The sequence below is a fragment of the Cupriavidus sp. YAF13 genome, assembly GCF_052113425.1.
GTDB lineage: Bacteria > Pseudomonadota > Gammaproteobacteria > Burkholderiales > Burkholderiaceae > Cupriavidus.
In genome coordinates this window covers 286782-342665 of record NZ_JBFRDD010000003.1, presented here as the reverse complement: position 1 = coordinate 342665, position 55884 = coordinate 286782, and the positions used below count along the sequence as shown (strand labels likewise).

Genomic DNA, 55884 nt, shown 5'->3' with positions numbered 1-55884 from the left:
CTCCTGCAAGGATCGCTTTCTTTTGGTCACTTTTCTTTACGAGTAAAGAAAAGTGACATCCCACACGTTCCAAAACGGCCAACCCCGTACAGCCGCGACAGCAGCTAGATGCAATAAAACCCCGCCCACAACGCACCCCCCGCGTCAGCGGGCCACGCCGAACACCCGCTTCACCCTCTCCCACATCACACCCACCATCATCGCTACCGGATTCATCTGCGTGACCTGGCTGCGCTCGCTCTCCGACAGCGACGGGTCCATCTTGCGGGCGACGTTCTTGCCGAAATCCGCCATCATGCGCCGGACAAAATCGCGCACCAGCCCGGAGCGGGAGAACTGCGCCAGCGGTCCTTGCAGGGAGTACTGCAGGTCGATCAGCACTTCGGTCTCGCCCGCCGATATCGCCTGCAGCACATAGGTGATATCGCCAGCGGCCTTGGAGTTGCTCAGTGAATCCTGCCCCGCGCCCTTGAGCACGCCGCGCCGGTTCGCGTCGTCCCGCTCGAGCCGCGCCGCGCCGTTGAAGCGCGCCGCCATCGGTCCGAACTTGATCGCCACATGCCCCTTGACGCGATCGCCATCCTGCTCGGTGAGCGCCGCGCCCGACAGGCAGCTTGCCACCGCCGGCAGGTCCGCCATGAAGCGCCACACGTCGTCGGCCGGGAACGGCACCTTGAAGCCGCCGTCGATGCGCGACCAGCCCTTTTTGTCGGCGCTGCGCTCGGCTTCTTCCTTGGCGGCAGGCTCGGCGTGGGCCTGGACAGCGCTGTCGGCTGCAGGCGTGAAGCAGACGAACTCGCGTTTCACCTCCACGGCTACGGCTTGCACCGTGCTGCCCGCAGCGCGCGGCTTGCGCTGCGCCAGCACCGAGCTGATCGCGGCCACGATCCCCATATAGCCCGTGCAGCGGCAGAGGTTGCCCGATAGCTCATGACGGATGGTTGCCTCATCGGCATCCGGCAGCCGCAGCACGATGTCGCGGGCGGTGGCCAGCATGCCGGGTGTGCAGTAGCCGCATTGGAGCGCGTGGTGCTGGTTGAACGCGGCGCGCAGCTCGCGCATCACGGGGTCGTCGTCATAGCCTTCGATGGTCACCACCTTGCTGCCGGCGCAGGCGCTGGCAAAGGTGATGCACGAGCGCACGGGCTTGTCGTCGACCAGCACGGTGCAGGCGCCGCAAACCCCGTGCTCGCAGCCCAGGTGGGTGCCAGTCAGGCCCTGTCCGTCGCGCAGGAAGTCGCCCAGGTGGGTGCGGTGCGCGCAGGCGCCGGCAGCTGCGCGGCCGTTGATCGTCAATGCGATGGTTTCCACTGCGGCCCTCAGTTAAAAAGTTGTTCGATGCAGCGCGTGACGGCAACGCAGCAGAGCTTGCGGTCGATCGCATCCTTGGCCGGCGTGGCCTGCGTCACGGCGGCCAGCACGGCCTGCGGCGTGAGCGCGGCGGGGCCGTGCGTGGCAATGTCGCTGGCGAGGCCGCGCAGCAGCGCCGGCGCGCCGTCGAGCGCGCCCAGCGCGATGCGGGCAAAGCGCGTGGACGGATCGAAGTACGCGGCGCAGCTGGCCTCGGCGAACTCGCCGGTCTTGCGGCACAGCTTGTGGTAGCCCCAGCGCGCGGCCTCGGGCTGGCTGGGCACATGGACAGCGCAGATCAGCTCGCCTTCGGTGAGCGCCGTGGTGTACGCACCCAGCATGAACTCCGTCATGGGCACGATGCGCGTGCCGGCCTTGGATGCAAGCTCGATCTGCGCGCCGACGGCGGTCAGCACCACCACCCAGTCCGCCGCGGGATCGGCGTGCGCCAGGCTGCCGCCGATGGTGCCGCGATTGCGGATGGCGCGGTAGGCGATGCCGCGCGCCACGGATTGCAGCATGCCGCCGCGCAGTGCCGGGAATTCGCCATCCTCGATCTGCGCATGGGTGACCGCCGCGCCGATGCGCACGCGATCCTGCTGCACGGCGACCGTGCGCAACTCGGCAAGCTTCGACAGATCGTAGATGGCATCGGGCCGCGTCAGGCGCAGGTTAAGCATCGGGCCCATGGACTGTCCGCCGCCCATGACCTTGGCGTTGTCGGTGCGGTCCGCCAGCGCGGCGCAGGTGGCGGCCAGCGTGGGGGCCGCGTGATAGGTGAATGCAGCTGCTTTCATGATGGTTCAGGCCGCCTCTCTGGTTGGCGTGGCTTGCGGATTCCGGGCTTGCTCGGCGCGGGCCAGCGCTTCGAGCACCTTGCGCGGCGTGAGGGGCGTCTCCAGCAACTCCACGCCGAACTGGCCCAGCGCGTCGTTGACCGCGTTGAAGATGGCCGCGGGGGGCGCGATGGCGCCGCCCTCGCCCATGCCCTTGGCGCCGAATTCCGTATGCGGCGACGGCGTCTCGAAATGGTGGATGCGGATCGAGGGGATCTCGGTCGGGCCGGGCAGCATGTAGTCGGCCAGCGTGGAGGCCAGCGGCTGGCCGTTGCCGTCGTAGCGCATCTCCTCGAACATGGCCGTGCCGATGCCTTGCGCCACGCCGCCATAAGTCTGCCCTTCCACCACCATGGGGTTGACCATGGTGCCGCAATCTTCCACCACCACGTAGTCGAGGATCTCGACGTGGCCGGAATCCGTGTCGACCTCCACCAGCGCGGCGTGGGTGGAGTACGTGAAGCTGCCGGTATCCACGTTGGGCTTGTAGCCCATGGTGGTTTCCAGCCCGGTGGGATCCACATTGGCGGGCAGCCGCTGCGGGTTGATGTACCAGGCGTTGGCGATTTCGCTGATCGGCACGGCGGCCTCGCCCGCCGTCACCGAACCACCTGCCAGCGTCGCCTCGTCCTCGGGACACTGCAGCATATGCGCGCCGATCTTCAGCAAGCGCGGCACCAGCGCCTTGCAGGCGCGCGATACCGCACCGCCCGACATCACCAGCGAGCGCGAGGCATAGGTGCCGGTGGAGAATGGCGTCACGCCGGTGTCCCCGTGCACGACCTTCACGCGCGACACATCGATGCCGAGGATCTCGTGCGCGATCTGGGCAAAGGTGGTTTCCATGCCCTGGCCATGCGAGTGCACGCCAACGCGGACTTCCAGCCCGCCGTCCGGCGTGATGCGCACGGTGGCGGAATCGAAGCCGGGAATCACCGGCGTGCCCCAGGCGGCGAACACCGAGGTGCCGTGCGCCGATTGCTCGGTGTAGGTGCCAAAGCCCACGCCGAGATAGCGCGAGCCGGCCGAAGGATCGTTCAGTCTTTGACGCTGGCGCTCGCGGATGCGCGCCAGCCCGATCATCTCCGCGGCCTTGCGCACGCTGGCCGGGTAGTCGCCCCCGTCGAAGTGCTTGTTGGTGACGTTGACGTAGGGCATGGATTCCGGCTGGACCAGGTTCTCGCAGCGGACTTCCCACGGCTCGCGCTTGACCTCGCGCGCCAGCGCATCCATCAGCAGTTCCATGGCAAAGCACACGCCAGTGCGCGCCACGCCGCGGTACGGGACAAAGCCGGGCTTGTTGGTGGCCACGCATTCCGTGATGCAGCGGTAGCCATCGAAGGCGTACGGCCCCGGCAGGTTGCCGATGGCCTGGCCCGGTTCGAGGCCGATGGTGAAGGGCCACACCGAATAGGCGCCACCGTCGATGGCGATCCTGGCGTCCAGCGCCAGCAAGCGCCCGCGCGCGTCGGCGTAGGCCGTGACCTCGTAGTGGTGCTCGCGCGAGTTGGCGCCCGCGGTCAGGTGTTCGCGCCGGTCCTCGATAAAGCGGAACGGCTTGCGGTACGTCATGGCGAGCCAGGCGATGCACAGTTCCTCTTGCTGCAGCACGCACTTGTAGCCAAAGGCGCCGCCCACGTCGGGCGAGATCACGCGGACTTTCTCCTGCTCTAGGCCCAGGCAATGGCTGAGCACCGTGCGGATCATGTGCGGCACCTGGGTGGCGCTGTAGACGATCAGCTGGTCGAACTGGTGGTCCCAGTAAGCCAGCACGGCCTTGCCTTCCATCGGCACCATGCACTGGCGCGCCAGGTCGATCTTGCGGCTGACCACCACGGAGGCCGTCTTGCTGAGCGTGTCGAAATTCTTGTCGGCGGTGAGTGTGAGGAAGTGGTTGTCCTTCCAGTGCTCGTGCACGCGCGTGATGTCGCTGCCCTGCCGCGCGCCATCGACATCGGTGAGCGCCGGCAGTTCATCCAGCTCCGCGACGATGCGCTCGGCAATGTCCTCGGCTTGCGCGCGGGTCCGCGCGAAGGCCATGGCGATGGGCTCGCCGACAAAGCGGACCTTGCCGGCAGCCAAGGGCGGCTGCGCCGACGGCTGGTACGACGGGAAAGCCGAGTCGGCCACGATGTCGAGCGCGCCATGCATGTCGTCACGCCCGATCACCGCATGCTCCAGCCCCTGCGGCTTGTGCAGCGCCAGCAGCCGCGCGTGCGCCATGGGGCTGCGCAGGAACGCAACCTCCTGCAGGCCGGGCATGGCGATGTCGGCGACGAAGCGGCCCTTGCCATGCAGGTGGCGCGCGTCCTCCTTGCGGGCCACGCGCGCGCCTACGCCCTGCCCGCCTTCCTTCTCGATGTGGTCTTTGTCCATACATTCCTCCAGCCCGGGCTTGCCGCCGTCCGTGACTGCTTTGTGGGGTTCGTGGGGTCCGTCGCGCTCGTGGCGTTCGTGAACGGCGATCGTCCTGGCAACCGGCTGATCGATAAGCCATACCCATGCGCCAGTGCGCATGCGCGCCGCATATATTCAGTGCACTGAGCGTATCGCCACATTGGCGAAGCAAACGACAACCGTCAATTGGGGCTTTAGCCGATGCAGTGCGCGGGGCGCCGCTCAGAGCCGTGCCAGTGCCGCCAGCGCCTGCTCGCGTGGCATCACGGCGGCGTATTTCTGCTCCATGTCGAACAGGTTGGCCGCGTGCGGCTGGATTGCGCGGTCGCCCACGCAGTCCGACACCACCAGCGGGCGGAAACCGTGCGACATGGCATCGACCACGCTGGCGCGCACGCAGCCGCTGGTGACCGCGCCGGCCACCACCAGCGTGCGCACGCCGCGCTGCGTCAGCCACGCCGCCAGCGACGTGCCGAAAAAGGCGGACGGCACGGTCTTGCGCACCACCAGTTCGCCATCGCGCGGGGCCAGTTGCGCAACGATCGCGCTGGCCTGCCCATGCTCCTTGAGCGTCAGCAGGCCGGGCACCTTCAGCGTGAAGATGTTCCGGTCGCCGTCGTCGTCGGCAAACACAATGCGGCTGTGCGCCACCGCCCAGCCCTGTTCCCGCGCGCGGTCCAGCAGCGGCACCGTGTTGGCGATGGCCTCGGCGATATTGCCGCCGCCGAACATCGCCGGATCGGCGAAGCCGTTGACGAAGTCGACGATCAGCAGGCCTACGGGGCCCTGCAGCGGCAGTTGGGTGCCGAAGCCCTGGCGCTCGTAGGTGGGGAGTTCGCAATGTCTCGTCATTTGCTGTTCCGTCCGTCCAGTACCTTGCCTTGCCGGACCACGTCCTCGCCGTCCAGGCTCACGGTGCAGTTACGCAACGGGATATCGATATGGCAGGCGGTGGTGCGGCTGCCGCCTGCCTCGTTGTTGGGGCCGAGCGAGAACAGGAAATTGCCCTCGTAAGCCCGCGCGTCCATGCCGATCGAGGCCTCCCTGTCATACAGGCCCAGCGTGGACCACCGCGCGCGCGGCTGCAGGCCCCAGCCGATGTGCGAGATGGCATAGGCCTCGCGGTCGTTGAACGATGCCATGTAGTCGTTCAGCAGCTCGGCATCCAGGCCGCCTTCGATGCGCGTGGCAAAGCCGCCTTCCACGGTCAACTCGACCCGATCCGCCACGTAGCCCTTCTGCGGCAGCAGGATGTCGCCGCTGTCCAGCACGATGCGCCCGCTCGCGCCGCCCTCGTTCGGCCAGGTCAGCACGAAGCCGCTGGGCCAGTGATCCCAGCGCCCCGGCTCGTCGACAAAGCCGTACTCGCTGATGGCGGGAAATTCGCCGAGCGGGCAGCGCAGGTCGGTGCCCGCGTCAGATGTCACCGTCATCTCTTTCGCCCGCGACAACCGCGCGTTGGCGGCGCTCACGCGCTCGCGATCGGCTTCGGTGGGCACCATGCGCACCAGCACTTCAGGCGGCTCCACCGCCAGCAGGATCTTGGTGCCGGTCTTGAGGATATCGTGCTGCTCGGGCGAGAACAGCAGCGTCATCAGGTCCAGCACCAGGTCGCTCTCCTTGAGCGCGGCAATGGCCGCGCGGTTGCCGGTGAGCGCCGTTGTGCCCAGGTAGGCCAGCGGATCGCGGCTCAAGGCCTTGTCTGCGTTGACGGGCGGCAGGTCCAGGCGATTGACGATGGCGCCCATCGCCTGCGTGGCAACCAGCGCGCAAGACAACGTCTGCGGATGCGTGGCGGCGCTGGTGAGAATGGTGACGGTCTGCCCGGGCGCGAGCCGGGACAGCGTGAGGACCTGTTTCCAGGCCTGGATCAGGGCGTGGTCGCTGACTGGCATGCTCTCTCCTGATGATCGGTAGATCGGTAGATCGGTAGTTCAGGCCGCGGCCATGTGCCGGGGGACGATTTCGGCGCCGAGGAAGTCGCCCAGCGCGCTGTAGAAACCCGCCTCGTCATCCCACGGAATCATGTGGCCGGCGCCCGGCACATGGCTGACCTCAAGCTGCGGCAACAGGCCGCGAATCTCTTCAATATCCTCGGCGCGGACCACATCGCCACGGCCGGCCACCATCAACAACGCGGGAATGCCAATGCCCGGCAGGTCGGCATGCACATCGTCGGTATGGAAACCCTGGAAGCTGGCCAGCACGGCGCGCTCGTCGCAGGTGTGCAGCCATTCGGCGCGCAACGCCAGTTGCTCGTCGGTCCAGGTGGGACAGAAGCGCCGCATGGTCTCGATGTCCACGCCGTGGCGCGCCACCGCCATGGAGTCCACATACCAGGCGAGCTGCGCGGGATAGTCGCGCCGGCCAGGCCCGGACACCGGTGGATCCACCATCACCAGCCGCGCCAGCCCCGCGGGCTGGCTGCGCGCGGCACGGATGCCGATGCGCGCACCCATCGAATGGCCCAGCACGCTGTAGCTGGGCAGGTTCATCGCCTGCGCGAACGCCAGCACGTCGGCGGCCTGGGCGTCCAGGCTGTAGTCCAGCGTGTCCGACGCAGACGACAGGCCGCGTCCGCGCACATCCAGCACATAGGTATCGAACTGCTCGCCCAGGCGAGCGCCAACGAAGCCCCAGGTGATGGCCGGGCTGGTGATGCCCGGCACCACGATCACCGGATCGCGCGTTCCGCGCGCGCCGCTGTGGCCGCCATAGCGCAGATAGTGCTGGCGGATGCCATTGGCGTGGACGTTGCCACCGCAAACAAAGGTAGCCATCTTAGTAAGCGCCCGAGAGCAAGGCGCCGGCGCCCGGCACCACGGGTTCCAGGCCGAGCTGCTTGAGGATCGCGTAGGTGGTGGCGATGGCGGCCGTGATCACCGGCTTGCCGGTCATGGCTTCCACCTTGGCCACCGCCGGCAGCGACGGCATCTGCACGCAAGCGGACAGCACGATGGCATCCACATCCTTGGTGTTCATCTGCGCGACGATGCCGGGCAGCCTGGCGGGGTCATGGCGGCCGACTTCGAGGTTGTCGGGGATCTCCAGCGCGCGCCAGTCCACCACTTCGTAGCCTTCGTTGCGGATGTAGTCCACCACCAGCTCGGTCAGCGGCTTCATATACGGCGCGACCACGGCGATGCGCTTGGCGCCGATCACCTTGAGCGCATCGATCAGCGCGCCGGCGCTGGTGACCACGGGCGCGTCGGCGCCGTTGGCCGCGGTATGGGCCTGCAGGCGCTGTTCCGAAACGCGATGGTAGCCGTGGCCCATGGCCATGATGGCCACCAGGCAGGCATAGCCCAGCACGTCGACGCGAGCGTCGCTCAGCTCCAGCGCGCAGCGGTCGGACTCGCCGTCCATGGCCGCCAGTTCTTCCTTGACCACCTTCTTCATGCGCATGCGGCTGGAGTGGAAGGTGAACCGCTCAGGCCGCACCTGCTGGCGCGCGAGCAGCATCGCGGGGATCTCGGTTTCCATCGTGGTGTTGGAACTCGGCACGATCTGGCCGATCCGGAAAGTCTTTTGCACGGGGCGCTCCGTTGTTTCGGGGTTCAAAGCTTGAGAATGCGTTCGGCGTTGCCATGGCAGACAAGGCGGCGGGTGGCCTCGTCCATCGGTGCCTGCTCGATAAAGTCCGCCGCAATCGCCGTGGACTCGTAGGGATAGTCGACCGAGAACAGCACGGCCTCGGCGCCCATCTCGGCAATGGCGCCGTTCAGCGCAGCCGGCGAGCACACGCCCGACGTGGTGATCACGATATTGCTGCCGATGTATTCCGACGGCTTCTTCGCCAGCTTGATGCCATGCGAATACACCGCAAAGCGGCTGTCGAAGCGCCAGCGCTGGAACGGCAGCCCCTCGCCCATATGGCCAAGGATGAGCTTGAGCCGGGGGAAGCGGTCAAACACGCCGCCGAACACCAGGCGCAGCGCGTGGCTGGCCGTCTCCACGCCCCAGCCCCACGCCGCGCCGCTGATTTCCGGATGGCCCGAATACACATGCGGCGCGACAAACGCATCGGTCGGATGCAGGTACATCGGCACGTCCAGCGCTTGCATGCGTTCCCAGAACGCGTCGTAGCAAGGATCGTCGTAATACACGCCCTGCGTGTGGCCGTTGACCAGCGAGCCCTTGAAGCCAAGCTGCGTCACGGCGCGCTCCAGCTCGTCCGCGGCCGTGACGGGGTCATGCATCGGCAGCGCGGCAAAGCCGGCGAAGCGCGTGGGGTGGCGCGCCACCTGCGCCGCCAGGAAGTCATTGTTCTCGCGGGCGCGGCCAATGGCGGCGGCGCGATCCGTCTCGCCCTGCACGCCCGGGCCGGTCTGCGACAGGATGGTGAAATCGATGCCGGCGCGGTCCATCTCGCCGATGCGGATGTCGTCGAAATCAGCCAGGCGCTTGGCAAGATCGGCCATGACCGCTGCGTCGATGTGCTGGAGGTATCCCTTCGAATAGGCCTGGAAACCGGGGGCCATGAAGTGCTCTTCCAGGGCAATCTTCCGAATTCTCGTCATGCTGTGGCGACTCCTGTTTGGGTGGGGGCTTGCTAATTGATCAGTATGCTGAGCATTTTTAATATAGCAACGAGGTTGGGGAATGTCTAGTCGGAGCCAAAAGGGTTAACCCCCATAACACTGACAAATTCTGCTCAGTACACTGATTGAAATTACTCAGCATGCTGACAGTGTGTAGCACACACACGGGCAGGCTGACCTGCCCCCGGAGAGAAACGACCATGACGATCAGCCTGGCCAATGACGGTGCCGCCGTGCGCAAGCAGGGCATGACAAAGGAAGAACGCAAGGTGATCCTTGCGTCGTCTTTCGGGGCGCTGATGGAGTGGTACGACTTTTATATCTACGCGGCGCTGGCGGTCTACTTTGGTGCATTGTTCTTCCCGCCCGGCAACGAGACCACGGCGTTCCTCGCCAGCCTGGCCACCTTCGGCGCGGGCTTCCTGGTGCGCCCGATCGGGGCGTTGCTGTTTGGCCGGCTGGGCGACAAGATCGGCCGGAAGCACACCTTCCTGGTGACGATCCTGCTCATGGGGATCGCCACGGTGGGCGTCGGATTGTTGCCCACCTATGGCCGGATCGGCATCACCGCCACCATCTTGCTGGTGGTGCTGCGCCTGCTGCAGGGGCTGGCCCTGGGCGGCGAAGTGGGTGGCGCGGTGACCTACGTCGCCGAGCATTCTCCGGTGGAAAAACGCGGGCTCTACACCAGCTCCCTGCAGACCACGGCCACGCTCGGCCTGCTCTCGTCGCTGCTGGTGGTGTACCTGCTCAAGACGTTCCTCACCGAGACGCAGTTCCGCGAATGGGGCTGGCGCTTGCCGTTCCTGGTCTCGTTCCTGATGCTGGTGGTGTCGGTCTACATTCGCGGCAAGCTGCATGAATCGCCGATCTTCGCGCGCATGAAAGCTGGCAATGCCACGTCGAAATCCCCCATCCTGGACAGCTTCACGAACTGGGCCAACCTGAAGTACGTGCTGCTGCTGTTCGTGGTGGCATCCGGGCTCGGCGCCATCTTCGGCACCGGGCATTTCTACACGATGTTCTTCGTCAACAAGACGCTGCACGTGCCACTGGAGCTGGTGCACCTGCTGATCGGCATCGCGCTGGTGATCGCCACGCCCTGCTACCTGTTCTTCGGCTGGCTGTCGGACCGGATCGGGCGCAAGCACATCATGATGGCCGCCTGCCTGCTGGCGGCGCTGGCCACCCAGCCCATCTTCAGGGCGCTGACGCACTACGCCAACCCGGCGCTGGAACAGTTCCAGCAGCGCAACACGGTGCAGCTGCGCGCCGGCGATTGCCACTTCCGCCTGTTTGCCGAGCCGGTATCGGCGTGCGACAAGGTCAAGGGCTACCTGACGGATCTTGGCGTCGGCTACGAATTCACGCCGACTGATGGCCGCGCGCAACCCGCTCTGCGCATCGGCGACACCGCACTGCAGGGCTTTGACAAAGCGGCGATCAAAGAGGCGCTGGTGGCCGCCGGCTGGCCGGAGCACGCGGACCCGGCTGCCATCAACCGCCCGATGCTGTTCCTGATGCTGCTGATCCCCATCCTCTTGCTCGCCATGGTGTACGGCCCACTGGCGGCGTTCATGGTCGAGCTGTTCCCGGCGCGCATCCGCTACACGTCGCTGTCCCTGCCCTTCCACCTGGGTGCGGGCTGGGTGGGCGGCATGCTGTCGTTCGTCGTGACGGCGATGAACGTGTCCAGCGGCAATGTGTACTTCGGCCTCTGGTATCCGGTCTCGATCGCCGCCATCGCCTTTGTCGTCGGCATGGTGTTCGTGCCCGAGACCCGTGGCCGCGACCTGGATACCTGATCCCCCCGCACCCCTGTACCCCTGTACCCCGGCTTCGTCCTCTGGCTCGAAATTTGCTCAGTACACTGCAGTTAATAGTCAGCATACTGATCGCTGCACCAAGACGAAGCCACCCTGTTCTTTACCCCGGTTCCTGAATCCCATTCACCCTGTCTGGAGCGCCCCCATGAAGTCTCTGCACAACGCACGCCGTACCCCGATTCCTGCCCCGATTCCTGCCCTGATACCCGCCCTGATCGCCCTGCTATGCAGCACCGCCGCGCTGGCGGATGCCAACGGCGTCAAGGTTGGCGTGATCACCGACATGTCCGGCTCCTACGCCGATCTCTCGGGCCGCGGCTCGGTGCTCGCGGCGCAGATGGCCGTGGAAGAGTTCGGCGGCAAGGCGCTCGGCAAGCCGGTCACGGTGCTCTCCGGCGACCACCAGAACAAGGCGGACATCGCCTCGTCGCTGGCGCGCCGCTGGTTCGACACCGATGGCGTGGACATGGTGATCGATTTCCCCAACTCCTCCACTGCGCTGGCGGTGCAGGAAATCGCCAGGCAAAAGCAGAAGATCAATATCGTCTCCACTGGCGGCGCCATGGCGCTGACCAACCAGAACTGCTCGCCCACCGGCTTTCACTGGGGCTGGGATACGTATTCGGTGTCGGCGCCGCTGGTCAAGCGGCTGATCGCCGACGGCAAGAACAGCTGGTACTACATCACCGTGGACTACGCGCTGGGCCAGTCGCTGGAATCGGATTTCCGCAAGGAGGTGGAAGCCAGCGGCGGCAAGAACGTGGGCAGCACCAAGCATCCGCTTAATGCCAGCGATTTCAGCAGCCCCATCGTGGCGGCCTCCGCGTCCAAGGCCAAGGTGGTGGTGCTGGCCAACGCCGGCAACGACATGATCAACGGCGTCAAGGCCGCGGGCGAGTTCGGCCTGATCAAGGGCGGACAGACCGTGATCACGCCGTCGACCTTCATCACCGACCTGAAGAGCCTGGGCCCGAGCGTGGCGCAGGGCCTGACCTATGTGGACCCGTTCAAGCTCGACCTCGACGCCAGGTCGAAGGCCTTCGTGGAGCGCTTCTACGCCAAGCACAAGGCTTACCCGACGCACGGGCAGATCGGCGTGTATTCCGGTGTGCTGCACTACCTGAAGGCGGTTGAGGCGGCCAGGACGGTGGAGGGCCCGGCGGTGGCGGAAAAGATGCGCGCCCTCGCCGTCAACGACGACTTCGTGCACGCCGGCAAGGTGCGCGTGGATGGCCGCATGGTGCATGACATGTACCTGGCGCAGGCCAAGACGCCGGCGGAGTCGAAGGGCCCGTGGGACCTGGTCAAGTACATCGGCACCATCCCCGGCGACTCGGCATTCCGCCCGCTGTCCGCCAGCGAATGCGCACTGGTGAAGAAGTGAGCCGCGATGCAGAACCGACCTGCCAAGACCCAAAAGCGGAGCACGCATGAGCCAGCCTGACGTCATCCTTGAAACCCGGGGGCTCACCAAGGAGTTCAAGGGCTTCACCGCCGTCAGCCAGGTCGACCTGCGCGTTCGGCGCGGCGCCATCCACGCCCTGATCGGGCCCAATGGCGCCGGCAAGACCACGTGCTTCAACCTGCTGACGAAGTTCCATGCGCCCTCCGCCGGGACCATCCTGTTCAACGGCGAGGACATCACGCGGGCGCGCCCCGCCCAGATCGCCCGCAAGGGCGTGATCCGGTCCTTCCAGATCTCGGCGGTGTTCCCCCAGCTCACCGTGATGGAGAACGTGCGGGTGGCGCTGCAGCGCAAGCTCGGCACCGCCTATCACTTCTGGAAGAGCAAGCGCTCGCTGGACGAGCTCAACGACCGCGCGGTCTCGCTGCTCAAGGCCGTCGGCCTGGAAGGCTTTGCCGACCTGCCGACCGCCGAGCTGGCCTATGGCCGCAAGCGTGCGCTGGAGATCGCCACCACGCTGGCCATGGACCCCGAGCTGATGCTGCTCGACGAGCCCACGCAAGGCATGGGGCACGAGGATGTGGAGGTAGTGACCGCCTTGATCAAGCAAGTTTCCGCGGGACGCACCGTGCTGATGGTGGAACACAATATGAGCGTGGTGTCGTCCATCGCCGAGCGCATCACGGTGCTCCAGCGCGGTGCCATCCTGGCGGAGGGGCCGTACGAGGAAATGACGCGCAACCCGCAGGTGATGGAGGCGTACATGGGCACGGCCGATGCCGCACTGACGGAGGCCGCATGATGAGCCAGCCCACGAACCAATCCACGAGCCAACCCACCCCTGCCCTGCAGATCCAGGACCTGCACGCCTGGTACGGCGAATCCCACATCCTTCACGGCGTGGACCTGAGCGTCAACCCGGGCGAGGTCGTCACCGTGCTGGGCCGCAACGGCGCGGGCCGCACCACCACCATGCGCGCCATCATGGGGCTGGTTGGCGCCCGCAAGGGATCGATCCGCGTCAACGGCACCGAGACCATCGGCATGAAGACGCACCGCATCGCGCCGCTGGGCCTGGGCTATTGCCCGGAGGAACGCGCGATCTTCTCCAGCCTGTCGTGCGAGGAAAACCTGATGCTGCCGCCGGTGTTCAAGGCTGACGTTGCAACGCCAGGCCGCGAGCCGATGCCGCTGGACGAGATCTACGAGATGTTCCCCAACCTGTGGGAACGCCGCAAGAGCCAGGGCACGCGCATGTCGGGCGGCGAGCAGCAGATGCTGGCCGTCGCCCGCATCCTGCGCACCCGCGCGAGCGTGCTGCTGCTCGATGAAATCTCCGAAGGCCTGGCCCCCGTCATCGTCCAGACCCTCGCCAGAATGATCACCACGCTCAAGAAACGCGGCTACACCATCGTCATGGTGGAGCAGAACTTCCGCTTCGCCGCGCCACTCGCCGACCGCTTCTACGTGATGGAGCACGGCCGCATGGTGGAGTGCTTCGACGCCGGCGCGCTCGCGCGCAAGATGCCCACGCTGAACGCCCTGCTTGGCGTGTAAGGAACCATCCTCATGGAATTTTTTGGCATACCCATGCCCGCCCTGCTGAGCCAGTTGCTGCTCGGGCTCGTCAACGGCTCGTTCTACGCCATCCTGAGCCTCGGGCTGGCAGTCATCTTTGGCCTGCTCAACGTCATCAACTTTGCCCATGGCGCCCTGTTCATGCTGGGCGCCGTGCTGGCCTGGATGGGCCTCGCCTACCTGGGGCTGAACTACTGGCTGATGCTGCTCCTCGCCCCGCTCGTCACCGGCGTGCTGGGCGTGGTGCTGGAGCGCACCATGCTGCGCCGGCTCTATCGCTTCGATCATCTTTATGGCCTGCTGCTGACGCTGGGCATCTGCCTGCTGATCGAAGGTCTGCTGCGCTCGGTGTATGGCGTCTCCGGCCTGTCCTACGCCACGCCCGAGGCGCTGACGGGCGCCACCAGCGTGGGCTTCATGATGCTGCCCAACTACCGCGCCTGGGTGGTGGCGGCCTCGCTGGTGGTGTGCTTCGCCACCTGGTACGTCATCGAGAAAACACGGCTTGGCGCCTACCTGCGCGCCGGCACGGAGAACCCGCGCATGGTGGAAGCATTCGGCATCAACGTGCCGTTGCTGGTGACGCTGACTTACGCCTTCGGCGTGGGGCTGGCCGCCTTTGCCGGGGTGCTGGCCGCGCCCGTGATGCAGATCTCGCCGCTGATGGGCCAGAACCTGATCATCACCGTGTTCGCCGTGGTGGTGATCGGCGGCATGGGCTCGATCCTCGGCTCCATCTTTACCGGACTGGGCCTGGGCGTGTTCGAAGGCATGACCAAGGTGTTCTACCCGGAAGCCTCGGCAACCGTCGTCTTCGTGGCCATGGTGTGCGTGTTGATGGTGCGCCCCGCCGGCCTGTTCGGAAAGGAAAAATAATGACCTTTGATTCTCGCGCAAGACTGCCCGGCGCCTTGCTGATGGCGGCCGTCGCGCTGGCACCCTTCTTCGGCGCCTACCCGGTGCTGGCGATGAAGCTGATGTGCTTCGCCCTGTTTGCCTGCGCCTTCAACCTGCTGCTGGGCTTTACCGGACTGCTGTCCTTTGGCCACGCCGCCTTCTTTGGCGGCGCGGCCTACGCCTGCGGCTACGTGATGAAATCCCTGCACGCCACACCAGAGCTCGGGCTGCTGGCCGGCACGGCGTTCGGCGCGCTGCTCGGCCTGGCCTTTGGCGCGCTGGCGATCCGCCGCCAGGGCATCTACTTTGCGATGGTGACGCTGGCGCTGGCGCAGATGTTCTACTTCTTCTGCCTGCAGGCCCCGGTAACGGGCGGCGAGGACGGCTTGCAGGCGGTGCCGCGCGGCAGCCTGTTCGGGCTGCTCTCGCTGGAGGGCGACCTGACGATGTACTACGTGGCGGCCATCGTGGTCGGCGCCGCACTGCTGCTGATCGCGCGCGTGGTCAACTCGCCCTTCGGTCAGGTGCTGCGGGCCATCAAGGAAAACGAGCCGCGCGCCATCTCGCTGGGCTATGACACGGACAGGTTCAAGCTGCTGGCCTTTGTGCTGTCGTCCGCGCTGGCGGGACTGGCAGGCGCATTGAAGACGCTGGTGCTCGGCTTTGCCACGTTGACCGACGTGCACTGGGCCATGTCCGGATCGGTCATCCTGATGACGCTGGTGGGCGGCATGGGCACCTTGTCCGGGCCGATCCTGGGCGCGCTGGTGATTGTCGCGGTCGAGAACAAGCTGGGGGACGCCGGCAGCAGCCTGGCCGCGATGACGGGCGTGGACTGGTTCAACACGCTGGGCGAGTCGGTCAGCATGGTCACGGGCCTGATCTTCGTGGTCTGCGTGCTGACCTTCCGCCGCGGCATCATGGGCGAAGTGCAGACCCTGCTGGAGCGCCGGGCCGCACTGGCGCGCCCTGCCCCGGCCAGCGCCGCCACGCCCTTGCACGGCCATTCCGCCGCCTCGGCCGCTTCGGCCACGCCCAAGGGTTAACGCTGATTCAGTCGACAATTTAAATCAGTACACTGATAATTATTACTCAGCATACTGATCAAAGGAGATGCATCATGGCTTGGACCAAGATCGCCACCACCGGCCAGCTTCAGGACGATGAAGTGATGCCGCTCACGCTTGGCGACGCGCAGCTGGCCCTGTACCGCAGCGAAGGGGAGTACTTCGTCACCGACAACATCTGCACGCACCAGTACGCGCTGCTGTCCGACGGCTACCTGGAGGACGGCTGCATCGAATGCCCGCTGCACCAGGCGCGCTTCGATATCCGCACCGGGCAGGCCATGTGCGCGCCCGCCACCCAGGGCATCAAGGTCTACCCGGTCAAGATCGTGGACAGCGATGTCCTGGTCGATGTCATGGCCACCGCCTGAGCGCCGGCCATGCCACAAGACGCCCCCATCCTGATCATCGGCGCCGGCCAGGCTGGCGCAACTGCCGCCGCCGCGCTGCGCGCGCTGGGCCATGACGGCGGCATCGTCATGGTCGGCGGCGAGGCCCATGCACCGTATGAGCGCCCGCCGCTGTCCAAGGCCGTGCTGGCTGACGAGCAGCAAGACGAGCGCATCGGCGTGCACGCGGCGGGCTTCTATGCGGAGCAAGGCATCGACCTGCGCCTGGGCACCACAGTGACGTCGCTCGATCCCGCCAGCGCCACGGCGCATTGCGCCGATGGCCAGGTGTTTGCCTTCAGCCGCTGCCTGCTGGCCACCGGCGGGCGCGCCCGCACCTTGCCCGCCCTGCCCGCGGGACAGCCCCGGGTGCACTACCTGCGCTCGCTCGCCGATGCGCACGGCTTGCGGGCCGCGCTGCGCCGCGAGCGCGCGGTGCTGGTGATCGGCGGCGGCTTCCTTGGGCTGGAAACCGCGTCCACCGCCCGCGCCATGGGGCTGGCGGTGACGGTGGTCGAGGCCGCGCCGCTGCTGCTGCAGCGCGCCGTGCCGCGCGTGTTTTCGGACTGGCTGGCGCAGCGCGTGCGCGGCCTCGGCATCGATCTGCGCCTGGGCTGCGAGATCGCGTCGATCCCGCCGGCTGTGGACGAGGTTGCCATCACGCTGGCGGACGGCACCGCCCTGCGCGCGCCGCTGGTGGTGGTGGCCATCGGGCTGCACCCCAATGTGGGCCTGGCAGAAGCGGCCGGGCTTGCGCTCCACCCGGGCAACGGCGGCATCCAGGTCGACGCGCACTGCCGCACCAGCGCGCCGGGTGTGTTTGCTGCCGGCGATTGCACCAGCCAATACCAGCCGTTGTTTGGCCAGGAGATGCGCCTGGAGTCGTGGCAGAACGCCAATGAGCAGGCCCGCATCGCCGCGGCGGCCATGCTCAGCGTGCAGACGGCCCCGGCCGCCGTGCCCTGGTTCTGGACCGACCAGCTCGGCTGCAATATCCAGATGCTGGGCGCCGTGGACCCAGCGCTGCGCTACACGCTGCGCGGCAGCACCGAGGCACCCGACAGCGACAAGCCCCCCAAATTCCTGATGCTAGGCATGGCCGGCGCGCAACTGCGCCACGCCATCGCCGTCAATGCCGGCGGCGACCTGCGCCAGCTCCGCAACCTGATCGAACAAGGCACCGCCTGCGATATCCGCTTGCTGTGCGACACCGCCCTGCCCTTGAAGCAGGCGGCGCGCGAAGCCGCCGCAGTCGGCGCGAGCGAAACCCCATCCTGAACGAGGAACGAAACATGTACCAGACCCATGCGGTCATCAACCGCACGCCGCGTGCCAAGGATGCCGAACTGGCCGCCTGCCAGTGGCCGGAAGACGCCCTGCATTTCATCCCGGACTGGGTGTACACCAGCAATGCCGTGTACGACCTGGAACTGGAGAAGATCTTCCGCGGCCGCTCGTGGAATTTTGTCGCGCTGGAGGCCGAGATCCCCAACTCGGGCGACTTCAAGCGCTCTTACGTTGGACCGACGCCCGTTGTCGTGGCGCGCGCGGAAGACGGCTCCGTCAATGTCTTCGAGAACCGCTGCGCACACCGCGGCGCGGAGTTCTGCCGGCATGGCCAGGGCAACGCCAAGGAGTTCGTCTGCCCGTATCACCAGTGGTCCTACGACCTGAAGGGCAACCTGCAGGGCGTGCCGTTCAAGCGCGGCGTGAACCGGGCCGGCGGCATGCCCAAGGACTTCCGCAACGAAGACCATGGCCTGGTGAAGCTGAACGTGGCCACGCGCAACGGGGTGGTCTTCGCCTCGTACGCCAGCGACATGGAGCCGCTGGACGTGTATATGACGCCGGAAATCCTCAAGGATTTCGACGTGGTGTTCAACGGCAAGCCGCTCAAGATCCTCGGGTACTACAAGAACGAGTTGCCCTGCAACTGGAAGATGTACCACGAGAACCTGAAGGACCCGTACCACGCCACGCTGCTGCACTCCTTCCTGGTGGTGTTCGGCCTGCTGGTCGCTGGCAACGACTCGGCCATGATCGCGGACCCGGTGCACGGCCGCCACGGCACCATGGCCTCGGCCAAGAAGGAAGACAAGTACGCGGCGGTGAGCGACGAGAACAAGAAGGAAATGCGCTCCTACCACGAAGGCATGCGCCTGCAGGACGACCGCTTCCTGGAATACATCAAGGAATTCGATTCGCCGTGGTCGGTCACCATGCAGACTATCTGGCCGAACCTGATCGTGCAGCGCGAGATGAACACGCTGGGCGTGCGCCAGATCGTGCCAAACGGCCCGGACAGCATGCTGATGCAGTGGACCATGTTCGGCTATGAGGACGACACCGAGGAAATGACGCGGCACCGCCTGCGCCAGGGCAACCTGATGGGCCCCGCCGGCTTCCTTGGCCTGGAAGACAACGAGGCGATGAAGTTCGTGCAGGAGGGCGTGCGCCGCTCCAGCACCGACCGCAATGTGCTGAAGCTCGACCCCGGACACGTCGGCACCGCCAACTCGCTGATCTCGGAGTCCGCGATCCGCGCCATGTACCAATACTATCGTAGCGTGATGGGGTTCTGAACAGCATGACACTGACGATCGCACCAACCATGACCCCGATGGCGCATAGCCTCTTTCGCCCCTGCAAGCTGGCCCCCGCGCGCGCGCAAGCGCTGCGCATGGAGATTGATGCCTTCCACAGCGAATACTGCGCCGTGCTCGATGCCGGCATGGTGGAAACGTGGCCCGAGTTCTTTACCGAGGATTGCATCTACCGCGTCACGGCGCGGGAGAACGTGGAACTCGGGCTGCCGGTGGGCCTGGTGTATGCCGAAGGCCGCGGCATGATGCACGACCGGGCGGTGGCGATCGCGCGCACCCAGATGTTCGCGCCGCGCTATATGCTGCATCTCGTCACCAATACGCGCGTCACCGATGAAAGCGAGTCTGGCGAGATCCAGGCGCAGGCCTGCTTCCTGCTGCTGCAAACGCTGGTCGAAGGCCCCACCACCATCCACATGGCGGGCACTTATCACGACCGCTTCGCCCGCATCGAGGGCAAGCTGCTGCTGGCCGAGCGCCAGGTCGTGTACGACACCACCATCATCGCCAACGACCTCGTGTATCCGGTCTGAGCGGGTATAGGTATAGGTATAGGTATAGATATAGGTATAGGTATAGCCCAGGCGCCGGCGCCATGCCGGCGCGCTGCCGCTACATGATGCGCAACACGGTGCGGCTGTAGTCGTTGTTAGCCTCGACCAGTGTCGACAGCAAGTCCATGAACACCTTGCGCTGCGCCGGGCGCAACGGCGCCAGCATGCGCTCCTGCGCACGCTCCATGTCGGCGCGCAGCGACGCCACCACGGTCTGCCCTTCCTTGGTCAGGTGCACGTGGCGCGTGCGGCGGTCGGCCGGATTGTCCTTGCGCTCGACCAGGCCACGTTCTTCCAGCCGGCGCACCACGTCGGCGGTGGTGGTGCGGTCAAAGCCGACTTCCTGCCCCAGCGCAGTCTGGTCCAGCCCGGGCAACACGGACAATACCGTCAGGATGGCGTACTGCACCGGCGTGATGCTGGGAGACTTGCATTCCTCGAAAAACATGGCCACGTGGATCTGGTGCAGGCGACGCACCAGGAAGCCGGGCCGCGCCCACAGAAGCTCCTTGGCCGGGTCCGCTTCGGACGGCGCCGGATCCTCGACTGGAGGAGCCAAGCGCGTCGTTTGACGTTTTGCAGAGGACATTCAACTCACCAAACTCGTTAGCATGCTGACAAGTATAGTCGACTGTCCCCACCCTGGTGCCGAAACGCACCGTTTCAGCTCCGCTCCGACGCGGCCGGCGCAGCCTGCCCGCTTTGCGCGATGCTTGCCCGGTCCCGGTGCCGCGCCGCCGCCATGCAATCCCGGTACAGCTGCACCGTTTCGCGCCCGAGCGAAGCCAGCGAGAAGTTCGCCTCCACCCAGCCGCGCCCGCGCAGACCCATGCGGGCCGCGCGCCCGGGGTCCGCCGCCAGCTGGCACATGGCCTGCGCCAGGGCATGCGCGTCGCGCGGCGGAACCAGCACGCCGTGGGCGCCATCGAGAAAGGTCTCGGGTATCCCGTCCAACGCAGTGGCAATCACTGGCTTGCTGCAGCTCAGTGCCTCCAGTATCACCAGCCCCAGCGCCTCGCTGCCTACGGCCGGATGTACCAGCACATCGATCGCCTGCAGCAGCGACGCCACATCATGCTCGAACGGCAGGAAATGGATGCACCCGGCCAAACCCAGCGCCTGCGCCTCCTGGCGCAACTGCGGGATCAGGTCGCCGTCGCCGACGCAGAGGAAATGCGCGTGCGGGTGCCGCGCCCGCACCTGCGCGGCAGCATTGACGAAGTAGAACTGCCCCTTGCCGTCAGGCCGTTGCGCCCCGCCGATCATGGCGTAGACCCATGCGTCCTGCGGCAGCCCAAGGGCCTCGCGCACGCGATAGCCGCGCATGGCGATGCGGCGAAAGCGCTCGGTGTCGATCCCGCAGTAGATCCGCCGCAGCCGCAAGGCGCGCTCCGGATCGACCCGGCGCAGCGACTCCTGCACCGCATCGGACACCGCGATCACGTTGGAGAACGCCGCCAGGTAGCGGCGCGTGCGCGCCTTGAGCTGGGTCATCAGGTGGCGCGTCACCACCACCGATGCGGTTCGGCCAGACAGCATCCAGGCCGCGACCGCCACCCAGTAATCGCGCCCGTGATGCGCGTGGATGACGTCGATGCGCTGCTCGCGGATATAGCGTGCCAGCACCAGCGGCCAGACCACGCGCCCGGCATCCAGCGCAAGCACCTGGATGCCGGGCATGGCTTGCGCCGCATCGATCCAGCGTGCGCGCGCCGGTGCGGCCAGGCTCACCACGCAATCCTGCAGCCGCAGGGCCCGGCACAGCGACAGCGTGTGCGAATCCACGCCGCCGCCATCCATCCGGGAATTCAGCACCAGCACCCGCAACTGGTTGGCGGACAGCGCCGCGCCTCGGTCAGCGTGCATCATGACACTACCTCCATGCCGCGGCGATCTTCATAGGCAGTCGCCAGCTTCAGCAAAAAATGTCCGGCATGCGAGCTCCGCGCGACCAGCACGCGCGGCAGGCCGAACAGGTTGCCGCCGGTCGCGGCGCGGCCGCGCTGCGTGGTCACGGCACTGTGATAGCCGGCTTCCCGCACCAGCTCGGCGACGGGTTGATTGAACGCGCCATACGGATAGCAGAAGTGCCGGACCGGCACGCCCAGCGCATCTTGCAGCGCGAGCTTGCTGCCCGCGATCTGGTCGCGCGCGGCATCGCCATCCATCCTGGTCAGGTCCACATGGGTACGCGTATGCGCGCCGACTTCCATGCCCGCACGGGTCCAGCTGCGCAGTTCCTGCACGGTCATCAGCGGCGCCTCTGGCACGCCAATGGCCGTGTCCCAGGCATTGGTCCTGCCGACCAGGCTGCTGACCGCATAGCAGGTTGCGCTGAACCCGCAACGCTGCAGCACCGGCAGCGCATGCTCCAGGTTGTTCCGGTAGCCGTCGTCCAGCGTGATGCCCACCACCTTGCCGGCCTGCTCGCCGCGCAGGTAAGGCAGCAGGTCGCGCAAGGCCAGGCCGCGATAGCCCATCAGCCGGAGCAGGCGCATCTGCCAGGAGAAATCGCGCGCGGCCACCACAAGGCTGCGCATCGGTGTGCCGCGCGGCGGCGGCGCATCGATCTGGTGATACATCAGGATGGGGATTCGCGGTGTCATGTCTTCCTTCGGCGAACAGGAGCAAGGCAAAGCTGCGCAGCCGGCGCGGCTAGAAGCGGTACTTGAGCGCGGTCAGGCCAACGAACGACTGTTTCGACTGCACGATCGGGCTGTTGGCGCTGTCACCCAGCAAGCGGGTCACGGCCACCGTGCTGTTTACCGACCAGGAGCGCGAGATCTCGTATTCCCAGGACACCGCCACGCTGGCGCGGTCGAATCCGGCCTTGGTGGTGTAGGGGCGGAACTGGCTGTTCGCGGCTTGCGCATCGGTCACGCCGAAGAAGGTCTGGGTGTATTTGCGCGAGCCGAAATGCAGGCTGGGGCTGACGCTGACCAGGTGCTTGCCGGCCTTGTACACCGGCACGGACAGGTCGATATGGCCGCTCAGGCCACGGTCGCGCTTGGTCATCGGCGCGTCGAGCGTCACGCTGAGTACCGCGCCGCCATACACCGGCATGCCGACCTGCAACGCCCCCACCAGGGAACCCGGGATCCGCCCCATGCCTTTCAGGTGATCGGAGCCCGGCAGGTCGAAGCGTTTGCTGTCGGTACGCCCCAGGTCGTAGTCAAGGCCAAACGATGCAAACATGCCGTTGGAGAATGTGTGGCCGTAGCCGGCGCCGCCGCGCAGCGGGCTGATAAAAAAACCATTGCCGAACTCCGCGCTGAACAGCGGGCCGCCGATCAGCCGGTACTCGTTGCTGCCCTCATAGCGCGGCGCGGCGCCAAGGCCCAGCCCGACGGTGTAGACATTGTCGGCATGCGCACTGGCGCAACCAAGGCCGCTGGCCAGAATGGCGCCGGCCCACATCGATCTCTCGAACCTTCTTCTCAACATGCGATTCACCTAAGCCCCCTTGGATCAAGCCCCAGAGTCTAGGGACAGGGCCCATCGGTGTCTGTTGGAAAGTGACGCGAAACTGTGCGTAATTGTGCGCAATTGTCTTGAGTTGACTTTCGCTGCTTCCGGCCAATCGTTGGCCGCTAGAATCGCTTCGCATTGGCCGGGCAAGACCAATGCGATCCACCTGACGAGATCCTTCCGCCCGCCGCCAAAGCGCGAAGGAGACAAGCCAAGATGTTCCGATCCCTGTTCAAGCTTTTCCTCGTGCTCAACCTGGGCGTGTTTGCTGCGCTTGCCGCAATCGACCACGTACTCATCCCCGCGTACCACCAGCAACTCAGCGAGAGCGAGCGCAAAGAGGTTGGAAGCTATGCCTTCTTGCTCACCGGCTACCTGGAGCGCCACCCGGGCGCCGCGCGCGAGGCCGCGCTGCAGACGTTGCGGCGCAACGCGAGAGAGGGCTTCGCCGTGGTCGGCATGCATGCCGTGGCGCATCTGGGCGAGCGCCGCCTGCGCGACCTGCGCGACGACAAGATGGTGTTTGGCGATGACGGCGACGATGCCTACCTGCCCTTGCGCAACGGCCAGGTCCTGCATATCAGCCAAAGAAATGCGAGCCAGGCCAAGATCGAGTTGATCGCCTACACGCTGGTCGCATCCGCCACGCTGCTCGCCGTGATTGGCTGGCTCCTTTATCACTGGCGCGAACTCAACGCCCTGCGCGAGGCGGCCAGGCAGTTCGGCCGCGGCAACCTTGCCGCCCGCGCGCATTTGTCCAGGCGCGCCAATCTCTATCCGTTGACGCGCCAGTTCAACGACATGGCGTCGCGCATCGAGGCCTCCGTCATGCAGCAGCGCGACATGATCCACGGCATCTCGCACGAGCTCAAGACGCCGATCACGCGGCTGGATTTCGGCATCGCCCTGTTGCAGTCCGCCGATGCACAACCTGATCCGCTGCAGCGCGCGCGGCGCCTTGAGGCCCTGCGGCTGGATGTGCGCGAGCTGGACGAACTGGTGACCGAACTGTTGACACTGGGGCAGCTGGAACAGGGCGCCACGCCTGTCAATCCAACGCTGGTCACCACGGGCGAGCTGGTTGATGCCGTGCTCGCCGTCATCGCCGGCGACGCGGCGCATCGGGGGTTGGTGCTGGATGTGCGCAACAGCAGGCCGTTCGCCCGCCATCTCTGCGACCCCCGCCTGGTAGCCCGGGCCCTGCTCAAGCTATGCCGCAACGCCCTGCGCAATGCGCGGTGCAAGGTCATCATCGTGGCGCAGACCGATGCAGCCGGCACCTTGACCCTCGCGGTGGAAGACGACGGCCCGGCCGTCCCCGCGCCAGAGCGCGCCCGCATCTTCGAGCCACTGCCCCGCGCCATGGCTGGCCGCGAATCGCCGATCAGCCGCGCCGGCCTGGACCTGGCGATCGTGCGGCGCATTGCGCTGGCCCACGGCGGCCAGGTCTCGCTGGACGGCGGCGTGGCGGGCTGCACGCGCTTTGCGATCACGCTGCCCGCCCGGCAAATCGCGCCGGCGCCCGGGCCGCCATCTCCGGCATGGAAAGACTAATCGGCAGAAGCGTGCTTCTTCGCAGCCATGTGTCGTCGCCCTACCCAACTGGCTTCTTGAATTCCACCTGGTCAATCCCGCACCGGCGAGGCCCGCCCTCACCCAACCAGACCGCCCCACCCCTGTCAACACAGGTGCGAAGACAAACCCGCACATCTCGCCACACTTTCACACAAGCGGGGATAGATTGCCCACAGACGCGGCAGGCGGGTCCATTCACAATCCCGTCGTGCATCGCCACTGCCTTTGATTTCAAAAATAGGCCTCTGCGCCGATTCCCCAAGACGTCCGCCGCATATTGCCTGACCTTGATCCTTTTTCCGTAGATTCCCGCAACGCCAATGGCCCATCCCCCAAACCGCCGCAGGCACGGCCTGATCATCGCCGTCCTCGCCCTGTCTACCATCATCGCATTAGCGGCCTGGCGCCTGACACCAGGCAAGCATCCCGAGTACATCACCGCCACCGTCACCCGCGGCGACCTCGAAGTCACCGTGCTGGCCAATGGCGTACTGCAGCCCATCCGCCAGGTCGAAGTCGGCGCGCAGGTTAATGGCCAGCTCAAATCGCTGAAGGTAAAGCTCGGCGACAAGGTCAAGCAGGGCCAGTTGCTGGCCCAGATCGATCCGGTGCTGCTGGAGAATGCGCTGCGCCAGGCAGATGCCGCCGTGGCCAGCGGCAAGGCCCAGCGTGACGCCAAGCGCTCGCGCCTGCGCCAGGCCCGCCTGAACTGGCAACGCCAGCGCGAGCTGCAGTCGCAGGAGGCGGCCTCGCGCCAGGACCTTGAAATCGCCGAAGCCGACCTACGCTCGCTGGAGGCCGAGCTGATCGCTCTCGACGCCGATATCGCGCAGCTCGGCATCAAGGCCGAGTCCGCCCGCATCGACCTTGGCTACACCCGCATCGTGGCGCCGATGGACGGCGAGGTGGTGGCGCTCTCCACGCTGGAAGGCCAGACCGTGGTGGCGTCCTACCAGGTACCGACCATCCTCAAGCTGGCCAACCTGGATTCCATGACCGTCAAGGCGCAGGTGTCGGAGGCCGATGTGATCCGCATCGCCAACCGGCAGGCGGTCTACTTCACCATCATGGGCGAGCCGGACCGCCGCTACCACGCGTCGCTGCAGGCCATTCAGCCGTCGCCGGAGAAGATCAACAACGCCGTGTTCTTCAATGCGTTGTTCGACGTGCCCAATCCAGGCCACAAGCTGCGCATCGATATGACGGCACAGGTCGCCATCATGCTGGGCGAGGCCAGGAACACGCTGCTGGTGCCCTTGGCCGCGCTGGGGCCGCGCGGCCAGGACGGCAGCATGGAAGTGCGCGTGCTGCGCCCGGACCAGCGCGTGGAGACGGTGAAGGTACGCACCGGCCTGAGCAACAACGCGCACGCGCAAGTGCTGAGCGGCCTGGCGCAAGGCGACCGCGTCATCACCGGCGATGCCGGCGCCGCCAACGCGGAGGCCAGGCCATGACGCAAGCCCCGCTCTTGCTGCTGCAGCATGTGGAGCGCACTTTCCGCGCCGGCGACCAGGACATCCCCGTGCTGCGCCAGGTCAGCCTGGCCATCTGCGCGGGCGAGATGGTCGCCATCGTCGGTGCGTCCGGCTCCGGCAAGTCCACGCTGATGAACATCCTGGGCTGCCTGGACCAGGCCAACGCCGGCCGCTACCTGGTGGCGGGCCAGGACGTGGCGGCCCTCGACGATGACGCGCTGGCCCGCCTGCGCCGCGAGCGCTTCGGCTTTATCTTCCAGCGCTACCACCTGATGGCCCAGCTATCCGCCGCCGACAACGTGGAAGTGCCGGCCATCTACGCCGCCACCGACCGCGCCGCGCGCCGTGCCCGCGCCCTGCAGCTGCTGGAGCGGCTGGGCCTGGGCGAGCGCGCCGGGCACCGCCCCTCCCAGCTCTCCGGCGGCCAGCAGCAGCGCGTGAGCATTGCCCGCGCGCTGATCAACGGCGGCCAGGTGATCCTGGCGGACGAGCCCACGGGCGCGCTCGACAGCCATAGCGGCAAGGAAGTCCTGGCCATCCTGCGCGAGCTGCATGCGCTCGGCCACACCGTGATCATCGTCACCCACGACATGGGACTGGCGCGCAACGCCGAGCGCATCATCGAGATCGCCGACGGCCGCATCGTGGCCGACCGCGCCAACCGGCCGCCGCAGGCCGAGGATGCGCCGGGCAGCAGCCCCGTGCAAGCCAAGCTGGCCACCCAAGCCCCGGCCAGCGGCAACGCCGGATCCCCGCTGCGGCGCGCGCGTGCCTGGCAGGGCTTCAGCGAGGCATTTTCCATGGCCTGGGGCGCATTGATGGCGCATCGCATGCGCACCGCGCTGACCATGCTTGGCATCATCATCGGCATCGCCTCCGTGGTGTCGATCGTGGCCATCGGCGAAGGCGCCAAGCGCTACGTGATGGCGGATATCCGCGCCATCGGCGCCAACACGCTCGAGATCTTCCCCGGCAAGGATTTTGGCGACGACCGCGCCACCGGCATCCGCACCCTGGTGGCCGCCGATATCGAGGCCCTGCACGCGCTGCCATATGTGGACAGCGCCACTGCGATCACCAGCAAGGTCCAGCGGCTGAGGTACCGCAGCGTCGACGTCAACGCCACCGTGCATGGCGTGGGCGCGAGCTTCTTCCGCGTGCGTGGCCTGGGCCTGACGCAAGGCGCGGCATTCCTGCCGGACGAGCTGCGCCGGCATGCGCAAGTCGCGGTGATCGACGAAAAAACCCGCCGCAAGCTGTTCGGTAATGCTTTGAGCGCGCTGGGCCAGATCATCCTGGTGGGCAACCTGCCTTGCGTGGTGATTGGCGTGGCGCGTGAGAAGAAAACCATGTTCGACGACAACGGCAGCAGCCTCAATATCTGGCTGCCCTACACCACCGCGGGCAGCCGCATCTTCGGCCAGTCCCATTTCGACGAGCTGTCCGTGCGCATCCGCGACGGCCAGCCCAGCGCGGCGGCCCAGCAAGCCATCGAACGCCTGCTGACGCTGCGCCACGGCAAGAAGGACTTCTTTACCTACAACATGGACAGCATCGTCAAGACCATGGAACGCACCGGGCAGGCGCTCACGCTGTTCTTGTCGGCGGTCGCCGTGATCTCGCTGCTGGTCGGCGGCATTGGCGTGATGAACATCATGCTGGTCTCGGTGACCGAGCGCACCCGCGAGATCGGCATCCGCATGGCCGTGGGCGCCCGCCAGCGCGACGTGCTGATGCAATTCCTGACCGAGGCCGTGCTGGTATGCCTGCTGGGCGGGGTGATCGGCACCGCCGTGGCCTACCTGATCGGGCTGGCGCTGGCGCTGCTGATCCCACAATGGCAGATGGTGTTCTCCGCGGGCGCGGTTGCCGGCGCCTTCCTGTGTTCGACACTGATTGGCGTGGTGTTCGGCTATATGCCGGCGCGCAACGCCGCGCGCCTGCAACCGATCGAGGCGCTTGGCCATGAATAAGCGCAGTCCGCTTTCGCCATGGCCGCCACGGTCGCCGCACTCGCCGCGCGCCTTGCCGGTGCGCCTGCTCGTCGCGCTGCCGATGATCGCCGTTGCCCTGAGTGCTTGCAGTGGACTGCGCACGCCGGAGGTGGATCCCGCGCTGGACGTGCCGCGGCACTGGCAGCATGCGCCCCCGCAGGAGCCGGCCGGACAGGCGGGCACGGCGCTGGAGCCGCACGTCTGGTGGCAGGCCTTTGGCGATCCACAGCTAAGCGCACTGGTCGCGTCCGCGCTGGCTACCAACAACGATCTCGCCATTGCCGCGCTGCGCTTCGAGCGCGCCCGGCTGCGCGCAGGGCTGGCCGCCACCAACCGCGCGCCCGAACTGAGCGCGCAGGCCAGGGGCACGCGCCAATGGAGCCTGGACGGCCCCGGGCGGCGCGACGAAGGGGGGATCAATGCCACAGTGAACTATGAGATCGACCTGTGGGGGCGGCTGGCCAGCCTGCGTGGCGCGGCGGACTGGGAAGCGCGCGCGAGCGCGGCCGACCTGGAAGCAGCGACCATCGCCCTGGCGGCCACCACGGCCACGCTGTACTGGCGCGCAGGGCTGTTGAACGAACTGATCGACATCTCAGGCCAAAGCCTGGCGGACGCACGACGCACGCTTGGCCTGGTGGCCGCGCGCTACCGCGCCGGCGCGGTGTCCGGCCTGGACCTGGCGCAAGCCGAGCAGCAACTGGCCGCCCTGCTGGCCGAGCGTACCGTGCTGGACCAGCAACGCAGCGAAAACCGCCAGGCCCTGGCCGTCCTGTTTAACCGTCCGCCCGGGCACGGCGTGGCCGAGCCGCCGGCCTTGCCCGTCGAAGCGCTGCCGCGCATCGCCGCCGGCATTCCCGCCGCGGTTGTCGGACGCCGACCCGACGTGCGGCAGGCCGAATGGCGCCTGCGCGCCGCCCTGGCAAACGCCGACGCGACCCGCGCCAGTTTCTACCCCAAGCTGACGCTGACCGGCATCGTCGGCACCGGCAGCGCGGCGCTGGCTTCGCTGCTGCGCGATCCCACCGCCCTGCTCGGCGCCGGGCTGAGCCTGCCCTTCCTGCAATGGAACACCACGCAGCTGACGATACAGGTGTCGCAGAACGAGTACCAGGAAACGGTGGCGCAATACCGGCAGTCGCTGTACACGGCCTTTGCCGAAGTGGAAAACGCGCTGTCCGATCATGTGGGGCTGGGCGTGCGCGCGGATCGGCTGGGGGAATCTCTGGAGTCTGCGAGCCGGGCGGAGCGGCTTAGCGCGGCGCGCTACCGCGCCGGCGCYACCGCGCTGCAGCCCTGGCTCGATGCCAAGGAGACGTTGCGACAGGCAGCGGTGGCGGCGGCACGCAACCGCTTCGACCGCTTGGTGAATATCACGACCTTGTACAAGGCGTTGGGAGGGCCGGCGGTGGAGAGCGGGGCTTAAGGGACTAAGGGACTAAGGGACCGGCTAATCCAGCGCGGCACCCTTGCGCTCCGGAATCAGGAACAGCGTGGCCAGGATATCCAGCACATAGATCGACGCCAGCACGGCAATGGCCGTGCCGAACGAATAGCTGGCGGCCAGCGCGCCGACCACCAGCGGGCCAAAGCCGCCCACGCCACGGCCGATATTGAACAGCACGTTCTGCGCGGTGGCGCGGGCCTGCGTGGGATACAGCTCCGAGATCAGCGCGCCGTAGCCGCCGATCATGCCGTTGACGAACAGGCCCATCACCGCGCCGCCGAACAGCAGCGCGTAGGGAGTCGATAGCTGGGAGTAGACAAAGACCATCACCACCGCCCCGGCCTGGTAGATCAGGAAGGTGGGCCGGCGGCCGACGCGGTCCGCGAGCTGGCCGAACACCCAGATCCCGATGGCCATGCCGATGATGGTCACCGAGGTCCACAGCGCGGACTTGGTCAGCGAGTAATTGAACTGCTTGGCCAGGTAGGTCGGCATCCAGATCATCAGGCCGTAGTAGCCGAAGTTCTGCACCGAGCACAGCACCACCACGCCCAGGCTGGCACGCGCGGTCGCGGCATCCGCCACCAGCATCTTGAGCGGGTTGCCCTTACGCGCCACCTTGCTGCTGGCAACGAACACTTCCGGCTCGCCGATAAAGCGGCGCACCACGAACGACGCCACCGCCGGCAGCACGCCGATGGCAAACATGCCGCGCCAGCCGATATAGGGCAGCAGCACCGGCGTCAGCAGCGCCGCGGCCAGCACACCCGCCTGCCAGCCAAGGCCCACATAGGAGGAAACGCGGGCGCGCTGGCCGGGCCGGCAGGCCTCGGTGGCCAGCGCCATGCCGATGCCGAACTCGCCGCCAAGGCCAAAGCCGGCGATGGTCCGGTAGGCCAGCAGGTCCCAGTAGCCCTGCGCGAACGCGCACAGGCCGGTGAAGACGGCAAACAGCAGGATGGTCCAGGTCAGCACCTTCACCCGGCCCACGTAATCGCTCAGGATGCCGAAGAAGATGCCCCCGGCCACCGCGCCAACCAGCGTCCAGGTAACCAGCGAACCCGCCTGCGTGCTGGTCAGCCCGAGGCCGGCAGACACCGCGCTCAGGATAAAGCCGAGGATAAGCAGGTCGAAGCCGTCCAGCGCGTAGCCGACCGCCGAGGCGATCACGGCCTTGCGGGCGTAGGCGCCCTGCTCCTGTTCCGTGAGGCCTTGCCGGCCGTGCGGTGGATTTGCTGCGGCGGCCGGCTCCAGCCCGGTCACCGCGGCGGCGTTGGCATTGGCGTTGCCCTGTGTCATGTCGATTCCCGTGCGCCACAAGCGAAAAATTTTGCGAGATTCTACTCTCGTGGCTGGCCGGGGCCGGCGAAGRGGCAACGGGAAACGCCGGGGAGACTCTAGTGACAAACAATCGAAATGCGCTGGCACCGGCTCATCACAAGCCGGTGCCAAGCGCCCCGTTGAAACCCAGCACGTCCGAATGGCTATCGGACGCAAAGGTACGCGTGACGGCTGACCCATTCAGTGCCGTAATGGTGTGGCTATCTTCAGTGACCGCGCTCAGGCCTGTGGTGTTGTCAACAATGCGTTGCCAAAAGGCGCTTGCGGTACCAACCGCCGGCAGAGGCAGTGTCGTTTGCGGGACGAAAACACCCACGCCTCCTCCTTGTCCCAACACTGTGGCAATCCAGAGGATGTTTCCTTGCGCGTTTCTGAATCCAACCGCGTGGAACTGTGCGGTGCCCGCCTGGCTGCCATCGTCAATCCAATCCGCGCCGCCATCGGGCGTGGCGACCAGATGCCCATATGGCGTGACGGTATCGACTGCGCAGCTGCCGTAGCCACTCAAGCAGTTTGTGGCCGATGTGGTTACGCCTTTTGCATAGCCGTGGGTACCAAACTGGTTTTGGGGTGAGCCGCTGATAAGCGCATAGTTGTATGCCCCATTGATGACGCTTGGGTCCATGGTCTGCGCCGGCATCGACAGCGCAATCGTTCCAGTAGTACCACTTCCACTTGTCCAGACCGCAAGCCCGGATTTAGCGACAAGCACACGCGTCGAGTTTGGATCGTTCAACGAGAAATCGCAGCTCGTCGCGCCCTTGGTGAGCTGATAGGTCGTGCCGCTGATGGCGACGGTCAATTTCGTCGCATCCACCGTCGCCAGCTTTGCAGATCCATCGGATAGCTTGATCAGGCGGTGATCGCCGCTCTTCAGCGAGGTGCAATCAGCGTTCGCGGGCGCCAGAATGGTGCCGAGGGTCGAGGCGGCGGCCGTGGTGCTGCCCGTGCTGTTGGCAATGGCAGCGCTCAATTCACTCAGGCTGGTGTTTGCGCTCGCAATCGTTGATTGCAGGGTGTCCAGGATCGCGTCATAGCCCTGATGGCTGCCCGCAGCGATCGCGCCTGCGATAAAGTCGCCGACGCCGGAAGGATCGAATCCGGCCTTCTTGAGCACGGAGACCAAGGCCGATTGGGCACTGCTGACCGCCGTCGCGCTCACTGCCGTCGCCGGGCCGAACGCTGCCACAAACTGAGCCGGGTTTTGCCCGCCCAGCTGGGCGACCAGCAGTTCGGTAAGCGGCGTGATATGCGCGGTCGCGTTGCTGCTGCCCGACCCGGCGCCTGGAACCACCGAATGCAGGATGATCTTGCTGTCGCTGCTGGTGGCGGTCAGCACGCAGGGCAGGATTGCGCCCTTGAGCGTGACCGAATAGCTGCCATCCGTGGCCGTCGTTGCCGCTCCGGAACCTGACGCGCAGGTCATGTTGACTGCGGCACCAGACAACGGCAGACCAGTGGCGACCACACCACTGACGGTCTGTGCCGCCGGCGTTTGCGTGCCTGTTCCGCCCGACGTGGATGCGGAATCCCCGCCGCCGCCACAGGCGGCCAACGAAAGCGCTACAAAGCTGATCGCTAAAGGCTTGAGCTTCATTTTTTTCCTCCCTGACCCGTTCTAGTTAGAGGCTCGGATTTTCCGGAAGCCCATCTCGCCGGTCATCATTCAGATGGATGAAATTCAGGGATTTTCGCGGCGCACCCCGCAGAGAAGCTGTGATAAATTGGCAAAAAGAGATGGCTCCGGCATGGCCCGTGAAGTTTTAGGCCGAATACACCACAATTAAATTGCACTGCTTTTTGGGGAGAAAGCAATTGCCAAGGGACCAGCTTATCGGGGACCTCTATGAGGCCGCGCTGCACCACGACAGCTTTCTTGAGGTGTTCCACCAGGTCATCGAGGCTCTGGGGGCCAATTTTTTCCACATGTTCAGTTGGGATGCGGCAAGCAACGCCCCCCGTTTTTCGGTCTACTCCCCGCGAGGGGAGTTGGATGACGTCATTGCCCGCTACGACCAATACTATGGCGCGCTCGATCCTCGCCGCGGCTTTGTCGAGAAGGCGGCGATCGGCGAATTCGTCTGTTGCCACGATCACCTGACGGATCGGGACGTCGCACGTAGCGAATTCTTCCAGGACTACCAGATTCCAGCTGGCTTTCGGTATTTGATGGGCGTTCGCTTCGCGCGCCCGGGCAGCGGCGACGTCCTGCTCGGCCTGCTGCGAGCGTATGGCAGAACGCCGTATTCGCAGAAGGAACGCACCGCCGCAGTGGGCATGACTGGACATCTGCAGCGCTCCATCAATCTCTGGCAGGATGCAAGAATCCTGCACCGCGATGCCGCGCTCGGTGCTGAACTGATGGAGGAACTGGGGCTTGCCGTATTGGCCCTGGACAGAAACTCGCGTGTCGTCTCTGTCAACCAGGCCGCCGAATCCATGTTGCGTGCGACCGCCTGCCTAAGGCTGGCGCACGGTCGCCTGACTGCGGTGGTCTCGGCGGAGAATGATTACCTTCAGGCGGCCATTGCACGCGTAGCAAAGACCAGAAAAGGCGAAAGTCTAGCCTTGCAAGGCGCGTTGGACAGCGCGCACGAGATTTTTCTCAGCATCACCTCACTTCCCGCACAAACGCTGCGCGCAGCGTTTGGCGATGCCACCATCATGATTACCRCTAGACGGCGGCAGTGCGCAGGCGCGCTGGTCGTGGCGCAACAGTTGCGGCAGGCTTTTGGCTTGTCCAAGGCAGAAGCTGCGGTGGCAGAGGCGCTCATCCGGGGCGAGACGCCCGACGAATGCGCGGCCAGCATCGGTGTTTCACTTGCCACGATCCGCACGCAGCTCAGGGCGATCTACGAGAAGACGCACACCCGAACCCAGGCTGAGGCAGTCAGTGCGATGCTGTGGGTACTTCCTCGACGGACTCCTACTGACTAACGGCCGCCGTTCAGTGGCCTTCGAGTACGCCGCCGAATCCCGCATCAAGGCGCTTCGCCCGCCGTTCGATACTGGCTGGGTGTGACACCCGCCCTCTTGCGCATCAGGCGCCTGAGCGCCGTGGCATCCTCATAGCCCACCTGCTCGGCAACCTGCTCGACGGACATCCGGCTCGATTCGATCAGCATGCGGGCGCGATTGAGCCGCACGCTCTGCACCAGCGCCAAGGTACTCTTGCCCGTGGCCTCGCGCACACGCCGCGACAGCGTTCTCTGGGACATGGCAAACTCGTCCGCCAACACCTGGATACTGGGTGGCTGCGGCAATGCGGATTCGATCCGAGCCACCAGACGGCCGACCAGCGCATTGCCGTTGGACAACATGGCCGGCACCACGAAGCGCGCTTGTGCTTGCCGGCCGTCGATCAGCAAGACCCGGCTCACCGCGTCGGCAAGCGCAACGCCAAACCGGCTGCGCAACAGGTGAAGCATCAGATCGGTCTGTGCAAATGCCGCGCCGGCGGTGCTCACATGCTCATCCGCGCAGACCATGCGGTCGGCATCGACGATGCAACGCGGCTCCAGGCGCTGCAACTCGGCTGCCAGCCACCAGGATGTCGTGACCCGGCGCTGCGCCAGCAGGCCCGCGGCCTGTAGCAGGAACACCGCGGAGCAAGATGCCGCAACATGGCCGCCAGCGGCGGCATGCGTGGCAACAGCCCGTGCCGCCAGCCGCGCATCCTCTTGCGCCAGCCGGCGGGCGATGGCGCTGGCATCGTCGATGCCCAGCCCCGGCACGATCCAGGTCGTCGCATGCGTGGCCTGCGCACGTGGCCGCGCTGGCAAGGCCGCGGCTTCGATATGCATGCCGCCGCTCAACGGCACGGAACGCCCGGATGTCGATACCACGCGCCAGGTCGGCCGGGGCAGATGCATGCGCGGCGCGAGCAACGAAGCCGCGCGCAGGATATCGATCGTCGCGGCCACGCTGGTTGAATAGGCGCCGGACAGCGCCACAACGGTGAAATCCTTCATTGGCTGAAAACGCCCTAAAGATGTCTAAATTGACACTCAAAGTCTACCTGGCCAAAGCGTCTAATGCACCTACCTCAACGACAACGCCGCTTCGATGCCCAATATCCTCGTCAACATACCCAAAGGCGCGTTTGCCGGCCCTGCCCGCGCAGATCTCGCCCGCCGCATCAGCGACGCCGCCGCCATGGCGGAGCGCATGCCCGATGACCCGCACAAGCGCTTCGCGATCTGGGTCGTGATCGAAGAAGCGGAAGCCGGCTTGTGGACGTGCGGCGGCGTCGACATGTCATCGCAGGTGCTGCCCTGCATCGCGACGGTCTATGTGCCTGCTGGCGTGCTGGACGCGCCGGCCAGGGCGTTGTACGTACGGTTGATGCACGACGCCCTCCGGCAGGCGCAGCCAGCCGGCGACCAGCGGCGGCTGGCCACCTCGGTGAGGCTCCACGATGTGGCCGATGGCACCTGGGGGGTCAATGGCGATGTCTGGCAGTTGCCCCGCTTCGCAAAGGTGGCCGGCTACGCGCACCTGCAGCATCTGGCCGACGCGGCCTGACCATCCAGCGCACAGGAGGCAACGCCATGGTGAACCGCAGCATGATGGAGGCAGATCGCCTTGACGATTTCACGCGCCGCACGATCACGCTCGACGGCGTGGCCAAGGTGGTCCACGTAGCAGGCTCGGGGCCTGCGGTGATCGTCATGACGGAGATGCCGGGCATCAGCCCGCACGTCGCACGCTTTGCCCGGTGGGTACGCGATGCGGGCTTGACGGTCTATATGCCGTCGCTCTTTGGCCGCGACGGCGCCGTGCCGGACGCCGAGGCAGGTGCGGCGGTCTTTCGGCGCGCCTGCGTTAGCGCGGAGTTTCACGCATTCGCTGCCAATCAGTCGAGCCCGGTGACACAGTGGCTGAGGGCGCTGGCGAGGCTGGCGCACCAGGAGTGCGGCGGCCCCGGCGTTGGCGCCATCGGCATGTGTTTCACCGGCAACTTCGCACTGTCGATGATGCTTGAGCCGGCGATGCTGGCACCGGTGATCTGCCAGCCCTCGCTGCCGTTGGATGATCCCGGTGGCATCGAGATGGCGCCCGGGGAGCTCGCCGTGGTGCGTGAGCGGCTCGAGCGGGAGGATCTCACGGTGCTGGCGTATCGATTTGCAGGCGATCGGTTTTGCAGGGCGCAACGCTTCACGGCCTATGCCGAGGCCCTTGGCGGCAGGTTCGTGGGACGCACGCTGCCGGACAGCGCCGCCAACCCCGATGTCCCTGCCTTCTTTGCCCAGCACGTGCCTTGCCCGCACAGCGTCGTCACCGTCCACCTGATTGACGAAGCTGGCGAGCCGACAGTGGCCGCGCGCGACGAAATCCTGTCGTTCTTTGTGCAGCGCCTCGGCTCGTAGGTGGAGACGAGAAGGGCCAAGGCCCTCCAGGCTTCAAACCGGCAAACCCTTCGCCCTCAACACCGCGTCAAAGCGTTCCTGGTCCGTGGTGCCAGTGCGGTTGCCCTCGCGGATCTTGGCCTCCTTCTCCAGGTGCGCGCGTGTTTTGCGCAGCACGTGCGCCGCTTCGGCAGCCGGCACCGCGATCACGCCATCGGCATCGCCCACCACCAGGTCGCCCGGCATCACCACCAGCCCGGCGCAGGAAACGGGCACGTTGATCTCGCCCGGGCCGTCCTTGCTCGGGCCGCGATGCGTGTGCCCCCGGGCGAAGATCGGCATGCCCTCCTCCGCCCATTCGCACAGGTCGCGCACCGCGCCGTCGATCACCAGGCCGCCAAGCTTGCGGGCGATGCAGGTGGTGCGCATCAGGCCGCCTACCAAGGCCTGCGTCACGTCGCCGCCGCCGTCGATCACCAGCACGTCGCCGGCTTCGACCATCATCAGGGCCTTGTGGATCATCAGGTTGTCGCCGGGCCGCACGCGCACGGTCACCGCCGGGCCGCACAGCACGGTACCGAGCCGGGCGTGATACTGGCGCAGGCCGATGGCGCCCACGTTACGGCTCATCGCATCGCCGATGGCGGCCACCGGCATCTCGCGCAAGGCGGCGACGACGTCGGCGGCCGGGCCCGCCGCGCGTGGGTTGATGCGATAGCCGGCCGGCCACTGCAGTGGCTGGGAATCGTTGCTCATAGTGAAACTCCAAATCGGATGTAGCTAGCGCCGGGCTCAGCGCTCGCGGGTATGTTGTCAGCGCAATGCCTCGCACGCCAGGCGCAGCCGCCGCAGGCCTTCCTGCAACTGCGCAACAGAGGTGGCAAAGGATATGCGGAAGAACGGCGACACGCCATAGGCACCGCCCTGCAGCACGGCCAGGTTCTGCGCCTCCAGCAGGTAGAGCACGAAATCGGCATCGGTCTCGATCCGCTTGCCTTCCGGTGTCAGCTTGCCGATCAGGCCTGCACAGGACGGATACACATAGAATGCGCCTTCCGGCGAGTGGCACCGGATGCCCGGGATGCGGTTGAGTTCCGCCACCACCATGTCGCGCCGCGCCTGGAAAATACGCGTGCGTTCGGCGATGAAGTCCTGCGGGCCGCTCAGGGCTTCCAGCGCGGCGGCCTGGCTGATGGACGATGGGTTGGACGTGCTCTGCGACTGCAACTTGACCATGGCCTTGACCAGCGCCGCCGGCGCGCCGCCGTAGCCGATGCGCCAGCCCGTCATGGCGTAGGCCTTGGACACGCCGTTGATCGTGAGCGTGCGCGCCATCAGCGCCGGCTCCACCTGCGCGATGGTGCAGAACTCGCGGTCGTCATAAAGGATGTGCTCGTAGATGTCGTCCGTCATCACCCACACCTGCGGGTGGCGCAGCAGCACCTCGGCCAGCGCCTCGAGCTCCGCGCGGGAATACGCCGCGCCGCTCGGGTTGTTGGGGGCATTCAGCACGAGCCAGCGCGTGCGCGGCGTGATGGCGTGCTCCAGGTCCTCCGGGCGCAGCTTGAAGCCATTCTCCGGCGGGCAGTCCACGAAGACCGGCGTGCCGTCGGCCAACAGCACGATGTCGGGGTAGGACACCCAGTAGGGCGTCGGCACGATGACCTCATCGCCCACGTCCACCGTGCACATCAGCGCGTTGAAGATGATCTGCTTGCCCCCGGTGCCGACGATGATCTCGCTGGCCGCGTAGTCCAGGCCGTTGTCGCGGCGGAACTTATCGGCAATCGCCGCCTTGAGCTCCGGCGTGCCGCCAACATCGGTGTACTTGGTCTTGGACGCCGACATGGCGCGGGTGGCGGCCTCGCAGACGTTCTGCGGCGTGTCGAAATCCGGCTCGCCGGAGGTGAGGCCGACGATGTCCCGGCCGCTGGCGCGAAGCTCACGCGCGCGTTGCCCTGCCATCGAGCTGGGCGACGGCTTGATCCGGTTGAGGCGGGCTGCGATGATTGTCATGGTCTGGGCGCTGTCTTCGGTAGCGTGAATGGATAAGGTTAGGCAAGCTTGCGATGCTGGCGCAGGTAGGCAACGAGCCCGCCGGCCGCGCGGATGGCCAGCACGATGTCCGGCACGGGTTCGCAGGGAATGCGGCGGGTAGGCGCCTCGCAGGCATGGCCCACCATCAGCTCGGCGCCGGCGCCGTCCAGGCGCAGCGTCAGCGCGTTGCCTTCGGCAATGCCGGCGGTATCGGCGGTGATCAGCAGCAGGCCGTTGTTGATGGCGTTGCGCCAGTAGGTGCGTGAGAAGCTGCGGGCCACCACGACGCGGATCCCTGCGGCGAGCACCACAGTGACTGCCACCTCCATCGCGGAGCCGCAGCCGAAGTTATGCCCGGCCACCAGGATGTCGCCATCCGCCACGCTGGCGGCGAAGGCGGGATCCACATCCTCCAGCAGGTAGCGGCGCAGCACCTGCGGGTCCAGGCTGTCCTTCTTGCGGCTGGAGGCGATCAGGTAGTCGGTATTGATGTCATCGCCAAGCAGGCGGGCGCGGCCGTGGATGACGGACGCGGCGCCGGCTGCGGCGTTGGATGCGGTTTGCTGCAATGTCATTGCGCCACCTCGCGCGGATCGACCAGGTGGCCGGTGACGGCGGCGCTGGCGCAGGCGCGCGGCGACGCCAGGAAAATCTCCGACGTGCGATTGCCCATGCGGCCCTTGAAATTACGGTTGGCGGTGGAGATCACGCGCATGCCATCGGCGGGAATGCTGCCGCAGGTGCCGCAGCAGGCGCCGCAGCCGGACGGCTGGATCTCTGCCCCGAACGCCGCGAACTCCGCCAACAGGCCGTCGCGCTCCAGCTCCGCGCGGACCTCTTCCGATGCGGGCGTCACCACCAGCCGCACGCCGGGCGCCACGCCACCGCCCGCGCGCAGCACGTCCAGCGCTTCGCGGTAGTCCTTGCTGCGCCCGCCGGTGCAGGTGCCGAGATAGACCATGCCGATCTTCAAGGCCGGCGCCTGCGCCAGATCGAGCACACCGTCCACGCGGTGCGGCAACGCCACCTGCGGCGTGATGGCGGACAGGTCGAAGCCGAGCGTATCGACATAGGTGGCGTCGTCATCCGCCGCCACCGGGACATAAGCCTGCGCGGTGCGCCCGGCGAGGTACGCTGCCGTGCAACCATCGAAGGGAAACAGGCCCGCCTTGGCGCCCATCTCCACCGACATATTGGCCAGCACGATGCGGTCGTCCATATCGAGCGCGGCAAGGCCGGGCCCGTCGAACTCCAGCGCAAGGTAGCTCGCACCGCCCGCACCGATGCGGCGCGCCATGGCCAGGGCCAGGTCCTTGGCCGACGCGTACGCCGGCAAGGCGCCATGCAGGCGGATACGCAGCGAGCCGGGCACCTTGAGCCAAAGCTGGTTGCACTGCAGGACGCCGGCCAGGTCGGATGAGCCGATGCCCGTGCCGAACGCGTTGAGCGCGCCGTAGGTCACCGCATGCGAGTCAGCCCCCACCACGAGCTGGCCGGGCAGCGCCCGGCCCCGCTCCAGCATGAGCTGGTGGCCGATGCCCTCGCCCACCTCGAACACCCCGATGCCATGCGCCAGTGCGTAGTCCCGCGCGATGTCCTGCAGGGCCAACGCGCGCGCGCCGGAGCTTGCGCCGTAATGATCCAGCGCGAAGACCACGCGTTCGGGCCGGGCCGGTCCCGGCAAAGCATCGCGCTCCGGCTGCATCTGCCGCAGGTAGTCGAGCGCCATGGGGATCGAGCCATCCGTGCCCATGGTGGCATCCGGCTCGCAGATCGCCAGGTCGCCAGCGCGCAGGTCGCGGCCGGCGGCGCGGGAGAGCAGCTTCTCCGCCATCGTCCTGCCGCCGGTGCCGGGGGTAGCCGATACGTTCATCGCCGGCACCGGATCAGTTCAGCTTGAGGTTGGCGCTCTTCACGACCTTCCCCCACTTCTCATGCTCGGATTGAATCTGGCGGGCGAAGACGTCGGGCGAACCGCCAACGGGCTCGACGCCAAGCTGCACCAGCTTGTCCTTGACCTCCTCGGTGGCGAGAATGTGGTCGATCGCGCGATTGAGCTTGAGCACGATCGCACGCGGCGTACCGGCGGGGGCCACCACGCCGCTCCATGACAGCGACTCGTAGCCCTTCAGCCCAGCCTCATCCACGGTCGGCACATTGGGCAGGCCAGGAAGGCGCTTGCGGCTGGTCACCGCCAGCGCGCGCAGCTTGCCCTGCTGCACAAAGCCGATCGAAGAAGGCGCGTTATCGAACAGCATCGTCACCTGCCCGCCGAGCAGGTCGGTCAGCGCGGAGGAGCTGCCCTTGTAGGGCACATGCAGGATGTCAACGCCAGCCATGGACTTGAACAGCTCGCCGGACAAATGCGTGGAGCTGCCCGGCCCCGACGAGGCAAAGCTGAGCGAGCCCGGCTTGCTCCTGGCCAGCGCCACCAGTTCCGGCACGGTGGTCACCGGCAAGCTCGGCGACACCACCAGGATGTTCGCGTTCTGCGTGACGTAGCTCACCGGCACGAAATCCTTGGCCACGTTGTAGCCCATGCGGCTGTACAGATGGTCGTTGATCGACAGCACGCCCGTAGCGCCCATCAGCAGCGTGTAGCCATCGGCCGGGGACTTGGCCACCAGCTCCGCGCCGATATTGCCGCTGGCGCCGGCCCGGTTGTCGACCAGGAACGGCTGCTTGAACTGCTGGGAGAGCTTTTCGGCGAGGATGCGCGCGACCACATCGGTAGAGCCTCCGGCCGCGAACGGCACCACGATGCGCACCGCCTTGTTGGGGTAGCCGTCGTCCGCTGCAGGGGCGTCGGCGGCATGGGACAGACATGGCAGGACAACAAGCAGTACGGCGCTCAGGCGGATCAGGCTCTTCATCTGGGGTCCTGTGGGAGAGAGAAAAGTGGCACTTTGTATCCATCGCCACGCAGTACGGCGCCGTGGTTGAAGCCAAATTCTATGCACCCCCATTAATCTGGACAAACGAATTCGATAGGCCGATTATTACGAAATCCAGAAAAATAGCCCGGACCGCGATCCCGGCCGCCCCCCCCTATCCTCATGCGCCACAATGTCACCCTCAAGCAACTGCGTTGCTTCCTGGCCGTCGCCGACACCGGCTCCTTCACGGCCGCCGCCCTGCGCCTGTGCATGACGCAATCGGCGCTCACGGCCACCATCCAGCAGTTGGAAGAAGCCGTAGACCTGAAGATGTTCGACCGCACCACCCGGCGCGTGGCCCTGACCGAACACGCCGAACGCTTCCGGGCCGAGGCGGAGAAAGTCGTCAACGGCTTCGACAGTTCGGTCTATGACCTGATGGCGCTGTCCCAGGGCAGCCGAGGGCATATCCGCATCGTCGCCGCGGCCTCGGTCATCAACCACTTCCTGGTCCGTGCCATCCCCAGGTTCCGCGAGAGCTATCCCGGCATCACCATCTCCCTGCGCAACCCCGCCGCCCGTCAAGCCGAGCGGCTGGTGCTGGAAGGCGAAGTGGATTTCGCCATCGACAGCAAATACCAGGGCCATGAAGGCCTCGACTACACGCCACTGGTGGCCGACTCCTACGGCGTGGTCTGCCACCGCGACCTGCCGCTGGCGCAACTGGAACGCCCGGTATGCTGGGCCGACCTGACGCCCGAACAATATGTCGGCTTCAGCGCGGACACCGGCATCGGCCACTTCCTGCGCAGCCACGCCGGCAACTGGCCCGTGCTCGGCGGCCAGCACGATGAAGTGGAAAGCACCAGTTCCCTGTTCGCCATGCTCAGCATGGGCAAGCAGTACTCGGTGCTGCCTGCGCTGGCGAACAAGGGACGTGAGTATCCCGACCTGGTCTTCCGGGAATTGCACGAGCCGCTGCTGTCACGGGAGATTTGCGTGATCACGCGGCCGTTGCGGTCGCTGTCACCGAGCGCGCAGCGGCTGTTGGGGATTTTGCTGGAGGAGATACGGGAACAGGCCCTGCCGCCGGGGGTGTCGGTGCAGGCGGCTGCGCAAGTGCGGATGGTCCAAGGGGGCGAAAGAGCGAGTCGCCGCCCCCAGCCTTCAAGCCTTTGACTTTGTAGCCAGCCTGCGCAGCACCCAATCATGTGCCCGCCTGGCAACGCGCGTGCAACCACGCGTACCACGCCTGCATACCCTCGCCAGTCTGCGCCGAGACATGCAGTATCTCGATGCCGGGATTGACCTGGCGCGCGTACCGTACGCAGCGCTCCACGTCGAAACGCAGATGCGGCAGCAGGTCCGTCTTGGTCAGGACCATCAGGCTGCTGGCGTGGAACATGTGGGGATACTTGACCGGCTTGTCCTCGCCCTCCGTCACCGACAGGATCACCACCTTGGCCTGTTCGCCAAGATCGAACAGCGCCGGGCAAATCAGGTTGCCAACGTTCTCGATCATCAGCAGCGAATGCGGCGGCGGGTCAAGCGCGTCCAGTCCGCGGGAAATCATCTGCGCGTCCAGGTGGCAGCCCGTGCCGGTGTTGAGCTGGATCGCCCGGCCACCCGCTGCGCGAATGCGCTCCGCATCGTTCAACGTCGCCTGGTCGCCCTCGATGATGCTCAATGGCAGCGCGCCATCCAGATCGCGGATGGTGCGCTCCAGCAACGTGGTCTTGCCCGCGCCCGGCGAGCTCACCAGATTCAGCGCCACGATTGCGCGGCCCGCCAGCCAGCCACGATTGCGCTCGGCGATCAGCTGGTTCTTGGCCAGGATGTCCCGCTCGATGGCAACGGGTGTGCCGTGAACGAGGGCGTGCTCGTGCGCTGGCTCGTGTGGATGCTCGTGCGTGTGTTCATGTTCATGGTCATGGTCATGGTGAGTATGCGGATGCGCGTGGGAATGCATATGGCCCCCCTGTCCCGCGCCCGCGTGAGCACGAAACACCATCCCGCCCGGCGCCGCGGCGACAACGGCCTCCGCTTGCGGATCCGTCACCACCGCGCCTTCCGTATCCGAGCAACCACAAGTCGTGCACATCACGCCACCTCCATCCGCCGGATCTTCAACTGCTGCCCGGAAATCAACGCCAGGTTCTCGCTGCCGCAAGCGCATTGCCCGAACGGCACGGCAATGTCGAGTTCAGCGCCGCAAGCCGTGCAACGTGCCCGCCCGGGTGTTTCGATAATCTCGAGCACCGCGCCTTGCACCGCCGTATCCTTCGCACAGACATCGAAGCAAAAACGGATCGCATCAGGCATGACGGCCGAGAGCTGGCCGATTTCCAGCATCACCCGCAGCACCCGCGCCCCGTTAGCCTGCTCGGCGCAGATCTCGACCACGCTGTTCGCGATGCTCATCTCGTGCATGACGCCCCCCCTCAGCAGATCCGTGGCAACTGCTCGCCGACCAGCGTGTCGACGATCCGCTGGCCGCCAAAGCCGGTGTGCAGCACCACCAGGCCCGCCGGCCCGGCCTCCACCACGCCGATCGCCGCCGCCTGCCGGCCGTCGGGATGGGTGCGCATCGCCGCCAGTACGCGTCCGGCGTCCGTGGGCGGCACCACGGCAACCAGCTTGCCCTCGTTGGCCAGGTAGAGCGGATCCAGCCCGAGGATCTCGCACGCGCCCTTGACCGCCTCGCGCAACGGGATATCCGCCTCGCGGATGCGGATGGCCACGCCGGAGCCATGCGCGAACTCGTTAAGCACCGTGGCAACGCCGCCGCGCGTGGCGTCTCGCAGGCAATGGATGTCCGGGCAGGCGTCGAGCATCCGCGCGATCAAGCCATTGAGCGGGCGGCAATCACTCTCTACATCGGCTTCCAGCGCAAGCTGCTGGCGGGCGACCAGGATCGCCGCGCCATGGTCGCCGAGGTAGCCGTTGACGATCACCACATCGCCCGCGCGCGCATGGCTAGCGGAAATGGCCACGCCCGCGCGCACCACGCCGATGCCTGCGGTGTTGATAAAGAGCTTGTCCGCGCAGCCGCGCTCCACTACCTTGGTGTCGCCCGTGACGATGGCGACGCCCGCCTCCTGCGCCACCCGCTGCATGCTGGCCACGACCCGGCGCAGTGCGTCGATCGGGAAGCCCTCCTCCAGCACCATGCCGCACGACAGGAACAGCGGCGCCGCCCCCGAGACCGCCAGGTCGTTCACCGTGCCGGCGACCGCCAGCGTGCCGATATCGCCGCCGGGGAAGAACAGCGGATCGACCACGTAGCTGTCGGTGGTAAAGGCCAGCCGGTCGCCGTGCGCGGCGAAGACGGCCAGCGGAAACACCGCCTGGTCCTCCAGCGCAGTCAGCGCTGGGTTATCGAATGCCGTCACGAACACGTCTTCGATCAGCTCGCGCATGGCCCGCCCGCCACTGCCGTGGGCGAGGTTGATCACGGTGTCGCGCACATGCGCGACGCGCTTTGGCGCCAAGGCAGCGGTAGCCCGGTCATTCATGCCGTGCTCCCCGCGCAGATGGCAGCGCCGGTCGGGGCCTGCGCCTTGGCGCCGTGCCGCTCGATCCGCGAGGTATCGATCCGCCCGTAGTGGTAATACGCGGCGCACGCGCCCTCGCTCGACACCATCAGCGAGCCCAGCGGCGCCTCGGGCGTGCAGGCCGTGCCAAACACCTTGCACTGGTGCGGCTTGATCACGCCCTTGAGCACCTCCCCGCACTGGCAGGCCTTGGGGTCGGCGATCTTGACATCCGGCACCGTGAACTTGCGCTCGGCATCGAATCCGGCAAACGCCTCGCGTATCCGCACGCCGGAGAAGTCGATGGATCCCAGCCCGCGCCACTCGAAGAACTCGCGCAGCTCAAAGACCTGCTGGATCGCCGCCAGGGCCTGCGGGTTCCCCGCTTCCGGCACGATGCGCCCGTACTGGTTCTCCACCTCGCAACGCCCTTGCGCGATCTGCCTCAGCACCATCCACATCGACTGCAGCACATCCAGCGGCTCGAAGCCGGCTACGGTGATCGGCTTGCGGTAATGCCGGGCGATAAAATCATAGGGCCGCGTGCCAATCACCATGCTGACATGGCCCGGGCCGAGGAAACCGTCGATCTGCAGGTCCGGCGAATCCAGGATCGCCTTGATGGTGGGGATGATCGTGATGTGGTTGCAGAACAGCGAGAAATTGCGGATCCCCATGGCATGGGCCTGCAACACCGTCATGGCGGTGCTGGGCATGGTGGTCTCGAAACCAAGGCCGAAGAAGATCACCTCGCGCTCCGGATGCGCCTGCGCGATCTTCAATGCATCGAGCGGCGAGTAGACCATCCGCACATCGGCGCCGTCCGCCTTGGCCTTGAGCAGGCTCTTCTTCGAGCCCGGCACCCGCATGGCGTCGCCGAAGGTGGTGAAAATCACCTCCGGGCGTTCGGCCAGCGCCACGCAATCGTCCACCCGCCCCATCGGCAGCACGCACACGGGGCAGCCCGGGCCATGCACAAACTCAACCTCATCGGGCAGCAGCTGCTGGATGCCATAGCGGAAGATCGTATGCGTATGCCCGCCGCACACCTCCATGATCTGCAAGGGGCGTTGCTTCGCCCGCGCGATGCCCGCTACCAGCTCGCGGATTTCCCTGGCCAGCGCCTGCGCCTTGGCGGGATCGCGGAACTCGTCGACGTATTTCATCGCGCGCCTCCTTGGGCCAGCCCGCCACGGTCATCGGCGAGCAGGGTATGCACCAGGTCCCACAGGATGTGATAGATCGCCACGTGGGTCTCCTGCACCCGGTGAATGCTGTCGCTCGGCACCACCAGGCAATGGTCCAGATCCGTGCTGGTGGCCATGCGCCCGCCGTCGTGGCCGGACAGGCCGATGGTCACCATGCCCATCTCCTTGCCCTTGGCGAAGGCAGCCAGCAGGTTCTCCGAGTTGCCGCTGGTCGACACGCCAATCAGCGCGTCGCCGCGCCGTGCCTGCGCCACCAGCTGGCGCACGAAGATATGCGCGAAGCCGACATCGTTGCCCACGGCGGTCATCATGGCGGTGTCCGCAACCAGGTTGACGGCGCTCAGCGCCGGGCGGCCGGCGGTGACGGGATGCAGGAACTCCACCGCGATATGCGCCGCGTCGCAGCTCGAGCCGCCGTTGCCCATGGCAAAGAGGCGGCCATCGCGGCGGTACGTGGCGGCAATGGCATGGGCCACCGCCACCACCGCCGGCCCGTTCTGCGCAAAGAACCTGCGCTTGGCGTCAAGGCTGTCGTCCGCCTTGCGCCGCACGGATTCCAGCAAGGCTGCGTCGAGCTTGTCCCGGTCCTGCCGTTCTCCGTGCAGGAAGGGATACAAGCCTTCTAGTGGCGATTGGTCGGGCATGCCGCGTCTCCGTGCTGACTACTACCTGCTAACTGCTACCTGCTAACTGCTACCTGCTACACCTGTGGCGAAGCCCGCGCTTCGCCACGCATCTCGTCGAACTCCGCTTGCGCGACACCGAGCTCGTGCAGCAACGCCAGCGTGCGTGCGGCCTCCGCCTCGTCGAGCCGGCTCATCGCAAAACCCACGTGCACCAGCACCCACTCGCCAACGCACTGAGCGGCCGGGTGCCCGTCATCGACGATAAATGCGATATTGATCACGCGCCGCACGCCACCGACATCGACAACCGCCAGCGCGTTGGCCGCGTCCCGCACTTCCATGATCTGTCCGGGGATGCCTAGGCACATGTCTCGCTCCGTTGGTCCACACCCGCACCAGCATTGGCCTGCAGCGCCTGCGCGGCGGCAATCACCGCCTGCCCGAGCGAGAGTCCGCCGTCGTTGGCCGGCACCTGCCGGTGCCACAGCACGCGGAACCCGCTAGCGCCGAGCCGCGCGGCAACCTGCTCCAGCAGGATGCGGTTCTGGAACACGCCGCCGGACAGCGCGACGGCTGCGCCGCTGCCGATCCCGTCACCCACATCCGCCAGGTGGCTCACCATGTCGACGACAGCGATCGCCAGGCCTTTGTGGAAGCGCGCGGCAATCACCGCCGGGGGCGTGCCTTGCGTCAGGTCATCGAGCAACGCCTGCCACATGGGGGGCGGCTCCAGGCAGGCCAGCTCGCCTGGCACCAGCGCAAACGGGTAGGCGCGCGCGTCGCCCTCCTCGTCCATGACGCGTGGGTCGACCAGCGCCTCAAGCTCGACAGCGGCCTGCCCTTCATACGCCGAGCGCTCCGGGCAGATGCCGAGCGCCGCCGCGACCGCGTCGAACAGCCGCCCCGCTGAACTCGCCAGCGGGCTGTTGACGCCCCGGCGCATCATGGCGTCGAGCACCGCGCGGGGGCGTGCCGCCAGGCACCGCACCATCGCCAGCGCGCCATACCGCGCCGCGAGCGGATCCCAGCCGAACGCAGACACCAGATGCGCGTACGTGTTGCGCCACGGTTCGTGGATCGCGCTGGCACCGCCGGGCATGGCGACCGGCCTCAGCCTGCCGAGCCGGGTAAAGCCGCGATAATCCGCCTGCAGGAACTCGCCGCCCCACAGGCTGCCGTCCGCCCCGAAGCCAAGCCCGTCCAGCGCCACGCCCAGCACGGGCCGGGCGTCCAGCGGCACGCCATTCTCCACCATGCACGCCGCGATATGCGCGTGATGGTGCTGGATCTCCACGAGCGGCAATGCCCGCGCCAAGGCCAGTTCACGGCCGATCTTTGCTGACAGGTACTCGGGATGCAGGTCGACCGCGATGCGTTGCGGCGCATGCTCGAACAAGGCCATGTATTGCACCAGCGCGCGCTGGTAGTCCGCATGCGTCAGCGCATCTTCCAGATCGCCGATGTGGTGCGAGACGATGGCCTCGCCGCGGCGCATCAGGCAAAACGTATTCTTGAGCTCGCCCCCCATCGCCAGGATCGGGGGCGCATCGGCAAATCCCGGCGGCAGCAAGATGGGCGCGGGCGCATAGCCGCGCGCGCGGCGTATCACGCTCGGCGCATCCAGCACCACCCGGGCCACGGCATCGTCCACGCGCCGCGCTATGTCGCGGTCGTGCATCAGGAACGCCTCGGCGATAGCGTCAAGGCGCATGCGCGCGTCGGCGTTCTCGATGCACTGCGGCTCGTCGCTGGCATTGCCGCTGGTCAGCACGATGGGGCGGTCGGTGGCGGCCATCAACAGCCAGTGCAGCGGCGTGCTGGGCAACATGAAGCCAAGCGAGCGCACGCCCGGCGCCACGTCCGGCGCCAGTTCGGCGCCGGGCTCCCGGCACTCGCTGGCGACCAGGATCACGATCGGCCCGGCCGGGCTCTGCAACAGGCGGCACTCGCGCTGCGTGGGCGCGCAGTACCGGCGGATGACCGCGAGATCGCGCGCCATCAGCGCGAACGGCTTCTTCTCGCGCCGCTTGCGCTGGCGCAGGCGTGCCACCGCCGCCGGGTTGCAGGCGTCGCAAGCCAGCTGGAATCCGCCAAGCCCCTTGATGGCGACGATGCGGCCCGCGCGCAGCAGTGCGCTTGCCGCCTGTATGGCATCGGCGGGACCTGCCGCCAGCGCGCCGTCGGTGCCCTCCAGCCAGACATGCGGCCCGCACGCGGGGCAGGCCAGCGGCTGCGCGTGAAAGCGCCGGTCAGCCGGGTTCTCGTATTCGTCACGGCAAGCCTGGCACATCGGGAACGCAGCCATGGTGGTATTGGCGCGATCGTAGGGAATCGCCCGGATAATCGACAGGCGCGGGCCGCAATGCGTGCAGTTGGTAAAGGGATAGCCAAAGCGCCGGTTATCCGGGTCGCAAATGTCGGCGACACAGTCAGCGCAAAGCATGGCATCCGGCACCACGCCGGTGTGCACATGCCCGCCCGCGCTTGGCACGATGCAAAAGCCCTCCACGCCGGCGTCCGGCGCCAGCGCGCGGCGCTCGATCCGGTCGATGCGCGCCAGCGGCGGGCATTCGTCGCGCAGGCGCGCGACAAAGCGGTCCAGCAGCGCGGCATCGCCCCAGGCGCGGATCAGCACGCCGTCGCTGTCGTTGCGCACCTGCCCGATAAGCCCGATGTCATGCGCCAGGCGCCACACCGTCGGGCGAAACCCCACGCCTTGCACCATGCCGCGCACACGAATCTCCTCGCCGGCCGGCCGTGCCGGGGCTGGCCGCTCCTTGACAGGTTGTGCGCAAGCCTGCATGACGCCTCCGTTCGACAAAACGCTGTTCGACCGACCGCTACACGCTACAGCTACATATTGCGTATCCGGATGTAGCGCCTGAGATCCTTCATGTTCGCCATCAGCGCGACGACGATCGCCGGCAAGACCAGGTACTTGAGAAATTTCATCATGCCTCCTGCACCAAAACGCCGCGGCGGCGGGCTACGCCGCCGGGCCATACAATCGTTCGACCTTGCGCCCGACCATCGATTCCACCAACGCCACGGCACGGTCAACCGCCGCCGCCACCGGCTCGCTCAGGCCCATGCGCCCTTGCCCGCCATCTTCCATGCCGAAGTCGGCAGGCTCGCACCCGATCACGACGATGTCCGCGCACGCGCCACCCATCATGCGTACCGTCTGCAGCACCCGCGCCGGATCCATGTCGTGCGGCGACATCAGCACCGGGCAAGCGTAGGGGTCGGCCGCTGCGGCCGGGGCGCTCTCCTGCGCGGATGGCTCGATCACGTAGAGGCTGCCGGGCGCGCCGCCCCGCTGCGTGACATCGATCAGGATCGCGGCGTCCACCCCGTCGAGCAGCGCGTAGCACAGGTCGATGCCGCGAATGCCAAAATCCGCCAGCACCACGCTGGGCGGGAAGGCCGGCAGCGCGCTGGCCGCCTGGCGTGCGCTCAGGCGCTGCACCACCTCCACGCCAAAGCCATCGTCGCCGAGGAACACGTTGCCGATGCCGGCCACCAGGATGCCGCTCATGGCTGCGCCTCCTGGCCGCCCAGCGGCTCGATCTCATCTGGGCCAAAGAAGAAGCGATGTCCCGGCATGCGCGCGAGGCCAAACTCCTTGCCGGGATCGCAGTCGACCGTCACCGCCACATGCACGCGGTCTTCGAAATCGCGCTCGATGGATTCGATGGTCGCTACCTGCCCGCTCAAGGCGATGTCGAAAATGTCCGCGCGCGAGCGCGGGTGCAGCCTGACATGGTCGCCCACCCGGATCTCGCGGCCGTCCACCCGCAGGCAGGCCAGGCGCGGCCCGGCGTCCAGCCCGGCCCATGGCGATGGCATGTCCGGGGGACGGATGGCATCTTCACCCTGCCCGCCCCGGATATGGCGCATCGCGCCATGCAGCTTCTGCATCTGCTGCGCGCCGAGCGCTTCGGTGCGCGCCAGCAGCGCACGGGTGCGCTCGTCCGTGGCGGCCATCTCCCGTTTCTCGTCATCGGTCATGGCCAGGATGCGCAGCGTGAGGATCTCATCGATCTCGGTGGCGTCGAACAAATCGCCGGCGCTCTCCGGCGCGATCTGCGGGTAATCGTAAAGAATGATGGGCGACGCCAGCATGGTGTGCTGCTGCCCCGCGTCGCCCACCAGCACCGGCCAGGCGCCGGCATTGCGGCAGGCGGCCATCTCGGCGGCCAGTTCCGCAGGCGGATCCATCGAGGAAATCCACGCGCCGCCGCTAACGTGCAGGACGCTGTGGCAGGACACCAGCGCGTGCAGCGACGCCGCATCCCGCGTCAGGCTCGCGGCGTTGGCAAGCGGGGTCAGGTTGGCAATGCGCACGGTCAGCCGGTACACGCCGTCGGCGACCTGCGCGGCGCAAGCCTCGACGCTGCCCTGCAAGTCCGCGTGGGTACGGCGCAGCGCGCCACGGAGATGGCCATCGCGGTCCGTCAGGCCCTCCAGCTCGCTGCCGCCATCGAACGCGAACGGGCTCGCGCGCGGCTCGCCGAGCAACTCGGCGAGCCGCGCGGGCGGGATGGCAGGCTGGCGCTCGACCGCCTCCTGCCAGGGATGGAAGCGGCGCTCGTCCACGTCGAGCATCGGCACCGCCTGCCAGGCCGGCTCGCCCATGAGCGGGACCTGCGCGCCGGCGGCCGGCAAGGCCAGCACTACCCTGTCCACCACCTGCAGGAAGCCCGGCTGCACACTGACGCAGGTCTGCGGGCCACCACGTACCAGGCATTCGACCTGCATGGTCCACGGATCGCTGCCCCGCGCCTCGGCATAGGCGCGCGGAAACACACCGCCAAAGGTCCAGCGCTGCCGGTTCTTCACCGACGAGGGGCGGTAGGGATACAGCATGTAGCCCTCGTACAGCACCGCCTGGATCACGCTCTGGACCGCGCTCACGGCTGCTTCTCCTCGACAGCGTCCAGCAGGCCTTCGATGGCCCGCTCCCAGCTGGCAAGGCCGCGCGCGGTCTTGTAGCGCGCGAGCCGGTCAAAGACGTCCTGCTGCAGGCAGAGCCACGCGCCGTTGGGGTAGTACCGCGTCATCATCTCGCGCCACAAGGACACCGGCAGCTGGTACGCCGCCTCCTTGTGCCACGGGATCGGCGCGGCCTGCAGCGCCTGCCCCGGGCCGCGATAGAACACGGTGCCGCTGAACTGCAGCATCAGCGGGATCTCGCCGGCCTCGAGCGCATGGAAGTACTTGGTGGCCGCGACATTGAAATCAAAGCTGCATGGCACGGGAAGATCGATCACGCAGTGCGCCGAGAACGGCGGCACGATCACCGTCGCATGCGTCCACAGCAGCGTGCGCACCGTCTCGCCCCAGCGCTGCGGCGTGCCGAACAGGTCTTGCATCCCGGCCTGCTCGGCCGGTGCGTAGCGGCGCTTGGTGGCTTCGATCTGGATCTGGCATTGCAGCGTCACGCTGGAGATCCGCTCGTTCGCGGGCGCGCTCGCTATCTGCAGCTTGAACAGCAGCAGCGGCGCCGCGGCAAAGGGCGCCACTTCGGCCGACTGGACGGTGAAGGCGAGGTCAGGCATGAAGCAGGCCCTCCGGCACCCTGCCGGTGTCCTTCAGCGCGGCGATAAAGCCGCGAATGGCCTCCCACGCCTGCGCGCCGCCGGACAGGCCGCGCCAGCGCGCGCGGATCAACCCGGTCAGCGCATAGCACTGGTCGATGGGCGCCTGGAAGTAGTCCCTGGCGCCTTGCGCGCGATAGACCAGCAGCGCTTCCACATCGGGCAGCAACCGCGTCAGCACCGGATTGTCGGCAAGGAGGTTGTCCCAGGCAGCGAGGTCGAGCAGCGATTGCGTGGCGCCTGCCGCGCCCGGATAGAGCGCGACCACGTGCCCGGCCTGCGAATCCATGTAGAAGAAGGCCACGTCGATGGGGATCGCCAGGGCATCCCACTGCGCGTCGGTCATGCGAAAGCCGTCGAGGTAGCAGCCCTCGCGCGGCACGCAGCGATAATGCGTGCCCTGCTGGCTGCCGAACAACAGGGTGCACGCCCGGCAGCAGCAAAACAGGCGGCGCTTGCCGACATCGAACAGATGGGCGTGATCAGAACCAATGGTGGCGGCGCACAGTTCGCACTGGGCATAGTCGGACTTGCGCGCGAACTGGCGCAAGCGCGCCGCCCATCCGCCGCTGGACGCAGGCGCGGCGATCATGGCGGGCCGGACTCCGCCTGGTCATGCACGGTGGCCTGGCGCGGCATGAAGCGCAGTTCGTGCACGTTGACGTCTGGCAAGCCTTCCACCTCGACCCGCATCACTTCCGGGGCCTGCTCGAAGATCGCCAGCTCGATCTCGTGCTGCAACCCTTGCGCAGTGGCATGGTCGCCCTGCAGCCGGCCGCGCACGCGCACGCGCACGGCCTCTTCGGCGGCGTCGAGCAACTGGACCTGGATGCCCTGCGCCCCCAGCATGGGCCGCATCTTGTCCACGGCCCGCGCGACCCGGGTCGGGATGTCGTACGGGTGCAATCCATGCAGGTTGAGCAGCGCGCAGACGCTTGGATCCACCACCATGGCTTCGATCACCGCATCGCCCGCGGCCCCTGCCGCCGACACGATCTCCATCACCCTTGCCAGCCCGCCGGCATGCAGGTCCAGCACCACCTGCAGCAGCTCCTTTGCCGCCGCGCTGGCCTTGGTGTCGTCAAGCGTCTCCAGCGCCGTGATCAGCGCCTCGACGCGTTGCTGCTGCGCTTGAACCGTGTGGACATCGCTCATGTGTGCGCCCCCAACATCACGCCGAATGTCGGGGAATGCGACTGGTCGATGGTCTTCCCGTTGCCCACGTACATATGCACGCCGCACGGCAGGCAGGGATCGAAGCTGCGCACCGCGCGCATGATGTCGATGCCCTTGAACTTGTCCGGGCCGTTTTCCTCGAAGATCGGCGTGTTCTGCACCGCGTCTTCATAGGGCCCGGGCGTGCCATAGATGTCTCGCGGGTTCGCGTTCCATGGGGTCGGCGGATACGGATGATAGTTGGCGATCTTGCCGTCGCGGATCACCAGGTGATGCGAGAGCACCCCGCGCACCGCTTCATGGAAGCCGCAGCCGATGGCTTCGTCGGGCACCTTGAAATCGGTGAACGTGCGGGTGCGCCCGGCATGCAGCTCGGCCATGGCCTTCTCGGCGAAGTGCAGCGCGGCGGCAGCCGCGTAGGCCTGGAAATAGGTGCGCGCGCGATCGCGCTCGATGGCATTGCTCCACTTGGGGATCTTCCACTCGAACTCGACTTCCGGCTTGAGCGCGGTCTTGGGCAGGTAGATCTTGACGCTATGGCCGGTGGACTTGACGTAGCCGATATCGACCAGCCCCGCCAGCGCGGTGGCCCAGAGCCGGGCAATCGGCCCGCCGCCGGTATCCAGCGCAAGATGGTCTCCGGTGCGCTTGTCCAGCCAGCGCGGCGACATCACCCAGGTGTAGTTGCCGCCAAAGTTGCGCTTTTGCGGGCGCGGCAGCGTGGTCTGGTTCCACGGATGCTTGCGGTCCACGGGATTGCCCAGCGGATCGCTCCTGACGAAGGTTTCCTCGCCCTCCCAGTCCTGGTAGAACGAGCTGCCCAGCAGGATGCGGATATTGAGGTTGATGTCGACCAGGTCCGTCGTCACCAGCTGGCCATCCACCACCACGCCCGGCGTCACGAACATCCCGCGCCCCCATTGGGCCATGGTCTTGTAGCTGTAGTCGCACACGGCCGGGTCCTGGAACGAGCCCCAGCAACCCAGCAGGATGCGCCGCCGCCCCACCTCCTCGTAGCCGGGCAGCGCTTCGTAGAAGAAGTCGAACAGGTCGTCGTGCAGCGGCACCACCTTCTTCATGAACTCCACGTATCGCATCAGGCGCGTGAGGTAGTCGGTAAAGAGCTGGATGGTGGGCACCGTGCCCACGCCGCCGGGATAAAGCGTGGAAGGATGCACGTGGCGCCCCTCCATCAGGCAGAACATCTCGCGCGTGTACCGGCTGACCATCAAGGTCTCGCGGTAGAACTCCCCGGTAAAGGGGTTGAGCGCCGTCATGATGTCCGCGATGGTGCGATAGCCGTGCTCCGCCGCGTGCGGTGCCTCCCGCGTCTTGGCCTTCTCCCATACGCCGGGATTGGTCTCGCGCACCATCTGTTCGCAGAAGTCCACGCCGACCAGGTTGTCCTGGAAGATGTTGTGGTCGAACATGTACTCGGCCGCCTCGCCCAGGTTGACGATCCACTCGGCGATGGCGGGCGGCCTGACGCCATACGCCATGTTCTGCGCGTACACCGAGCAGGTGGCGTGGTTGTCGCCGCAGATGCCGCAGATGCGGCTGGTAATGAAGTGGGCGTCGCGCGGATCCTTGCCCTTCATGAAGATGCTGTAGCCGCGAAAGATGGACGACGTGCTGTAGCACTCCGCCACGCGGCGGTTCTCGAAATCGATCTTGGTATAGATGCCAAGGCTGCCCACGATCCGCGTGATCGGGTCCCAGTTCATCTCGATGAGCTTGCCCGGCGCCGCCTGGGCGCGCGGCGTAGCTTCAGGTGCAACGGTGGCTGCCATAACCTTCTCCATACAGGAAAATCGCGCTCGGCATCTTGCTTTGCAGCATTTACCGACGGTAGCCCGTGGTGAGCTCCGCCCGGTTATGCCGCCACTTGGGTTCGTCGTTGAGCGTGTTGTTGGTCAGCTTGCGCAGGCTGCGGATAAGCGGGCCATAGCTCTTGATCAGGTTCGACGACAACACGGCGCCCGGGGGCTCGTCCATGAAGGGCATGAACTTGTCCGGAAACCCTGGCATGGTGCAGCCGATGCAGATGCCACCGACATTGGGGCACCCGCCGATGCCCGCCATCCAGCCGCGCTTTGGCACATTGCACTGCACGACCGGCCCCCAGCAGCCGAGCTTGACGATGCAGTTAGGGCTGCCGTACTCGGTCGCGAAAATGGCCTGCTCGTAGGAGCCRGCGCGATCGCAGCCGTCGTGCACCGTACGCGTGAACAGCCATTTTGGCCGCAGCGCATCGTCCAGCGGGATCATCGGCGCAAGGCCGGCGAGCTGGTACAGCAGGTAAAGCAGCGTCTCCATGAAGTTGTCCGGCTGCACGGGGCAGCCCGGCACATTCACGATCGGCAGGCCCGCCTTGGATTTCCAGTCCCAGCCAAGGTAGTCGGCCAGGCCCATGCAGCCGGTGGGATTGCCCTGCATGGCGTGGATGCCGCCGTAGGTGGCGCAGGTGCCGGCGCCCACCACGGCCAGCGCCTTGGGCGCCAGGCGGTCCAGCCACTGCGGGATCGTGATGGGCTGGTGCGTTTGCGGGTCGGTGCCCATCGCGGCCCAGTAACCCTCGCGGTTGATACGCTCGTTTGGAATCGAGCCTTCCATCACCAGCACGAAATGTTCGAGCTCGCCGCGCGCTGCCTGGTGAAAAGGCGCCAGGAACGCATCGCCGGTTTCGTAAGCCAGCACCGGGTTATGCAGATRCACCTTGGGCAGGCCGGGAATCGCG

53 protein-coding genes (1 of these 53 cut by a window edge) are annotated in these 55884 nt (G+C 66.6%); 18 read left to right on the top strand and 35 right to left on the bottom strand.

What is annotated here, in order from left to right:
• Positions 1-144: 144 nt before the first annotated feature.
• The 8 genes from AB4061_RS05010 to AB4061_RS04975 all read right to left on the bottom strand — a co-directional run bounded on the left by AB4061_RS05010 (position 145) and on the right by AB4061_RS04975 (position 9103).
• Positions 145-1311: a xanthine dehydrogenase family Fe-S subunit gene (locus AB4061_RS05010; protein WP_441631452.1), complete on the bottom strand. Its 1167-nt coding sequence runs from the start codon at positions 1309-1311 to the stop codon at positions 145-147.
• Between the two features lie 8 nt (positions 1312-1319).
• Entirely contained in the window at positions 1320-2147 is an 828-nt protein-coding gene (locus AB4061_RS05005; protein WP_441631450.1) for an FAD binding domain-containing protein, read from the bottom strand.
• 6 nt (positions 2148-2153) lie between these two features.
• Positions 2154-4562, bottom strand: coding sequence for a xanthine dehydrogenase family protein molybdopterin-binding subunit (locus AB4061_RS05000; RefSeq protein WP_441631448.1), 2409 nt, complete (start codon positions 4560-4562; stop codon positions 2154-2156).
• 243 nt (positions 4563-4805) lie between these two features.
• Complete coding sequence (locus tag AB4061_RS04995) at positions 4806-5435, bottom strand: isochorismatase family protein (RefSeq protein WP_441631446.1); 630 nt, start codon at positions 5433-5435, stop codon at positions 4806-4808.
• On the bottom strand, positions 5432-6478 hold the full coding sequence (locus AB4061_RS04990; protein WP_441631444.1) for a 2,5-dihydroxypyridine 5,6-dioxygenase: 1047 nt from the start codon (positions 6476-6478) through the stop codon (positions 5432-5434). Before AB4061_RS04990 ends, AB4061_RS04995 begins: the two co-directional genes overlap by 4 nt.
• Positions 6479-6517: 39 nt before the next feature.
• Positions 6518-7363 carry an alpha/beta fold hydrolase gene (locus AB4061_RS04985; protein ID WP_441631443.1) on the bottom strand — a complete coding sequence of 282 codons (846 nt, stop codon included), beginning with the start codon at positions 7361-7363 and terminating at the stop codon, positions 6518-6520.
• Position 7364: 1 nt separating this feature from the next.
• Complete coding sequence (locus AB4061_RS04980; protein WP_441631441.1) at positions 7365-8117, bottom strand: maleate cis-trans isomerase family protein; 753 nt, start codon at positions 8115-8117, stop codon at positions 7365-7367.
• A gap of 23 nt (positions 8118-8140) precedes the next feature.
• Positions 8141-9103 (bottom strand): amidohydrolase family protein, encoded by a 963-nt coding sequence (locus AB4061_RS04975; protein WP_441631439.1) that lies wholly within the window; start codon positions 9101-9103, stop codon positions 8141-8143.
• Between the two features lie 221 nt (positions 9104-9324).
• Between AB4061_RS04975 and AB4061_RS04970 the strand changes: the two genes are divergently transcribed.
• The 10 genes from AB4061_RS04970 (at position 9325) to AB4061_RS04925 (ending at position 19422) form a co-directional block, all read left to right on the top strand.
• Positions 9325-10929 (top strand): MFS transporter, encoded by a 1605-nt coding sequence (locus tag AB4061_RS04970; protein ID WP_441631437.1) that lies wholly within the window; start codon positions 9325-9327, stop codon positions 10927-10929.
• 166 nt (positions 10930-11095) lie between these two features.
• Positions 11096-12334 (top strand): ABC transporter substrate-binding protein, encoded by a 1239-nt coding sequence (locus AB4061_RS04965; RefSeq protein ID WP_441631435.1) that lies wholly within the window; start codon positions 11096-11098, stop codon positions 12332-12334.
• Between the two features lie 46 nt (positions 12335-12380).
• Complete coding sequence (locus AB4061_RS04960; RefSeq protein WP_441631433.1) at positions 12381-13157, top strand: ABC transporter ATP-binding protein; 777 nt, start codon at positions 12381-12383, stop codon at positions 13155-13157.
• Positions 13157-13912, top strand: coding sequence for an ABC transporter ATP-binding protein (locus AB4061_RS04955; protein ID WP_441631487.1), 756 nt, complete (start codon positions 13157-13159; stop codon positions 13910-13912). The genes AB4061_RS04960 and AB4061_RS04955 overlap by 1 nt, the downstream gene beginning before the upstream one ends.
• 12 nt (positions 13913-13924) lie before the next feature.
• Positions 13925-14809: a branched-chain amino acid ABC transporter permease gene (locus AB4061_RS04950; protein ID WP_441631431.1), complete on the top strand. Its 885-nt coding sequence runs from the start codon at positions 13925-13927 to the stop codon at positions 14807-14809.
• The gene (locus tag AB4061_RS04945) at positions 14809-15876 is read left to right on the top strand and encodes a branched-chain amino acid ABC transporter permease (RefSeq protein WP_441631429.1); all 1068 of its coding nucleotides are present in this window, start codon (positions 14809-14811) and stop codon (positions 15874-15876) included. Before AB4061_RS04950 ends, AB4061_RS04945 begins: the two co-directional genes overlap by 1 nt.
• Before the next feature lie 74 nt (positions 15877-15950).
• Positions 15951-16268 carry a non-heme iron oxygenase ferredoxin subunit gene (locus tag AB4061_RS04940; protein WP_441631427.1) on the top strand — a complete coding sequence of 106 codons (318 nt, stop codon included), beginning with the start codon at positions 15951-15953 and terminating at the stop codon, positions 16266-16268.
• A 9-nt stretch (positions 16269-16277) separates the two neighbouring features.
• A complete protein-coding gene (locus AB4061_RS04935) occupies positions 16278-17564 on the top strand; it encodes an NAD(P)/FAD-dependent oxidoreductase (RefSeq protein ID WP_441631425.1) in 1287 nt (428 codons plus the stop codon).
• A gap of 14 nt (positions 17565-17578) precedes the next feature.
• A complete protein-coding gene (locus AB4061_RS04930) occupies positions 17579-18868 on the top strand; it encodes an aromatic ring-hydroxylating dioxygenase subunit alpha (RefSeq protein ID WP_441631423.1) in 1290 nt (429 codons plus the stop codon).
• Positions 18869-18906: 38 nt separating this feature from the next.
• A complete protein-coding gene (locus AB4061_RS04925; RefSeq protein ID WP_441631485.1) occupies positions 18907-19422 on the top strand; it encodes an aromatic-ring-hydroxylating dioxygenase subunit beta in 516 nt (171 codons plus the stop codon).
• Positions 19423-19501: 79 nt separating this feature from the next.
• Here the strand turns inward: AB4061_RS04925 and AB4061_RS04920 are convergent, their stop codons facing one another.
• The 4 genes from AB4061_RS04920 to AB4061_RS04905 all read right to left on the bottom strand — a co-directional run bounded on the left by AB4061_RS04920 (position 19502) and on the right by AB4061_RS04905 (position 22887).
• Positions 19502-20032, bottom strand: a complete 531-nt coding sequence (locus tag AB4061_RS04920; protein WP_441631421.1) for a MarR family winged helix-turn-helix transcriptional regulator — start codon at positions 20030-20032, stop codon at positions 19502-19504.
• A gap of 74 nt (positions 20033-20106) precedes the next feature.
• Positions 20107-21312, bottom strand: a complete 1206-nt coding sequence (locus tag AB4061_RS04915; protein ID WP_441631417.1) for a glycosyltransferase family 4 protein — start codon at positions 21310-21312, stop codon at positions 20107-20109.
• Positions 21309-22049, bottom strand: coding sequence for a polysaccharide deacetylase family protein (locus AB4061_RS04910; RefSeq protein ID WP_441631415.1), 741 nt, complete (start codon positions 22047-22049; stop codon positions 21309-21311). Before AB4061_RS04910 ends, AB4061_RS04915 begins: the two co-directional genes overlap by 4 nt.
• Positions 22050-22098: 49 nt before the next feature.
• Positions 22099-22887, bottom strand: coding sequence for a MipA/OmpV family protein (locus AB4061_RS04905; protein ID WP_441631413.1), 789 nt, complete (start codon positions 22885-22887; stop codon positions 22099-22101).
• Positions 22888-23127: 240 nt separating this feature from the next.
• Between AB4061_RS04905 and AB4061_RS04900 the strand changes: the two genes are divergently transcribed.
• The 4 genes from AB4061_RS04900 (at position 23128) to AB4061_RS04885 (ending at position 29381) form a co-directional block, all read left to right on the top strand.
• On the top strand, positions 23128-24465 hold the full coding sequence (locus AB4061_RS04900) for an ATP-binding protein (RefSeq protein ID WP_441631411.1): 1338 nt from the start codon (positions 23128-23130) through the stop codon (positions 24463-24465).
• Positions 24466-24806: 341 nt separating this feature from the next.
• Positions 24807-25940: a macrolide transporter subunit MacA gene (gene macA / locus AB4061_RS04895; RefSeq protein WP_441631409.1), complete on the top strand. Its 1134-nt coding sequence runs from the start codon at positions 24807-24809 to the stop codon at positions 25938-25940.
• Positions 25937-27934 (top strand): MacB family efflux pump subunit, encoded by a 1998-nt coding sequence (locus AB4061_RS04890; protein ID WP_441631407.1) that lies wholly within the window; start codon positions 25937-25939, stop codon positions 27932-27934. Before macA ends, AB4061_RS04890 begins: the two co-directional genes overlap by 4 nt.
• Before the next feature lie 82 nt (positions 27935-28016).
• The gene (locus tag AB4061_RS04885; RefSeq protein ID WP_441631483.1) at positions 28017-29381 is read left to right on the top strand and encodes an efflux transporter outer membrane subunit; all 1365 of its coding nucleotides are present in this window, start codon (positions 28017-28019) and stop codon (positions 29379-29381) included.
• Between the two features lie 24 nt (positions 29382-29405).
• Here AB4061_RS04885 and AB4061_RS04880 read toward each other — a convergent pair whose 3' ends face one another.
• Both AB4061_RS04880 and AB4061_RS04875 read right to left on the bottom strand, forming a co-directional pair.
• Positions 29406-30701 (bottom strand): MFS transporter, encoded by a 1296-nt coding sequence (locus AB4061_RS04880; RefSeq protein WP_441631405.1) that lies wholly within the window; start codon positions 30699-30701, stop codon positions 29406-29408.
• A gap of 136 nt (positions 30702-30837) precedes the next feature.
• Positions 30838-32340 carry a hypothetical protein gene (locus AB4061_RS04875; RefSeq protein ID WP_441631403.1) on the bottom strand — a complete coding sequence of 501 codons (1503 nt, stop codon included), beginning with the start codon at positions 32338-32340 and terminating at the stop codon, positions 30838-30840.
• Positions 32341-32558: 218 nt separating this feature from the next.
• Between AB4061_RS04875 and AB4061_RS04870 the strand changes: the two genes are divergently transcribed.
• Positions 32559-33680 (top strand): helix-turn-helix transcriptional regulator, encoded by a 1122-nt coding sequence (locus tag AB4061_RS04870; protein WP_441631401.1) that lies wholly within the window; start codon positions 32559-32561, stop codon positions 33678-33680.
• Between the two features lie 44 nt (positions 33681-33724).
• Here AB4061_RS04870 and AB4061_RS04865 read toward each other — a convergent pair whose 3' ends face one another.
• The gene (locus AB4061_RS04865) at positions 33725-34714 is read right to left on the bottom strand and encodes a GlxA family transcriptional regulator (protein ID WP_441631399.1); all 990 of its coding nucleotides are present in this window, start codon (positions 34712-34714) and stop codon (positions 33725-33727) included.
• Positions 34715-34808: 94 nt separating this feature from the next.
• On the opposite strand from AB4061_RS04865, the gene AB4061_RS04860 reads away from it, so the two are divergent.
• Together AB4061_RS04860 and AB4061_RS04855 are read left to right on the top strand one after the other, a co-directional pair.
• Positions 34809-35267, top strand: a complete 459-nt coding sequence (locus AB4061_RS04860; RefSeq protein WP_441631397.1) for a tautomerase family protein — start codon at positions 34809-34811, stop codon at positions 35265-35267.
• 26 nt (positions 35268-35293) lie between these two features.
• Positions 35294-36112 carry a dienelactone hydrolase family protein gene (locus AB4061_RS04855; RefSeq protein ID WP_441631396.1) on the top strand — a complete coding sequence of 273 codons (819 nt, stop codon included), beginning with the start codon at positions 35294-35296 and terminating at the stop codon, positions 36110-36112.
• A gap of 33 nt (positions 36113-36145) precedes the next feature.
• On the opposite strand, the gene AB4061_RS04850 is transcribed toward AB4061_RS04855, so the two are convergent.
• From AB4061_RS04850 to AB4061_RS04830, 5 genes are read right to left on the bottom strand one after another with little or no spacing between them, the layout of a single operon-like run.
• On the bottom strand, positions 36146-36847 hold the full coding sequence (locus AB4061_RS04850) for an RraA family protein (RefSeq protein ID WP_441631394.1): 702 nt from the start codon (positions 36845-36847) through the stop codon (positions 36146-36148).
• Positions 36848-36904: 57 nt separating this feature from the next.
• Positions 36905-38107: a pyridoxal phosphate-dependent aminotransferase gene (locus tag AB4061_RS04845; protein ID WP_441631392.1), complete on the bottom strand. Its 1203-nt coding sequence runs from the start codon at positions 38105-38107 to the stop codon at positions 36905-36907.
• A 38-nt stretch (positions 38108-38145) separates the two neighbouring features.
• Positions 38146-38703 (bottom strand): LeuD/DmdB family oxidoreductase small subunit, encoded by a 558-nt coding sequence (locus tag AB4061_RS04840; RefSeq protein WP_441631390.1) that lies wholly within the window; start codon positions 38701-38703, stop codon positions 38146-38148.
• A complete protein-coding gene (locus AB4061_RS04835; protein WP_441631389.1) occupies positions 38700-40001 on the bottom strand; it encodes a 3-isopropylmalate dehydratase large subunit in 1302 nt (433 codons plus the stop codon). The genes AB4061_RS04840 and AB4061_RS04835 overlap by 4 nt, the downstream gene beginning before the upstream one ends.
• Positions 40002-40014: 13 nt before the next feature.
• Positions 40015-41001: a Bug family tripartite tricarboxylate transporter substrate binding protein gene (locus AB4061_RS04830; RefSeq protein WP_441631387.1), complete on the bottom strand. Its 987-nt coding sequence runs from the start codon at positions 40999-41001 to the stop codon at positions 40015-40017.
• A gap of 183 nt (positions 41002-41184) precedes the next feature.
• Here AB4061_RS04830 and AB4061_RS04825 point away from each other — a divergent pair, with 183 nt between their 5' ends.
• The gene (locus tag AB4061_RS04825; protein ID WP_441631385.1) at positions 41185-42183 is read left to right on the top strand and encodes a LysR family transcriptional regulator; all 999 of its coding nucleotides are present in this window, start codon (positions 41185-41187) and stop codon (positions 42181-42183) included.
• Positions 42184-42211: 28 nt separating this feature from the next.
• Here the strand turns inward: AB4061_RS04825 and hypB are convergent, their stop codons facing one another.
• The 15 genes from hypB to AB4061_RS04750 form a co-directional block, all read right to left on the bottom strand.
• A complete protein-coding gene (gene hypB, locus AB4061_RS04820) occupies positions 42212-42973 on the bottom strand; it encodes a hydrogenase nickel incorporation protein HypB (RefSeq protein WP_441631383.1) in 762 nt (253 codons plus the stop codon).
• Positions 42974-43104: 131 nt separating this feature from the next.
• On the bottom strand, positions 43105-43434 hold the full coding sequence (gene hypA, locus AB4061_RS04815; RefSeq protein WP_441631381.1) for a hydrogenase maturation nickel metallochaperone HypA: 330 nt from the start codon (positions 43432-43434) through the stop codon (positions 43105-43107).
• Between the two features lie 11 nt (positions 43435-43445).
• On the bottom strand, positions 43446-44519 hold the full coding sequence (gene hypE, locus AB4061_RS04810; RefSeq protein ID WP_441631379.1) for a hydrogenase expression/formation protein HypE: 1074 nt from the start codon (positions 44517-44519) through the stop codon (positions 43446-43448).
• Positions 44516-45703: a hydrogenase formation protein HypD gene (hypD, locus tag AB4061_RS04805; protein WP_441631377.1), complete on the bottom strand. Its 1188-nt coding sequence runs from the start codon at positions 45701-45703 to the stop codon at positions 44516-44518. Before hypD ends, hypE begins: the two co-directional genes overlap by 4 nt.
• Positions 45700-46389, bottom strand: coding sequence for a D-sedoheptulose-7-phosphate isomerase (locus tag AB4061_RS04800; RefSeq protein WP_441631375.1), 690 nt, complete (start codon positions 46387-46389; stop codon positions 45700-45702). Before AB4061_RS04800 ends, hypD begins: the two co-directional genes overlap by 4 nt.
• A gap of 56 nt (positions 46390-46445) precedes the next feature.
• A complete protein-coding gene (locus AB4061_RS04795) occupies positions 46446-46739 on the bottom strand; it encodes a HypC/HybG/HupF family hydrogenase formation chaperone (RefSeq protein ID WP_441631373.1) in 294 nt (97 codons plus the stop codon).
• Positions 46730-49174, bottom strand: coding sequence for a carbamoyltransferase HypF (gene hypF, locus AB4061_RS04790; protein WP_441631371.1), 2445 nt, complete (start codon positions 49172-49174; stop codon positions 46730-46732). Before hypF ends, AB4061_RS04795 begins: the two co-directional genes overlap by 10 nt.
• A gap of 50 nt (positions 49175-49224) precedes the next feature.
• Positions 49225-49326: a DUF6893 family small protein gene (locus tag AB4061_RS04785; RefSeq protein WP_416052024.1), complete on the bottom strand. Its 102-nt coding sequence runs from the start codon at positions 49324-49326 to the stop codon at positions 49225-49227.
• Positions 49327-49357: 31 nt separating this feature from the next.
• Entirely contained in the window at positions 49358-49909 is a 552-nt protein-coding gene (locus tag AB4061_RS04780) for a hydrogenase maturation protease (protein ID WP_441631369.1), read from the bottom strand.
• Positions 49906-51288 (bottom strand): hypothetical protein, encoded by a 1383-nt coding sequence (locus AB4061_RS04775; protein WP_441631367.1) that lies wholly within the window; start codon positions 51286-51288, stop codon positions 49906-49908. Before AB4061_RS04775 ends, AB4061_RS04780 begins: the two co-directional genes overlap by 4 nt.
• Positions 51285-51932 (bottom strand): DUF6084 family protein, encoded by a 648-nt coding sequence (locus AB4061_RS04770; protein ID WP_441631365.1) that lies wholly within the window; start codon positions 51930-51932, stop codon positions 51285-51287. Before AB4061_RS04770 ends, AB4061_RS04775 begins: the two co-directional genes overlap by 4 nt.
• Entirely contained in the window at positions 51925-52563 is a 639-nt protein-coding gene (locus AB4061_RS04765) for a DUF5947 family protein (protein ID WP_441631363.1), read from the bottom strand. The genes AB4061_RS04770 and AB4061_RS04765 overlap by 8 nt, the downstream gene beginning before the upstream one ends.
• Positions 52560-53126, bottom strand: a complete 567-nt coding sequence (locus tag AB4061_RS04760) for a NifU family protein (protein WP_441631361.1) — start codon at positions 53124-53126, stop codon at positions 52560-52562. Before AB4061_RS04760 ends, AB4061_RS04765 begins: the two co-directional genes overlap by 4 nt.
• Positions 53123-54937 (bottom strand): nickel-dependent hydrogenase large subunit, encoded by a 1815-nt coding sequence (locus tag AB4061_RS04755; protein ID WP_441631359.1) that lies wholly within the window; start codon positions 54935-54937, stop codon positions 53123-53125. The genes AB4061_RS04760 and AB4061_RS04755 overlap by 4 nt, the downstream gene beginning before the upstream one ends.
• Positions 54938-54986: 49 nt before the next feature.
• Positions 54987-55884, bottom strand: partial view of a hypothetical protein gene (locus AB4061_RS04750; RefSeq protein ID WP_441631357.1) — the 3' portion only. It continues 161 nt past the right edge of the window; 898 of the gene's 1059 nt are visible here — the last part of the coding sequence; its start codon lies off the right edge, out of view; its stop codon occupies positions 54987-54989.

Coding starts and splice junctions, on each gene's coding strand:
- AB4061_RS05005 (WP_441631450.1), bottom strand. CDS start 2,147: ATGAAAGCAGCTGCATTCACCTATCACGCGGCCCCCACGCTGGCCGCC.
- AB4061_RS05000 (WP_441631448.1), bottom strand. CDS start 4,562: ATGGACAAAGACCACATCGAGAAGGAAGGCGGGCAGGGCGTAGGCGCG.
- AB4061_RS04995 (WP_441631446.1), bottom strand. CDS start 5,435: ATGACGAGACATTGCGAACTCCCCACCTACGAGCGCCAGGGCTTCGGC.
- AB4061_RS04990 (WP_441631444.1), bottom strand. CDS start 6,478: ATGCCAGTCAGCGACCACGCCCTGATCCAGGCCTGGAAACAGGTCCTC.
- AB4061_RS04985 (WP_441631443.1), bottom strand. CDS start 7,363: ATGGCTACCTTTGTTTGCGGTGGCAACGTCCACGCCAATGGCATCCGC.
- AB4061_RS04975 (WP_441631439.1), bottom strand. CDS start 9,103: ATGACGAGAATTCGGAAGATTGCCCTGGAAGAGCACTTCATGGCCCCC.
- AB4061_RS04970 (WP_441631437.1), top strand. CDS start 9,325: ATGACGATCAGCCTGGCCAATGACGGTGCCGCCGTGCGCAAGCAGGGC.
- AB4061_RS04965 (WP_441631435.1), top strand. CDS start 11,096: ATGAAGTCTCTGCACAACGCACGCCGTACCCCGATTCCTGCCCCGATT.
- AB4061_RS04960 (WP_441631433.1), top strand. CDS start 12,381: ATGAGCCAGCCTGACGTCATCCTTGAAACCCGGGGGCTCACCAAGGAG.
- AB4061_RS04955 (WP_441631487.1), top strand. CDS start 13,157: ATGAGCCAGCCCACGAACCAATCCACGAGCCAACCCACCCCTGCCCTG.
- AB4061_RS04950 (WP_441631431.1), top strand. CDS start 13,925: ATGGAATTTTTTGGCATACCCATGCCCGCCCTGCTGAGCCAGTTGCTG.
- AB4061_RS04945 (WP_441631429.1), top strand. CDS start 14,809: ATGACCTTTGATTCTCGCGCAAGACTGCCCGGCGCCTTGCTGATGGCG.
- AB4061_RS04940 (WP_441631427.1), top strand. CDS start 15,951: ATGGCTTGGACCAAGATCGCCACCACCGGCCAGCTTCAGGACGATGAA.
- AB4061_RS04935 (WP_441631425.1), top strand. CDS start 16,278: ATGCCACAAGACGCCCCCATCCTGATCATCGGCGCCGGCCAGGCTGGC.
- AB4061_RS04930 (WP_441631423.1), top strand. CDS start 17,579: ATGTACCAGACCCATGCGGTCATCAACCGCACGCCGCGTGCCAAGGAT.
- AB4061_RS04925 (WP_441631485.1), top strand. CDS start 18,907: ATGGCGCATAGCCTCTTTCGCCCCTGCAAGCTGGCCCCCGCGCGCGCG.
- AB4061_RS04920 (WP_441631421.1), bottom strand. CDS start 20,032: ATGTCCTCTGCAAAACGTCAAACGACGCGCTTGGCTCCTCCAGTCGAG.
- AB4061_RS04915 (WP_441631417.1), bottom strand. CDS start 21,312: ATGATGCACGCTGACCGAGGCGCGGCGCTGTCCGCCAACCAGTTGCGG.
- AB4061_RS04910 (WP_441631415.1), bottom strand. CDS start 22,049: ATGACACCGCGAATCCCCATCCTGATGTATCACCAGATCGATGCGCCG.
- AB4061_RS04905 (WP_441631413.1), bottom strand. CDS start 22,887: ATGTTGAGAAGAAGGTTCGAGAGATCGATGTGGGCCGGCGCCATTCTG.
- AB4061_RS04900 (WP_441631411.1), top strand. CDS start 23,128: ATGTTCCGATCCCTGTTCAAGCTTTTCCTCGTGCTCAACCTGGGCGTG.
- macA (WP_441631409.1), top strand. CDS start 24,807: ATGGCCCATCCCCCAAACCGCCGCAGGCACGGCCTGATCATCGCCGTC.
- AB4061_RS04890 (WP_441631407.1), top strand. CDS start 25,937: ATGACGCAAGCCCCGCTCTTGCTGCTGCAGCATGTGGAGCGCACTTTC.
- AB4061_RS04880 (WP_441631405.1), bottom strand. CDS start 30,701: ATGACACAGGGCAACGCCAATGCCAACGCCGCCGCGGTGACCGGGCTG.
- AB4061_RS04875 (WP_441631403.1), bottom strand. CDS start 32,340: ATGAAGCTCAAGCCTTTAGCGATCAGCTTTGTAGCGCTTTCGTTGGCC.
- AB4061_RS04865 (WP_441631399.1), bottom strand. CDS start 34,714: ATGAAGGATTTCACCGTTGTGGCGCTGTCCGGCGCCTATTCAACCAGC.
- AB4061_RS04860 (WP_441631397.1), top strand. CDS start 34,809: ATGCCCAATATCCTCGTCAACATACCCAAAGGCGCGTTTGCCGGCCCT.
- AB4061_RS04855 (WP_441631396.1), top strand. CDS start 35,294: ATGGTGAACCGCAGCATGATGGAGGCAGATCGCCTTGACGATTTCACG.
- AB4061_RS04850 (WP_441631394.1), bottom strand. CDS start 36,847: ATGAGCAACGATTCCCAGCCACTGCAGTGGCCGGCCGGCTATCGCATC.
- AB4061_RS04845 (WP_441631392.1), bottom strand. CDS start 38,107: ATGACAATCATCGCAGCCCGCCTCAACCGGATCAAGCCGTCGCCCAGC.
- AB4061_RS04840 (WP_441631390.1), bottom strand. CDS start 38,703: ATGACATTGCAGCAAACCGCATCCAACGCCGCAGCCGGCGCCGCGTCC.
- AB4061_RS04835 (WP_441631389.1), bottom strand. CDS start 40,001: ATGAACGTATCGGCTACCCCCGGCACCGGCGGCAGGACGATGGCGGAG.
- AB4061_RS04830 (WP_441631387.1), bottom strand. CDS start 41,001: ATGAAGAGCCTGATCCGCCTGAGCGCCGTACTGCTTGTTGTCCTGCCA.
- AB4061_RS04825 (WP_441631385.1), top strand. CDS start 41,185: ATGCGCCACAATGTCACCCTCAAGCAACTGCGTTGCTTCCTGGCCGTC.
- hypB (WP_441631383.1), bottom strand. CDS start 42,973: ATGCATTCCCACGCGCATCCGCATACTCACCATGACCATGACCATGAA.
- hypA (WP_441631381.1), bottom strand. CDS start 43,434: ATGCACGAGATGAGCATCGCGAACAGCGTGGTCGAGATCTGCGCCGAG.
- hypE (WP_441631379.1), bottom strand. CDS start 44,519: ATGAATGACCGGGCTACCGCTGCCTTGGCGCCAAAGCGCGTCGCGCAT.
- hypD (WP_441631377.1), bottom strand. CDS start 45,703: ATGAAATACGTCGACGAGTTCCGCGATCCCGCCAAGGCGCAGGCGCTG.
- AB4061_RS04800 (WP_441631375.1), bottom strand. CDS start 46,389: ATGCCCGACCAATCGCCACTAGAAGGCTTGTATCCCTTCCTGCACGGA.
- AB4061_RS04795 (WP_441631373.1), bottom strand. CDS start 46,739: ATGTGCCTAGGCATCCCCGGACAGATCATGGAAGTGCGGGACGCGGCC.
- hypF (WP_441631371.1), bottom strand. CDS start 49,174: ATGCAGGCTTGCGCACAACCTGTCAAGGAGCGGCCAGCCCCGGCACGG.
- AB4061_RS04785 (WP_416052024.1), bottom strand. CDS start 49,326: ATGATGAAATTTCTCAAGTACCTGGTCTTGCCGGCGATCGTCGTCGCG.
- AB4061_RS04780 (WP_441631369.1), bottom strand. CDS start 49,909: ATGAGCGGCATCCTGGTGGCCGGCATCGGCAACGTGTTCCTCGGCGAC.
- AB4061_RS04770 (WP_441631365.1), bottom strand. CDS start 51,932: ATGCCTGACCTCGCCTTCACCGTCCAGTCGGCCGAAGTGGCGCCCTTT.
- AB4061_RS04765 (WP_441631363.1), bottom strand. CDS start 52,563: ATGATCGCCGCGCCTGCGTCCAGCGGCGGATGGGCGGCGCGCTTGCGC.
- AB4061_RS04760 (WP_441631361.1), bottom strand. CDS start 53,126: ATGAGCGATGTCCACACGGTTCAAGCGCAGCAGCAACGCGTCGAGGCG.
- AB4061_RS04755 (WP_441631359.1), bottom strand. CDS start 54,937: ATGGCAGCCACCGTTGCACCTGAAGCTACGCCGCGCGCCCAGGCGGCG.